Origin of the sequence: Actinomadura sp. NPDC048955, from assembly GCF_040649435.1 — a bacterium.
Taxonomy (GTDB): Bacteria; Actinomycetota; Actinomycetes; order Streptosporangiales; family Streptosporangiaceae; genus Spirillospora; species Spirillospora luteofluorescens.
On record NZ_JBEZJI010000002.1, the window covers coordinates 1 to 55,529 of the forward strand.

The following is a 55,529-nucleotide window of genomic DNA, read 5'->3' on the forward strand; positions in this document are numbered from 1 at the left end:
CGCGATCGCGGCGTGTTTATTGCAGTGCTCTCCTCCTTCGGGCCCGGGGGGCCCTCCATCGTCGAGTACTGCGGGCGATCGCTGGCATCGCTCCGTCTCGCCTGGCGGCTCGCTGCGCGATCAGGTTCTCGCTTCGCTTGAACCTGCCTTCGGACGCGATCGCAACCATTGAGGTTGTTGCGTGGTTGCTGCGGTGGCTGGGCGTCGTGCGTCAGACGGCGGGGGTTCGTGCTTGGAGGGTCTGGAGGACGTCGGGGTAGTCGGTGACTATCGCGTCCACGCCCTGGGTCATGAAGCGGGTCATGTCCTGGGGGGTGTTGACCGTCCAGACGATGACTGGGAGGGCCAGGGAGTGGGCCTGGTCTATCAGGGTGGGGGTGGTGATCTCGTGTTCGGGGGAGACGGCCGTGGCGCCCAGGGCGAGGGCCGCGGCCACCGGGTCGGTCGGGGAGTGGCCCGCGAGCCAGGCGGTCTCCGGGGTCAGGGTCTTGCGTTCCATCAGGGCGACGCGGCCCAGGTCCGGGTAGTGGCGGCGGGCCTCGGTCAGGACGCGCCAGTCGAAGGCCAGGAGCTGGGAGCGCCCGGTGCAGCCGAAGGCCTTCAGGACGGCCGCCACGGAAGCCGTCAGGAGCTCCACCTCTTCGTCGGTCCAGGACGGGTCCGTCTTGAGTTCGACGGAGAGCCTGACGCCGGTGGGGGCCAGTAGGGCGCACGCCTCCGCGAGCGTGGGGATGCGGGTGCCGGGCATCGGGGCGGCCTCGCAGCTGAGGCCCGCGTCGAGCGTCCGCAACTGGGCGAGTGACAGTTCGCGGACGGGCCTGCCGAGATAGGGGTAGGCGGGGTCGCCCGGCCAGGCGGGGCCCGTGTCGGCGAGGACGGCCGGGGAGAGCACCTGGTCGTGCCCGAGGACGACCACGCCGTCCGAGGACAGGCCCACGTCCAACTCGATCACGTCGACGCCGAGGTCGAGTGCGTGGGCGAAGCCGGGCAGGGTGTTCTCCGGACGGAGGCCGCGCGCCCCCCGATGCCCGTGCACCTCGATATTCACGGCATTCTTCTCCTCCTTCGGGCCTGGCGGCCCTCCATCGTCGAAGAACGCGGCGATCGCTGGCATCGCTCCGTCTCGCCTTGCGGCTCGCTGCGCGATCAGATTCTTGCTTCGCTCGAATCTGCCTTCGGACGCGATCGCAACCCTAAGGTCGTCGCGGGGTTGCGGCGTGCCGGAGGCTGTGGCTCAAACGAGGGGGCGGATGGAAAGGGTCTGGTCGCGGCCGGGGCCTACGCCGATCGCGGAGATCTGGGCGCCGGACATCTTCTCCAGGGCCCGGACGTACGCCTGCGCGTTGGCGGGCAGGTCCTCGAACTTCTTGGCGGCGGTGATGTCCTCCTGCCAGCCGTCAAGGTATTCGAGGACGGGCTTGGCGTGGTGGAACTCGGTCTGCGTCGTGGGCAGCTCGTCCACCCGGACGCCGTCGACCTCGTAGGCGACGCACACCGGGACCCGCTCCAGGCCGGACAGGACGTCCAGCTTCGTCAGGAAGTAGTCGGTGATGCCGTTGACGCGGGTGGCGTAGCGGGCGATCACGGCGTCGAACCAGCCGCAGCGGCGGTCGCGGCCCGTGGTCACGCCGTACTCGCCGCCGGTCGTGCGCAGGTACTCGCCCTGCTCGTCCAGCAGCTCGGTGGGGAACGGCCCGGACCCTACACGGGTCGTGTAGGCCTTGAGGATGCCGATCACACGGGTGATCTTGGTGGGGCCGACGCCGGAGCCCGCGCAGGCGCCGCCGGCCGTGGGACTGGACGAGGTCACGAACGGGTACGTGCCGTGGTCGATGTCGAGCAGCGTGCCCTGCGCGCCCTCCAGGAGGACGACCTTGCCGTCGTCCAGCGCCTTGTTGAGGACGAGCGTGGTGTCGGCGACGAACGGCCTGAGGCGCTCGCCGTAGGCCAGGTACTCCTGGACGATCGGCCCGGTCTCGATGCGGCGCCGGTTGTAGACCTTCGTCAGGACCTGGTTCTTCTCGCGCAGGGCCAGGTCGAGCTTCTGCGTGAGGATGTTCGGGTCGAACAGGTCCTGGACGCGGATGCCCATCCGGTTGATCTTGTCGGCGTAGGTGGGGCCGATGCCGCGGCCGGTGGTGCCGATCCGGGCCTTGCCGAGGTAGCGCTCGGTGACCTTGTCGAGGGCGCGGTGGTGCGGCATGATCAGGTGCGCGTTCGCCGAGATCAGCAGCCGCTCGCAGCCGATGCCGCGGTCCCGCAGGCCGTCGATCTCCTGCAGCAGCACGGCCGGGTCGATCACCACGCCGTTGCCGATGACGGGGACGACGTCGGGCGACAGCACTCCGGACGGCAGCAGGTGCAGCGCGTAGCTCTTGTCGCCGATGACCACCGTGTGGCCCGCGTTGTTGCCGCCCTGGTATCGGACGACATAGTCGACGTCCCCACCGAGCAGGTCTGTCGCCTTGCCCTTGCCCTCATCTCCCCACTGGGCACCGACAAGAACGATGGCAGGCATGCCGTTCTTCCTTCCCACGACGAAGGCCCCGGTCGCCGCAAGCGCGAAGGGGCCTCTTGCGATCAAAGCGTACCCGCAGGCGGGCGACAAAGAAACCGGAGGCCGGTTCCCGGCCGTCACCTGCCCCGGCGCGGCCAGTAGTTCTCGGCGAACAGCTTCGCGACCAGCTCGCCGCGGCTCGACACGCGCGTCTTGGCGAACACGGCCTTGACGTGGTCGCGGACGGTGTGCGGGGAGATGACCAGCTCGGCGGCGATGCCGCCGGTGGTCAGCCCGCGCGCGATCAGCTGGGTGATCTCCAGTTCGCGCGCGGACAGGCCGTACGCCTCCGCGATGACCGGCGCCATGTCGGAGCCGGCGGCCGGCTGGACGACCACGGCGGTGGGGCCGGGCGCGCCGGGGACCCCGTCCATGCTGGAGGCGTGGACGACGAGCCACTGGCCGTCGCGGGTGCGGATCCGGATGCGGGCCGCTCCGCGGTCGCGGCCGGCGGCGACGGCGCGGGCCTGCGCGGCGGTCCCGGCGAGCCAGACCGGCAGGGGCGGGCCCAGCGGCGACGGGACGGACGGGCCGTCCGGGAGGCGAGAGAGGAGGTCGCGGGCCTCGTCGTTGATCGAGAAGGGCGTGCCGGCCGGGTCGAACAGGATGAGCCCCGGGTCCTGGCCCGCGGCCGGGCCCGGCGGCCGGACGGGCCGGGCCAGCTCGCGGAGACGGTCGGCGAGCGGCGCGGAGAGGCCCGCTACGAGGGCGACCTCCGAGGGGCCGAACGGCTCCCGGCCCTTCTCGCGGAACAGGCTGACGACGCCCCAGGGCCGGCCACCGGTCCGCAGGACGGCGCGGAGCTCGTCCCCGATCCCCTGGCGGCCGAGCAGCCTGCGGTACTGCGCGCTGCGGGCGGGCAGTCCGTCGGTGCTCGCCACGAGCCCGGCGGCCGGGACGGCGGCGCGGGCCAGGTCGCGGTAGGGCAGCACGGTCTCCTCCAGGAGCGCGCACTCCCAGTAGGCGAAGCACTGCTCGCCGCGCCCGAGGTTCTCGACCAGCATCGGGGCGGTGATCAACCCGGTCTCCGGGTCGGTGGCCGACCACGCGGCGGCCTGGAAGCCGAGCAGCCGTCCGAGCCGCGACGAGGCGCCCGCGAACAGGCCGGACGCGTCCCGTGCGCGTGCGGCGCCGTCGAGGAGGGCCCGCCGTTCCCGCTGGTCGATCACCGTTCCAGTCTGCCCGCCGTGCGCGGCGGGCGTACCCCCTCAGATGGGGGATCGCGGCCCGGGACGATCCCTCGCCCGCGGGGGATGGGGCGGGCGCGGCCGGGCGGCGAGGCTCGGCGGCATGGACATCGCGATCATCGGGGCGGGTGCGGCGGCCGTCGCGCTGCTGGACGCCCTCGACCCCTCGGACATCCGGTCCGTCACCGTCTTCGACCCTTCGACGCCGCCGTGGCGCGGCCGCCCCTACCGGCCGGACCTGGACTCCGTGCTCGTCAACGCCCCGCCGGAGATCATGTCGATCCGGTCCGGGGACCGGGAGCATTACGCGCGCTGGCTGGACGGGGACGCGCCCGCCGGAACCCACCTCGACGAGCGGCTCGGCCGCCCGATACCGCCGCGCGCCGTGTACGGGCGGTACCTGGTGGACACGGCTGAGGCCGCGCTCGCCCGGTTCGCCCGGACGGAGGTCGTCGACGCGGCCGTGACAGGAGTGTCCCTCGCAGACCGCCCAACCGTGCGAACGGCAGACGGACGCCGGTACACCGCCGACCACGTCGTCCTGTGCGTCGGCGGGGGCGCTCCCCGCGACGGTTACGGGCTGGCAGGCGCGCCCGGCTTCGTCGCCGACCCGTATCCACTGCGGCAGACCCTCGCGGACGTCCCGCCCCGAAGTGATGTGGCGGTCATCGGGACGGGCCTGACCGCGGTCGACATCGTGGCGTCACTGGCCGCGCGCGGGCACACCGGCAGGATCGGCATGGTGTCGCGGAGCGGGACGCTCCCGTTCGTCTGGCAGCGTCCCGCTCCGACGGGCCTCCGGTATCTGGCGCCCGACCGCCTGCGGTCCCTGGAGGGGCCGATCGGGCTGGCGGAGTTCACCGACCTGATCCGCAGGGAGCTGGCGGATCACGGCGAGAGCTGGGACGCCCTCGCGGCCTGGATCGCCGCGGCATGGGAACGGGGCCCTGAGGCGAGCCTGCGCGAGCAGCTCGCCCTGGTGGACGCGCCGCAGCTCGGCCGCCGGATCGTGCAGGAGGCCGCGCACACCGCCGGTCCGATCGCGTGGCGGCTGCTGCGGGCGCGTGACCGGGAGCGGCTCCGCGGCCGCCACTTCCGGACGATCACGAGCGTGGCCTCGCCGATGGTGCCCCGCAACGCCGCGCTGCTGCTGGAGCTGTTCGAGGCGGGGGCGCTGGAGGTGCTGCCCGGGATCGAGAAGATCGAGGCGGGGTCCGGATTCGAGATCACGCACGCGGCGGGCGTCCGCACCGCCGACATCGTGATCAACGCGGTCAACCCGCCGCCGCACGCGATTCCCCGGGCGGCCGAGCCGCTCGTCTCGTCCCTGCTGGCCCAGGGCGCGGTGCTGGACCCGGACGGCGGCCTCGCCGTCGACCCCGGCACGGGACGGGTCCTCGTCGCAGGCCGTTCCGATCGTCGCCTGCACGTGGCCGGCGACCTCGCCGGCGGAGGCCCGTTCCTGGTGTCGGGCATCCCCGGCGTCGCCGCCCAGGCGTCCCGGGCGGCGCGCTCGATCGGTGGCGTCAGGAGCCGTTGAGGGCGTCGGCGGCCTCGGCGCTGCTGTCGCGGAGGAACGTCTTGCAGCGCTCGGCCTCGGACTCCTCGCCGATGGCGGCGGCGGCCCGGGCGAGGGCGTGCAGGGCGCGCAGGAAGCCGCGGTTCGGCTCGTGCTCCCAGGGGATGGGGCCGTGGCCCTTCCAGCCCGCCCGGCGCAGCTGGTCCAGCCCGCGGTGGTAGCCGGTGCGGGCGAACGCGTAGGAGTCGATGACGCTGCCCTTGGCGAAGGAGCGGTCGGCCAGCTCGGCCCACGCGCCCGGGTGGTCCGGGTGGCGCGCGGCGACCTCGAACGGGTCGACGCCCTCCTCCAGGGCCGTCCGGGCCTCGACGTTGTCCGGAAGTTCGGTGGGAGCGGGGCCGCCGAGCAGGTTCTGGGTCATGCCGGTCATGGTAAGCGGGCGCCCCCGTCCGGATTCAACCGGCCGGGGTCAGGCGGGCACGGGGAGCGGCAGACGGAAGTGGGCGGACCCGCCGTCCCTCGTGGAGCGGGCCGCCGGCCAGCCGCTATGGACGAACAGGAGCGCCTGCCGGTTGGTGAGGATGACGTCCGCGTCGAACTCGGTGATGCCGCGCCGCCCGGCGAGTTCGGACAGGCAGCCGACGAGGGCGCTGCCGAGGCCCTGGCGCTGCCAGGGGTCGGCGACCAGGACGGCGAGGTCGGCCCGCCAGGGCCGTGCCGCGTCGCGGGCGTACTCGGCGATGCCGAGGATCTCGTCCCGGTCCAGCGCGACGAGGGCCTCGCGGTGCCAGTGGTCGAGGCCCTCCAGAAGGCGGACGTAGTGGTCGGGGATGCGGGGCGTGCCGGAGAAGAAGCGGGTGTAGAGGCTGGCGGCCGACAGCCGGTCCGACATCCGGCGGAGGCGGTCGCGGTCGGTGACGCCGTACGGGCGGATCCGGACGTCGTCGAGCACGGCGTGGATGCGGGCGACGGTGCGCACATCGAGTTGCTTCACACAACTCATTGGAGCGCACAAAGTTGTGTGAAGCAACCTGAGCGAGATCGCCTCAGGGCGCCGGACGGCGGCCGAGGAAGGCGACGAGACGGTCGCCGGGCGACGCGTGCGGGCCGGGATCCAGCGGCTCGCCGAACAGCGGCAGGCGCCCGCACGGCGGCGCCAGCGTCCTCGACACGTCCAGGAGATCGGCGGCCAGGTCCGGTGGAATGGGCTGCCCCGCTCCCGTCGCCTGCGCGACGTCCCAGCCGTGCACGGCCGCTTCCAGGGCGCCCGCGCCGGCCACCAGCTCGCCGGGCAGGCAGAGGTCGCCGATCGCCGCCGTCCCCGCGTCGCGGTCGGCACAGCCGGGGAAGGCCATGGCGTGGCGGAGCACGCGGGCGGCGCGGACGCGCAGCGCCGACACCGGGTCGTCGGCCGGGTCGACCGCGACCGGGCGGAGGCCGACCCGGCCTCCCGCCAGGCCCTCGTGCACCGCCGCGAGGGAGTCGCCGACGTGCAGGAGCAGCATGGTGAGATCCCAGGCCGCGCAGGGTGTCGGACGGGTGAGCATCGGCCGCGTGACGGGCTGGACGGCGGTCAGGAGAAAGCCGATCGAGCGCTCCAGGATGCGCGCGTTCGATCGGAGGGGCGCCGATGCGCCGGTCGCCTCACGCATTCGGCTCCTCACCTCGCTGGGATGATCACCTGTATAGACCTTCGCCGCGGCGAGAAGTCATCGGTGTCCGCCCTTCGAGGGGGCCGGTGAAAGGGAGGCGCCGCCGTTCACGAGGGAAGACGCACGATCCGGAGGAATGCGGGAAGCACCCAGGGCCGCCGCCCCCGAATGACAATCTTCCTGCTCAGCACGGCCCGCGCCCTGCCGATCCGTCCGAACAGCATCAGGTTGAGCACCGTCGGGTCGAAGAACAGCCGCACGTCGGGACGGTCGCCGGGCTCCTCCACGGTGACGAACCCATCGGTCATCGCCATCACCACTGGGGCGGTGTGGTCGGAGCGGAACTCGACGGTGATCCGTCCGGCGGGCGCGGGGCCGTGACCCTCCAGCAGCCGCCCGTACCCGTACTCGGTCACCCCGACGAGGAACATCTCGAAGAACGGGGCCGCCTCCTGAGGCGGGACGTCCCAGCGCCTGCGCAGGGGCCGGGCGATGTCGCGGCCGTGGATCTGGAGCTCGTTGAGCAGGTGCGCCAGGAGCCCGCCGAGCGGGACGTGCGAGCCGCCCAGCCAGGGCAGCGCCATCGCGGGATCGGCGTCCCGCGTCGCCGTCAGAAGGCGGTCGACATCGCGGAGCAGGACGTCCGCGAGGACCTCTGGATCGCGCTCGGGGAAAAGGCGCAGCAATTCCTCGTTCGCGGTGTCGACCGTATCGACGATCGTGCTCCGGACGAGGTCGTCGGTCACGGCCAGCGGATCGTCGCAACCGGCGGGATCGACCATCTGGTGATACATCCGCGCGAGGGTGGCGACATGCGCCGCCATATCGGTCACCGTCCAGGTCGCGGTGGCCTTCGTCCCGGATCCGGCCGAGGTCAGTAACTCGGCGAACCGGTCACCGGTCCCGCGCAGATACTTCCGGGTCGCCGCCCAGTTCTCTTCCGTGAGCCGAACCACCATGGCCCGATCGTCGCAATTTACAAAAGGCCGGGCAAGCGTCCGGTCAGGCCGCCGCCGCCCGTGCGGTGGTGAACGCGGCCCACGCGAGGCATTCCAGCAGGCGGGCGTCCGCGCCGTCGTCGCGGCGGAACTCCGCGACGACCGCCGGGCCGACCCGGTGCGAGGCGAGCGCGGTCAGCAGCACGAGCCGCCCGGCGGGACGGTCCGGCGCGGGCAGACGGGCCACGGCCTCGTCGATCCGCGCGGGCTCGGCCGCGTGCCCGTCCCACGCGGCGAGCTCTGCGGCCAGCAGCTCCCGGACCGGCGCCGGCACCGCCCGCTCGCCCGCCCGGTCGATGACCGCCGACGTGCGCGCGAACGCGGCGGCGATCACCTCGTTGCCCTCCGTCCAGGGCAGGTCGCCGGACGGCGCGGGCGGCAGCAGGTCGAGGGAGCCGCCAGGGGCGTGCCGGGCGCGCGTGCCCGCGGCCATCAGGCGGCCCATCACCCGGCTGATCGCGCCGTGCGCCCTCGCCGGGGCGCTCGGGGGGAACGGCGACTCGCCCAGGAAGATGTTGACCATCCGGTTGTAGTAGTGGAAGGCGAAGGCGGTGCCGACGATCTCGGGCGCCTGCTCGGGTGGGAACGGGCGCTCGGGAACCTCCGGCGTGCCGAACCGCACGCCCCACTCGGCGATCGCGCGGATGCGCGGGTCGCCGACTTCGTCGAGCCTGCCCGCGGCGATCGCGGTGGCGTCGCGCCCGCGCACGAGGCCGTGCAGCGTGGTGCTGTGCGCCGCCACGCAGTAGGGGCAGGAGTTGCCGAGCGACACCGCCGCGGCGGCGGCCTCCTTGACCGCGCGCTCGGCCTTCCCCGTCGCGACCAGGGTCTCGCGCAGCATCGTCCACACGGCGGCGAGCAGCTCCGGGACGGGGGAGTGCAGGATCACCGGCGGCGCGAGGATGCCGAAGTCCCGTTCGAGCTGGTCGTAGACCCGCGCGACCAGCCCCTGGGCGGCCGCGTGCCGGACGAGCGAGACGTGCGCGATCTGCGCCTCCGCACCGCGCCGCGCCGCCCGGACCAGATGGCTGTTCATCGCCGAACCACGCCGTGTTGATTCAGTCCCGGCCCACTTCGCTCGCCTGGCGGCTCGCTACGCGACCTGGCCTGGGCGAACGCGGCATCGCTTCGCGATCCGCCCGGCTCCGCTCGCCTCCGGCGTCGCTCCACCGGGCAGGTCACGCGTTCGCGCGGCATTGCCGAGGCGACTTCGAGGAAGGGTCCCTAAGCACTGGGGCCCGGCCGGGGGTCGACGTCGGCGGGGCCGAGGTGCGCGCCGCAGGAGCCGCACGTGAACGAAGGGGTCAGCGTGCCGTCGCAGCCCCGGTGGCCGATGACCAGGGGAGGGCCGGCAGGCGCGTAGTGGCGGTCGCCCCACATCATCAGGGTCATGACCGCGGGCCACAGCTCCACGCCCTTGCGGGTCAGCCGGTACTCGTGGCGCTCCGGCCGCTGCTGGTACGGGACGCGGCGCATGATGCCCTCGTCGCAGAGCCGGTTGAGCCGGTCGGTGAGGACGTTGCGGGCCACGCCCAGGGTGTCCTGGAAGTCGTCGAAGCGCCGCACGCCCTGGAACGCGCTGCGGATCACCAGCATCGTCCAGCGGTCGCCCACGACCTCCAGCGAGCGGGCGACCGAGCAGTTCTGCGAGTCGTAGGTGCGGGGCAGTGCCACGCCTGCGAGCCTACCCGCGTTTCGTCAGGCAACGGGCGTGGCCGGGGGCCGCGCGGCCCCCGGCCCGCTCCGCTACTTCAGCTTCTTGCCGGCGGACTGCAGGTTCTCGGCGGCCTCGACGATGCGGGCGGCCATCGCGGTCTCCGCCGCCTTGCCCCACGAGCGCGGGTCGTACTGCTTCTTGTTGCCGACCTCGCCGTCGACCTTCAGCACGCCGTCGTAGTTGCGGAACATGTGCTCGGCGACCGGGCGGGTGAAGGCGTACTGGGTGTCGGTGTCGATGTTCATCTTGACGACGCCGTACGACACCGCCTCCCGGATCTCCTCCAGCGTGGAGCCCGAGCCGCCGTGGAACACCAGGTCGAACGGCTTGTCCTTGCCGTACTTGGCGCCGACCGCGTCCTGGATCTCCTTGAGCACCTCGGGACGCAGCTTGACCGAGCCCGGCTTGTAGACGCCGTGCACGTTCCCGAACGTCGCCGCCAGGATGTAGCGGCCCTTCTCGCCCACGCCGACGGCCTCGGCGGTCGCGAGCGCGTCGCCCGGCGTGGTGTACAGCTTCTCGTTGATCTCGTTGGCGACGCCGTCCTCCTCGCCGCCGACGACCCCGATCTCCATCTCCATGATGATCCGGGCCTTGGCGCACTCCTCCAGCAGTTCGGCGGCGATCCGCAGGTTCTCGTGCAGCTCGACGGCGGATCCGTCCCACATGTGCGACTGGAACAGCGGCTCCTCGCCGCGCGCCACCCGCTCCTGCGAGATCTTCACCAGCGGCCGCATGAAGCCGTCCAGCTTGTCCTTCGGGCAGTGGTCGGTGTGCAGCGCGATGTTCACCGGGTACTTGGCTGCCACGACCCGGGCGTACTCGGCCAGCGCGGTCGCGCCCGTGACCATGTCCTTCACCGTGGAGCCGGACAGGTAGTCGGCTCCGCCGGTGGACACCTGCACGATGCCGTCGCTCTCCGCCTCCGCGAACCCGCGCAGCGCGGCGTTCAGCGTCTGGCTGGACGTCACGTTGATCGCGGGGAAGGCGAAGCCGTCGCGCTTCGCACGGTCGAGCATCTCCGCGTAGACCTCGGGCGTTGCGATGGGCATTGTCAGCGTCCTTTCATACGCAGGGTGCCGCCGGGCATCCGGCCGGGCGGTAGCTCCCGGACGTCCGCGTACCCAGGGAGTGCCCAGGTCACGCGGTTTCCGGGTCGGGCATGCCGTCCGCGCTCAGTATCCCGCCTAATCGGAGCGTGGGGAAAGGTACGCTCGCGGTGTGGATCTCACTGCCCTTCCCCTTGACATCACCGAGTGGTTGCACCCCACCGCGTGGCTGCAGCTTTTCGGCACGTTCGCGACGATCGGCGTGCTCGCCATCATCTTCGCGGAGACCGGTCTTCTGATCGGCTGCATCCTTCCGGGCGACTCGCTGCTGTTCACGGCGGGGATCCTCACGGCGGTCTCGACCGTCAACGGCCAGGACTTCCAGCCGCTGTCGCTGCCCTGGCTGCTGATCGGCGGCCCGGTGGCGGCGATCGCCGGCGCCCAGCTCGGCCACTTCCTCGGCGCCCGCTACGGCCGCAAGCTCTTCGACAGACCCGACTCGCGGATCTTCAAGCAGGAGTGGGTGGAGAAGGCCGAGTACTACTTCAACCGGTTCGGCCCCGCGAAGGCGGTGGTGCTTGCCCGGTTCATCCCGATTGTCCGGACGTTCCTGAACCCGCTCGCCGGGATGCTCGGCATGGATGCGAAGAAGTTCTTCGTCTGGAACGCGATCGGCGGCATCGTCTGGACGGACGCCCTCTTCCTCCTCGGCCACTTCCTCGGGTCCGAAGTGCCCGACGTTGAGAAATACATCCTCCCGGGCGTTGCGGTCATCCTGATTCTTTCGGTCATTCCGATCATTCGGGAGGTCCTGAAGGGCCGCAAAGCGGACCACGGTCCGAATAAGAATGGTCCGGAAGAGTCCCGTCCGTCGCTCAGCGGTGACAGTTATCGCTAACCTCCCCATGTGGGACGTCACCGGTCGGACCCTAGGGGTCTCGCGCGCATACTGATCGCGGCCTTGGCCGTGATGGCCGCCTTGGCCCTGCTCATCGTCGGGGGCATGGCCCTGGTCAACGCGATCATGAGCGAACCCGACAAGAAGGGCCCTTCGGGGGCCTCGCCGTCGGGCGATGCCGGGCGCACCACGCCGAGCAGCAACGAGACCACGACGTCGCCCACGGCGCCGCTCCCCCTGGTCATCCGCGTGACCGGCCAGCCCACGACGGTGGTGGTCCGCGTCGCCGACGCCGGCGGCAAGGTGCTCGCCAACAGCACGCTCAACACCGGCGACACCCTCCAGTTCAAGGAGGCGCCCCTGCAGGTCGTCGCCCAGAACGGCGGCTCCCTGCAGGTCGCGATCTACGGCAGGCTCCAGCCGCGCCAGCCGAACGGCCAGCGCGCCCAGTGGCTCGTGAAGGCCCGCTAATCGAGACCGAGGTCGGCGACCTCGTAGGGGTGCCGGTACTCCAGGCCCTCCTCGGCGATCCGGCCTGCGGCGCCGCGCTCCAGGATCGTCGCGACCGCCACCACCTCCGCCCCCGCCTCGCGGAGCGCCTCCACCGCCGTGAGCACGGAGCCGCCCGTGGTCGAGGTGTCCTCCACCGCGAGGACGCGGCGGCCCGCCACGTCCGGCCCCTCGATCCGGCGCTGCAGCCCGTGGGCCTTGCCCGCCTTGCGGACGACGAACGCGTCCAGCGCCCGGCCCCGCGCCGCCGCCGCGTGCAGCATCGCGGCGGCCACCGGGTCCGCCCCGAGCGTCAGCCCGCCCACGGCCTCGTAGTCGAGGTCGGCGGTCTCGTCCAGCATGACCCGTCCGACCAGCGGGGCCGCGGACCCGTCCAGCGTCACCCGGCGGAGGTCCACGTACCAGGACGCCCGCTTGCCCGACGACAGCACGAAGTCGCCGTGCACCACGGCCCTGTCCTTGATCTTCTGCAGCAGTTCATCGCGATCGCTCACGTGCAGAACCCTATTCACCCTGCGTACGCGCTCCGCCGCCGCCGTGTACGGTTCGCGGGGTGACACCCGGAACCCTCGTCCTGCTGCACGCTCCCGGCGCCACCGCGGCCTCCTGGGGCGACCTGCCCGAGATGCTCCGCTCGTACGGGCTGGACGTGGTGGCACCGGACGTCCCGGACGACGCGGGCCCCCGCTACATCGCCCGCGTCTCGCTCACCATCACCGCGACCGACCCGGTCCCACCGCTCGTCCTCGTGGCGCACGGCGCCGCCGGCCCCCTGCTGCCCGGCGTCGGCCTGGCCCAGCGCGCCGCCCACCGCCCCGTGGGCGGCTACGTCTTCGTCGACGCCGATCTCCCCCGCCCGGCCCGGCACGACCACGACGCCCCGCAGGAAGACCTCCCCACGGCCCCAGATTGGCCCGAGGCGCCCTGCGGCTACCTCCGCACCCATTCGGACCGCTCCGCCTCCCCCAAGCACGATGAGGCCATCAGAGAGGCCCACCTACGCGGCTGGCCCACGACCGAACACGAACCCCCCACCGCCGCCGCCCAATCCCTGAGCGAACTAATAGCCCGCCTGTAGCTGTGTCTTCCCAGGGGGGCGACGCCTCTACCCAGGGGGCGACCCCCTGGAACCCCCGTTGCGAGCCGGACGATCCTCACGCCACGGTGCGGGTCGCTGTGTCCGTGCGGGTCGGTGTCGTGTCGCTGCGGTCGCCCGGCTCGGCGGGCATGCGCGTTGCGCTCGCTGCGCTCGCTCCACGCGCCTGCCCGCGCCTCGGTTGGACTACGAGCCCAAGAGGGTGTGAATCGTTCACGTCCAGTGCTCTTGGACGTGCCACGCTGTGACGCTCTTGGAGCTGGCCTGTGCCGAGGCGCGGGTCGGGCGGCCGGAAGGCGCTCTAAGCGCCTGGAGGTCGCACGACCCGCCGAGCCGGGCGACCGCAGCGACACGACGAATACCCGCACGGGCACGGAAACCCGCACCGTGGCGTGAGGATCGCCCGGCTCGCGACGGGGGGTTCCAGGGGGGGCGCTACCCCTGGGCTAGCACCGCCCGGCTCGTGACGGGGGTTCCAGGGGGTCGCCCCCCTGGGGAATCACGAGTTCTTCAAAAGGTCGTCTAGGAGGGCGTCGTAGTCGTCTTCGCTTCGGCCCAGGTCTATGCGGGCGCGGTAGCGGAGGCGGAGGAGGGCTTCGAGGCTGTCTTCGGCGAGGGCGACGTCGTCCAGGCCCGGGGTGAGGGTGTCGGCGTCAGGGGCGGGGGCCTCGTCGGGGCCGCCGCCCATGCCGGTTCCCACGGCGCGGTCGCGGAGTTCCAGGACGACGTCGGCTCCGCTGGTGGCCCATTCGTGGGCGCCGGTCGCGTCGCCCTGGGCGTAGAGCACCTCGGCCACGGCGCGGTACACCTCGGGGTCGCGCGGCTTGTCGGCGCGGATCTGGTCGACGAGGGCGCGGGCCTCGTCGCCGCGGCCCAGTTCGAAGAGCGCGTCGGCGAGGTAGGCGCGCGGGTCGCCGTAGGTCTCGCCGCCGTCCTCCATGGCCCTGCGGTACAGCTCGGCGGCCCTGGCGTGGTCGCCGGCGTGCTGCCACTGCTCGCCGGCGCGCAGCAGGACGTTGGCGCGTGACACTCCACCGGACACCGACTCGGCCAGCTCGGTCAGCCTGCGGGCCGCCGAGATGTGATCGCCGGTGCGCAGGGTGTCGAACTCCAGGTCGTCGAGATCGTCTTCCGTCACATGCGTCACGGTTCAACGCTACCCGGCACCGCCCGGCCGAAGCGGGCGAATCGATGATGATCGTGGAATACCGGTGCTAATGAGTGGACGTCAGGTCACCTGCGCGAACGTTCGAGCGCGTCCCAGAAGCCGCGGCGCAGGGCGTGGCGGACCTCGTCGTGCAGGAGGAAGTCGATGGGCAGCGAGGAGCCCTGCAGGAGCCGGGCCTCCAGGTCGGACGGCATGCGCGGCTTGCGGGCGAGGACGGCCTCCAGCCACAGCGCGGGGGCGTCGCGGGCGACGGACTCGCCGAAGTCCTGGCCTTCCTGATGGGCGGCCTTGACGGCGTCCGAGAGGGTCGGCGTCTGCTGCACCGGGAGGGGGGAGATCTGCTGCGGGCCGGTGTAGGGGCCGTGCTGGCCGGACGGCGCCGCCTGCGACTGGATGGTCTGCGGGGGAGGCGGCGGGGAGGGCGCCGGGATCGGGGAGGAGGTGTACTGCGGGCTGGGGGACGGCGGCGGCACGGGCACCGACGGCGCCTGCGTCGAGGACGGTCCGGGGGCGGGGTGCTGCGGGAGCGGGAGCCCGCCGCTGCCGTAGGACGATCCGGCGAGCCCGCCGCCCGTGCCTCCGGGCAGCGACATGGGGCCGGTGCCGAGGCCGGTGCCGCCGGTCGGCGAGGATCCGCCGCCGAGCCCGCCGGTCATGGCCGGGCCGAGGTCGCGGACGGCCGGGGACGGGGCGGGCGTCGCGGGCGGGATGCTCAGCGGCGACGACGGCGGGGGCCCGTTGTTCGAGGTGTTCTGGAGCGGGCCGAGGGAGGAGGCGTGCCCGTTCGTGGCGCCGTGCCCGTTGGACAGCGGGCTCGTGCCGAGCGAGGAGCCGCCGTCGACGCCGGCGAGCAGGTTGACGTAGGGACGCAGGTGGCCGGAGCCGATCTCGATGAGGTCGTCGCACTCCTGGCGCAGCACCCGGGAGATCGTCCAGTTGCCGTCGACGGCGACGTGCACGACCGTGACGCGGACGCCGAGGTCCTGGGCGTCCGCGACGACCTGGGCGAGGTCCTCGTCGCCGCTGACCAGGACGGCGTCGGCGAGCGCGTCGTTGCGGGCCAGCGTCATCAGGTCGCGGTGGATCTCGGTGTCGACGCCCTCGCGGCGGCCGGGCCGGATCCGGCCGAGCCGCAGCTTGAGGCCGGGCAGGTCGGCCAGCGCGTCGTGCTCGGGGTTGCGGCGCCCCTCGACCGTCGCCTCGTACCAGTAGCAGCGCAGCAACGGCATGCCGGTGCGTTCCCTGGCGAGGTTGCCGAGGAGTTGCAGGAGGCCGCCGAAGTCCCACGAGACGGTCTCGCGATGGCGCGTGCCGTGTACCGCCATGGCACCGTCGGCCAGCAGGTAGCCGGCGTCCACGAACAGCGCGCAGCGATCCATGCGGCACCGTCCTTCCTCAACACGGGAGCTCACAGCGTGCCCATTTCGGCGTAGCGACACCGGGCGCTTATAGCGTAGTGAAGCCCGTCTGCCCGGTAGGCCGTTACGGCGATTCGCCACTCTTTCATGGCAAGCCGCCGGTTGGCGACTCCTCGGTAACAAGGATTCGGAGCCGCGGCGGACGCTACCAGCCCTTTAGGCTCCGTCCGGCCCTTCCGAAGGATCTTTACGGGAAGAATCAGGTGGCGGGTTCAGTCCAGGCGTGCCCGCGACCCTCGCTTCAACCCCGGAAGACGGGCGTGACCATGGGGAGTGCCGTAGGAGGCGGCGCGGTGCCGTATGGAGCGGATTTCGCCGCGCGGCGTGTCGGTGCCGAGGCGGACGCGCACCTCGGCCGACAGCAGCGGCACCCGCAGGTGGATGTGGACCAGCAGTCCTCCAGGACGGTCGATCGGATGAGACGGGGCCGGGTTGGGCTTGGCGGGCTTGTCCACGTGCGGCGGTCTCACGTGGGGCCTCGGCGCCGGGCGGGGCGGCCTGGCCCGGGGCTCGGCCGCCACCGGGCGGACGGCGACGTGCCGCTTCACGAGCGGCTTCGCGGCGGGCGGCCCGGGCGCGGGCGGCTTCACGGCGGGCGGACGGGCGGCGGGCGGGGCGGCCGGCTCGGCGGCGGCCGGCGGGGTGCGCGGTGCGGGAACGGGCCGGTCGTCGGAGACGAGCATCAGGCCGAGTGCGGTCGCCGCGGCGGCGGCCGCCACGGACCCGGCGAGCACCTGCTGCTGCCGCTTGGGCAGATGCCGCACCCACAGGAAGAAGCCGCCCTTGGACGCCAGGTAGGCGGTGCTCGCCGAGCCGAGGACGAGCGGGCCGAGGACGTCGCGCAGTGCCGTGTTCACCTGCGCCAGTTCCCCGTGCAGGCCCTTGCAGCGCTTGCAGCCGTCCAGATGGCGCTCGACCCTGCGGGAGTCACGGCCCGGCAGCGCATCGCGGACGTAGGCGCCGAGCTTGTCCAGGACGGGACGGCACGCGTCGCCGGAGTCGAGGCCGTTCAGGTGCATCTGGAGGTAGGCCAGCCGCAGCCCCTCGCGGGCCCGGTAGGCGAGCGCGGCGGCGCCGTTGGCGGTCAGGCCGAGGATCGGGGCGACGTCGGCGGGCTTGGCGTCCTCGACCTCGGTGTGCCAGAGGACGGTCTGCCACCGCTCGGGGAGCGACCGGAACGCCCGCGCGACCATCGAACGTTCCAACTCCTCGACCGCCGGGTCGGCGTAGGGCTCCTCGACGTCGTACGCCTCGATGTCGTCGGTGTGGTGGACGCGGCGGTCCGCGCGCTGCCGGTCGTAGACCGTCCGCCGCACGGCCGTGAGCAGGTAGGGCCGGAACCCGGTGTCGGGCCCGCCGCCGCGCTTGAGCACGGAGAGGACCTTGGCGAACGCGTCCTGGACGGCGTCCTCGGCGGCCTCGCGCCCGGCCAGATGGCCCGCGAGCCCGCGCGCGGCGGGCAGGTGCCGCTCGTAGAGCGTTCCGTAGGCGGCGTCGTCGCCCTCGCGGATCCGGGAGATGAGCGCGGCGTCGCTGGGCCCGGCGTCGCCGGCCTCCGTCACATCGTCCCCTGGCTCCATGCTTGCTCATTGTGACTGATTGACCACCTGTTGTCGCTCATTTGGGTCACAGATGTTCTGCGCGAGTCGCGTCATAGCCGGGAGACCGCGCCGTTGGAGGGGTGTGGACGGCGTCTGGGCGGGGTCGTCCACGCGGGGGGTGCGTTCGTTTCATCGAGGGGGTGGAACGAACGCACCCGCCGTCAGGTGATGCCAGCGCGTCCCATCTCGGACATCGTGCCGCCGGTCCCCGGGGTCTCCCACCGCACGCCGCACTCGCGTCCGGACAGTTCGACGGTGGCGATGGCGTTGTCGAACCAGGGGCCGTTCGTCATCCGCCACCGGATCGGCGGGGCGGGCACCTTCGCCAGCTTCGCCAGGAGGCGGAACGGCCGGCCGGCGGACCGCGAGTAGGCGATGCGGTTCGCCCACCGGAACTTGCCCTCCAGCGGGTTGCGCAGCGGCGAGCAGACGATCTGGGTGATCTTCGACTGGGTGGCGGGCTCGGTGATCCTCGCCAGGTAGGAGTAGTGGATGTCGCCGGACAGGAACGAGATGCTCGCCGGCGCGGGGCCGCGCTCCCCGCGCCCGACGGCGACGACGCCGGCGGCGACGGCGCGGAACGACCGCTCGAAGGCGGCCCAGTGCTCCAGGTCGGCGGCCTGGCGGATCTTCTCGCCGACCGCCGCGCCGCGCCTGCCCCACGCGCCCTCGGCGACGGCCTCGTTCCACGACTCGGCGTGGTGGATCGCCATGGGCAGCAGGTAGGGGAGCGAGCTGGCGATGAGCAGGTGGTCCATGCCGCCCTGGCACCGGCCGTCCAGCCAGTCGAACTCCTCGTCGTCGAGCATGCCGCGACGGTCGGCCGTGAGCAGGCGCGAGCACCGGCTGTCGACGACGATCAGGCGCGTGCCGGCCCAGTCGTGGGCGTAGCTCCAGCGCATGGTCTCGGGCTGCTTGTCGGCCTTCTCGGCGAACGCGTCCAGGACGGCGCCCGCGTCGCCGGTCTCCTCGGAGGCCGCCCGGACGGCCTCGAACACGGGATCGGACGCCCGGTCCTGTGGCGACATGTTCCCGAGGTGCTGGTAGATCCAGTACGACCCGATGCCGCCTGTGATGCGCGCCTTCCACCAGGGCTGGTCCCACATCTCCCGGCGCCACGTGTACGAGGTGTTCCAGTCGTCGCGGATGTCGTGGTCGTCGAAGATCGTGAAGGTGGGGACGGTGGACAGCAGCCACCGGACGGCCGGGTCGTCGTGCCAGGCGAGCTTGTAGAGCTGGGTGTAGTCCTCGTAGTCGGCGACCTCGCCGTCCGGCGGCGAGCCCGGCGCGCGGCGGCCGCTGATGAACTCGCGCATCTGGGGGGTCAGCTCGTCGGCGTACACCTGGTCGCCGACCATGAGCAGGACGTCCGGCCAGACGGTGTCCTCCCCGCCGGTCCGGAGCCGGTCGGCGAACGCGGTGAGGGCGTCGTGCCCGTACTCCTCGACGGTGCCGGGCGAGCGGCGGCAGGAGCCGAAGGAGATGCGCAGCTCGCCGTGCTCGCGCAACGTCCTGATGTGGGACGGGGGGAACCCTGCGCCGGCCTCGGGCCAGACGGTCTCGCCGTCCGCCAGCACCTCGTAGGGGATCCGCGCCCCTGCTGCGAGCCCGTCGATCTCGACGACGGCGTAGTGGTGGCCGTGCGCGGTGAAGGTGCGGGCGGCGGCGTCCACCCCCTGCTCCCGGTTGACGACCCTGACCTCGCAGGGACGATCGGTCTCCACCCAGATCGTCGCGGTGTGGTGGCTCACGTGCCGTAGGTGGGGGCCGAGTACCAAAGCGGTCATAGAACGCCTCTCTAGCGGACGGGCGCCCTGTGTGTCCACACGCGGCCCGGTCGCATGCCGTGCATGCGACCGGGCCGCGTGGGCGGTGAGGGCCGCCGGGAGCTGGACCGGCTGACCGCCGTCGTCGAAGCGGAGTGGGCCCGGGTCCGGGAGGCGGTGGGCCGGGAGGAGCTGGCCCTGCTGCGGGCCCTGCTCACCCGGATGTCCGCGCAGCTCACCTGACCCGGGCGCGCTACACCACAGGTCAGCGGGAGCCCAGGACCTCGTTCTCCTTCTCCGGGGCGAGGCCGAGGACGGGACGGTCGGGGCGCTGCGGTGCCGTGCCGCCTATCGACTGGAGCCAGGCCCAGGTGTCCGCGACCGTCTCCTGGACGGGCCTGCAACGCAGCCCTGCGGACAGAGCCTTGCTGACGTTGCCCTGGTGCAGCATGTCGTAGGTCTCCCCAGGCGGGAGCCAGGCGGGAAGGTCGGTCCACGGCTCGATGCCCGCTTCAAGGATCTTTTCCGGGGCCGTCCAGACGAGGTTCGCACTCGACCCCGTCACGTCGATGCAGGTTTGGAGCAGTTCGCGCATCGTCGTGTGGCCGGGCGGGCTGACCAGGTCGTAGGGTCCGCCGAGCCCGCGCTCGACAGCGTCCAGGGTCCAGATGGCGAGGTCCCGCACGTCGATGTACTGGAGGCCGGCGTCGCGCGGGCCGGGCGCCAGGACGTCGCCGCCTCGCGCCATGCGCGTCAGCCACCAGGGCAGCCGCCCGATGTTCTCGTACGGGCCCAGGATGAGGCCCGCCCGCACCAGGAGGGCGCCGGCCCCGTACACGTCGAGCGCTGCCAGTTCCCCACCGCGCTTGGTCGCCGCGTAGTCGACCTCGCCATCGTCCGGGGAGCCGTCCACCACCTCGGCTTCCTCGCCGAGCCCGGACGGTTCCGGAAACCGGTACACCGAACGGCTGGAGATGTAGACGTACCGTGCGACACGTCCTTCGAGCAGGCGCGCGGTGTCGCGGACAGCGGACGGTGCGCCGGACCAGGTGTCGACGACGGCGTCCCATTCCCCGTCCTCGAGTGCCTTGAGACCACCTTCCGCGGTGCGGTCGCCGTGCAACGATCCGGCGCCCTGGGGCGGCTCATGGCGACCCCGGTGGAAGACCGTGACGTCCCAGCCGCGGGCAAGGCCCTCTTCGGCGATGGCCCGTCCGACGAACTCCGTCCCGCCCAGCATCAGAAGCCTCATGGGGTGAACTCTGCCTTCTGTACGTTCTGTACGGAACGGCTGCACGCTCACAGCGTAAAGAGCCGCCTCCGCCGAGCCCTCCCCGCGAAATCTCCTCCCGCCGGGTGTCGAAAACAGGGGGCGCGAAGTGTCGACAGGAAGAGAGGCGATGCAGGCGGAAGGGGAGACATGGACACGGACACGCGCCGGTGGGCGGCGCTCGGGCTGCTCTGCGCGGCGAACTTCATGGTGGTGCTCGACTCGCAGATCGTGCTGCTGGCGCTGCCGTCGGTCGAGCGCGACCTGGCGTTCACCGGCGGCGGGGCGCAGTGGGTGATGAGCGCCTACCTGCTCGGCTTCGGCGGCCTGCTGCTGCTCGGCGGCCGGACGGCGGACCTGGCCGGGCGGCGCAGGACCTTCCTCGCCGGGACGGGGCTGTTCCTCGTGGCGTCGCTGCTGTGCGGGTCGGCCTGGAACGGCGGGGCGCTGATCGGCGCCCGGGTCGCGCAGGGGGTGTCGGCGGCGCTGATGGCGCCGAGCGCGCTGTCGATCCTGACCGCGACCTTCGCCGAGGGGCCGGCGCGGAACCGGGCGATCGCCGTGTGGGCCAGTGTGGGCGGGTTCGGCGCGACCGCGGCGCTGCTGGTCGGCGGCCCGCTCACCGGCGGGCTCGGCTGGCGGTCGATCTTCTTCCTGAACGTGCCGGCCGCGGTGCTGCTGCTCGCCCTCGGGCCGTCGCTGCTCGACGAGAGCCGGGGCGGGGCGCGCCGCGGCTACGACCCGGTGGGCGCGCTGACCGTGACGCTCGCGGCGTCGGCGACGGTGTACGGGGTCGTCCGGATCCCCGAGACGGGCTGGACGAGCGCCTGGACGGCCGGGTCGCTCGCGGTCGCGGTCGTCGCCGGGGTGGCGTTCGTGCTCGCCGAGTCGCGCTCGCGGGCGCCGCTCGTCCCGCTGCGCACGTTCCGTTCCCGCCGCCTCACCGGCGGGAACGTGGTCACGCTGGCCGCGGCGATGGCGGTGTTCGGGACGTCGCTCGCGGTGTCCCGGTACGCGCAGGACGTCCTCGGCTACTCGCCGCTCGCGTTCGGGTTCGCCACGGCGGTGCTGCCGCTGGCGGCGGTCGCCGGGTCGGCCGCGGCGCAGGCGGCGCTCCGGCGGGCCACCGTGCGGGCGGTCGCGCCGGCGGGGCTGGCGGTCATGGCGGCGGGCTGCCTCGTGCTGGCCCGCGTGCCCGCGGGCGGCTACGCGACCGTCCTGCTGCCCGGCCTGGCGCTGCTCGGACTCGGGCTCGGCGCGTCCGGGGTGGCCGGGTCGGTCGCCGCGCTGGCGGGGGGCGCCGAGGGCGACGCGGGCCTGGCGTCCGGGATCAACACGGCCGCGTTCCAGTTCGGCGGCGCGTTCGGCGTGGCCGTCGCGTCCACCGCCGTCCTGTCCTGGGCGGACGGGACCGGGCCCGCCGCCGGGTTCCGCGCGGCGTTCGCCGCCTCGGCCGGGATCGCCCTCGCGGGCGCCGTGGTCGCGGCCGCCCTGCTCGGGACGCCGGCCCGGCGACGAGTTTCCGAGCCGGTGAAGGTCACAACCCGATAGAGGAGGAACGATGCACTACCTGATGCTGATCTGCGGGAACGAGGAGTGGGAGCCGTCCCCCGCCGAGCTGGCCGCGGTGATCGCCGACACCGAGGCGTGGGTGAAGGAGATGGACGGCCGGGGCGTCCGGAGGTTCGGCGACCGGCTGCGCCCCACCGGCACCGCCACGACCGTCCGCGTGCGGGACGGCGAGACGCTGCTGTCGGACGGGCCGTTCGCCGAGACCAAGGAGCAGATCCTCGGCTTCGACCTGATCGACTGCGCCGACCTGGAGGAGGCGCTCGACATCGCGTCCCGGCACCCGTCGGCGCGGCTCGGGTCGATCGAGGTACGGCCGCTGTGGCCGTTCGGGGAGGACTGACGGAGACCGGACGCGCGGTCGCGGCGGCCTTCCGCGAGGAGTGGGGCCGGGTCGTCGCGACCCTCATCCGCATGACGGGCGACTGGGACCTCGCCGAGGAGTGCGCCCAGGAGGCGTTCGCGCGCGCCCTCGAACGCTGGCCGCGGGACGGGGTGCCGCGCCGCCCCGGCGCCTGGCTGACGACGACGGCCCGCAACCACGCGCTGAACCGGATCCGGCGCGGCAAGACGGAGACCGCGAAGCTCAGGGAGCTGGGGACGATGGCGGACACGCCGGAGCGGCCGGACCAGGGCGGGCTTCCCGACGACCGGCTCCGGCTGATCTACACCTGCTGCCATCCGGCGCTGCCGGTCGAGGCCCGCGTGGCGCTGACGCTGCGCACGGTCCTCGGCCTGACCACCGGGGAGATCGCGCGGGCGTTCCTGGTCGCCGAGCCCGCGATGGCGCAGCGGCTCGTCCGGGCCAAGCGCAAGATCCGCCAGGCGGGCGTCCCGTACCGGGTGCCGCCCGCCCACCTGCTGGCCGAGCGCACCGCGTCCGTGCTGGGCGTCGTGTACCTGCTGTTCAACGAGGGGTACGCGGCGACCGAGGGCTCGGACCCGGTGCGCTCCGGCCTGTGCGGGGAGGCGATCCGCCTCGCCCGCCTCCTGCACGACCTGGCCCCGGATGATCCGGAGGTCACCGGCCTCCTCGCGCTCCTGCTGCTCCAGCACTCCCGGCACGCCGCCCGGACGGACGGGGCCGGCGACCTGGTCGCCCTGGAGGATCAGGACCGGAGCCGCTGGGACCGCGCGGCGATCGCCGAGGGCGCCGCGCTCGTGGACGAGGCGCTCCGCCGGGGCGAACCCGGCCCCTACCAGGTGCAGGCCGCCATCGCCGCGTGCCACGGCACCGCGCGCACGGCGGGCGAGACCGACTGGCCGCAGATCGCCGCCCTGTACGGGCGGCTCGAGGCGATGAGCCCAGGGCCCGTCGTCCGGCTCAACCGGGCCGTCGCGGTGGCGATGGCGGACGGGGCCCTGGCGGGCCTGGCCCTGGTCGACCGCGTCGAGGGACTGGAGGGCTACCACCTGCTCCACGCCACCCGCGCGGACCTCCTGCGCCGCCTCGGCCAGCGGGAGGAGGCCGCCGCGGCCTACCGGGAGGCGCTCGCGCTGTCCCGCGCCGACGCCGACCGCCGGTACCTGGCGCGCCGCCTCGGCGAGGTCCGGCGCGCCGACTGACGCGGTTGCGGACGATCCCCAACCGGCGGCGCGGAGGGAACCGATTCCGGGGGGCGGTGCTCCACACCGACCCTGACCGCCCGTCATACCGGTTGGTATTTATACCCCATAGATGGTTGTCGCGGGAAATTTACGGATTGGCGTTGCGGGCGGCAATGTTCTGGCTATGGTCGAGTTCTTGCAACTCTCATTCGGTGGGGAAACGGGCTTGGGCATTGACGGATGCCTCGCGTCGATGATGACCATTCCGGGGGCGCGGCGGGTCACGCTGGTCGACTGCGCCAGCGGGCTCGCCGTGGCGGCCGCCGGCCGGGAGGACGTCCTCGACCAGCACGAGGACGCGGCCGGCGCGACCGACGTGGTGCGGGCGGTGCTGGCGTCGCCGGCGCTCAGCGCCACCGCGGCGGGGGACGACGTCGAGGAGATCATTGTTTGCGGCACGGACGGATATCACTTGATGGTCCTTACGGAAGCGAATCTCGACGGACATCTCTTCGTCCATTTACTGCTCGATCGGGAAACGGGGAACATCGCGCTCGCCCGGCTCCGCATGCGCGATCTCCTCGGCGAGATCACGGGCGGATGACATGGCGGACGCGAACGCGGGACGGGTCGCCGGAGCCCTGGCGTCCCTGGAACGGGAGAAGGCCACCGGCCTGCTGCGGGTGGGCGCCGACGGCGCGTTCCACGTCGACCGCGGGGCCGTCACCCTCGCCGAGAGCCGGCACGCGCCGGGGCCCGGCGACCTGCCGGACGGGCCCGACCCGGAACTGGCGGCGCTGCTCGCGATGTTCGACGCCGCCTGCCTCCTGCTCGCCTCGCGGGCCGAGCCGGAGTTCACCGAGGGGCCACCGGGCGGCGGCCCCCGGCGGGTGACGGTGGCGACGCTCGTCCACGAGCAGCGCCGCCGCCGCGCCCTCCTCGACGCCGCCTGGCCCGACGGGAGCGTGGACGTCGCCCCGGTGGTGCCGGTCCGGCGCGTCACGCGGCAGCGCGTCATCCTGACCGGCCTCCAGGCGGAGATCCTGCTCAACGCCGACGGCCGGCGCACCCCTCCGCAGCTCGCCCGCGAGCTCGGGCGGACGGTGTTCGCGTGCCTGCTCGCCGTGCGCGGGCTCGCCGCGGCGTCGCTGCTCCGGACCGGCCCGCCGGACGGGTTCGGCGCCGCGCCCGCCCGGGACGCGCCCGCAGCGCCCGTCCGGGACGACGTCCCCGCCGGCTGGGCGCCGGCGGACTGGGCGCCCGCGGACCACGACCTGCTCGTCCGGCTCCACGCGGCGCTGGTGGAGCTCCGCTGACCGTGCTGGGGACCGGGTGGCTCACTTGATCGAAAGGCTGGCGAAGGTGGCGAGACGAGCGGGGGCGGGCACGCCGGCCGCGGGGCCGGGCGCACCGGCCGCGGGCGCGGCGGCGGCGCGGGCGACGGAGCAGGCGGTCGCGGCCGAGCTGAGGTCGCTGCGGGCCCGCGTCCCGCAGCTCGGCGGGAGCCTCGTGGCCTCGGTGGACGGGCTGCTCATCGCGCACGACCTGCCCGGGTCGGTCGAACCCGCCGGCATGGCGGCCGTGACGGCGACGGGCCTGTCGCTCGCGCACCGGATCGCGCAGACCGCGCACGGCGGCGCCTTCCACGAGGTCGTGATCCGCGGCGTGGACGGCTACGTGGTCATCTACGCGGCCGGCCCCACCGCGTCCCTCACCGTCCTCGCCGACCCGGACGTCAACGTGGGCCGCCTCCACCTGGAGTCGCGGCCCGCCGCCCGCGCCATCGCCGCCCGCCTCACGGGCGCGCGCCGCCCCTGACGGCGCGACGCCCCCCGACAGCGCACACCCACGAGAACACGACGTTCACGACCAGGAAAGGGGAGCACGATGTCCAACCTCGACCTCGCCCTCAAGGACATGATGACGATCGACGGGGCCATCGGCGTCGCCGTCGTCGACTACAACAGCGGGATGGCCCTCGGCCAGCTCGGCAGCTCCAAGACCCTCGACCTCCAGGTCGCGGCCGCCGGGAACACCGAGGTGGTGCGCGCCAAGCTCCGCACGATGGACCAGCTCGGCATCCAGGAGGAGATCGAGGACATCCTCATCAGCATCTCCAGCCAGTACCACGTCATCCGGCCGGTCACGGGCCGCAAGGGCAAGGGCCTGTTCCTCTACATGGCCCTCGACCGCGCCCGCGGCAACCTGGCCCTGGCCCGCCACCGCCTCCGCGAGATCGAGGAGAGCCTCGAAATCTGACCGCACCGCGAAGGCGGCCCCGGGACTCCCCGGGGCCGCCTTCGCCGCTCACTTCGTGAGCTTCGGGCCGCTCGACGGCTGGACGGTCAGGCGGTCGGCGGCCTCGTCCAGCTCCACGACCACCTCGTCGCCGTCGCGGACCTCGCCGGACAGCAGCTCGCGGGCGAGCTGGTCGCCGATCGCCGTCTGCACGAGGCGGCGCAGCGGGCGCGCGCCGTACAGCGGGTCGTAGCCCGTCAGCGCCAGCCACTCGCGGGCCGCGGGCGTGACCCGCAGCGTCAGCTGCCGGTCGGCGAGGCGGTCGGCCAGCCGGTCCACCTGCAGGTCGACGATGCGGGTCAGCTCGTCGGTCGACAGGGCGTCGAACAGGATCACGTCGTCGAGGCGGTTGAGGAACTCCGGCTTGAACGAGTTCCGGACGGCGTTCCACACCGCCTCCCGCTTGGCCCCGTTCTCCAGCGTCGGGTCGACCAGGAACTGCGACCCGATGTTGGAGGTGAGGATCAGGATCGTGTTGCGGAAGTCGACCGTGCGGCCCTGGCCGTCGGTGAGGCGGCCGTCGTCCAGCACCTGGAGCAGGATGTCGAAGACCTCCGGGTGCGCCTTCTCCACCTCGTCCAGCAGGACCGCCGAGTACGGGCGGCGCCGGACGGCCTCGGTGAGCTGGCCGCCCTCCTCGTAGCCGATGTATCCGGGCGGCGCGCCGACCAGTCGGGCGACGCTGTGCTTCTCGGAGTACTCGCTCATGTCGATGCGGGTCATCGCCCGCTCGTCGTCGAACAGGAACTCCGCCAGCGCCTTCGCCAGCTCCGTCTTGCCGACGCCCGTCGGACCGAGGAACAGGAACGAGCCGGTCGGGCGGTCGGGGTCGGAGATGCCCGCGCGGGCGCGGCGCACCGCGTCCGACACCGTGCGGACCGCGGTCTCCTGCCCGATCAGCCGGTGGCCGAGGTCGTCCTCCATGCGCAGCAGCTTCGCGGTCTCGCCTTCGAGGAGCCGCCCCGCCGGGATGCCCGTCCAGGACGCGACCACGTCGGCGACGTCGTCCGGGCCGACCTCCTCCTTGACCATCGTGTCGCGGGTCTCGGTCGCCTCCGCCGCCTCCTCCAGCTGCTTCTCCAGCGCCGGGATCTCGCCGTAGACGAGCCGCGAGGACGTCTCCAGGTCGCCGTCGCGCTCGGCCCGCGCCGCCTCCCCGCGCAGCTGGTCGATCCGCTCCTTGATCTCGCCGACCCGGTTCAGCTCCGACTTCTCCCGCTGCCAGCGGGCGTTCAGGCCGCTCAGCTGCTCCTGCCGGTCGGCGAGATCGGCGCGGAGCCGTTCGAGGCGCTGCCGGGACGCCTCGTCGGTCTCCTTCTCCAGGTTCATCTGCTCCATCTTCAGCCGGTCCACGGCGCGCTGCAGCTCGTCGATCTCGACCGGCCGGGAGTCGATCTCCATGCGCAGCCGGGACGCGGCCTCGTCCACCAGGTCGATCGCCTTGTCCGGCAGGAACCGGGAGGTGATGTAGCGGTCGGACAGCGTCGCCGCCGCCACCATCGCCGAGTCGTTGATCTGCACCTTGTGGTGCGCCTCGTACCGGCCCTTCAGCCCGCGCAGGATCGCGATCGTGTCCTCGACGGTCGGCTCCCCGACGAACACCTGCTGGAACCGGCGCTCCAGGGCGGCGTCCTTCTCGATCCGCTCCCGGTACTCGTCCAGCGTCGTCGCGCCGATCATCCGCAGCTCGCCGCGGGCCAGCATCGGCTTCAGCATGTTGCCGGCGTCCATCGCGCCCTCGGCCGCGCCCGCCCCGACGACGGTGTGCAGCTCGTCGATGAACGTGACGACCTGCCCCTCGCTCTGCTTGATCTCGTTCAGGACGGCCTTCAGCCGCTCCTCGAACTCGCCGCGGTACTTCGCGCCCGCGACCATCGCGCCGAGGTCCAGCGAGACCAGCCGCTTGCCGCGCAGCGACTCGGGGACGTCGCCCGCGACGATCCGCTGCGCCAGGCCCTCCACCACGGCCGTCTTGCCCACGCCGGGCTCGCCGATCAGCACCGGGTTGTTCTTCGTCCGGCGCGACAGCACCTGGATCACCCGGCGGATCTCCGAGTCGCGGCCGATGACCGGGTCGAGCCGGCCGTCACGGGCGGCCGCCGTCAGGTCGACGCCGTACTTCTCCAGCGACTGGTAGGTGCCCTCGGGGTTCTCGCTGGTGACGCGGGCGTGGCCGCGCACCTTCTCGAACGCGTCGAGCAGCGCCTCCGGCGTCGCGCCGAACTCCTTCAGCAGGCCCGCCGCCGGACCGCCGTCCGCCGCCAGCCCGACCAGCAGGTGCTCGGTCGAGACGTACTCGTCCTCCAGCTGCTGCGCGCGGTTGGCCGCCGTGTTGACCGACCGCTGGAGCTGGCCGGACAGCCGCGGCGTCGCCACCGTCGACCCCTGCGCCTTCGGCATCCCCGCGAGCTGCTCCTCCGCCCGCCTGCGGATCACCTGCCAGTCGGCCCCGACCGCCTCCAGCAGCGGCACCGCCGTCCCGTCCGGCAGCCCGATCAGCGCCACCAGCAGGTGCTGCGGCTCCACCTCGGGGTGCCCCTCGGCCGCCGCCCTGCGGACCGCGACCGACAGCGCCTCCTGGCTCTTCTGCGTCAGCTTGTAGTCCATGCCCCACCCCGTAAGAAGGTCAGTCCGAGTTGCGCTCGTGCCACACGACGACACTCGTGCGCCTGATGGGTACGAGGTCGGCGCCGGGAGTGCCGCCCGGCTCGCCGTGCCGCCGCTGCTGCGCCAGCCGCGCCGCGACCGCACGGGTCGATTCGAGTTCGTTCGCGAGGTCCTCCAGCGCCGCGTGCGCCTTGGCGAGCTCCTCGCGGAGCCGCACGTTGTCGCGCTGCAGCTCCAGGATGTGCTTGATGCCGGACAGGTTGATGCCCTCCTCCTGGGAGAGCCGCTGGATCTCCCGGAGCATCACGATGTCCCGCATCGAGTAGCGGCGTCCCCGGCCCGCCGTCCGGCCGGGGGACACCAGGCCCATCCGGTCGTAGGTGCGCAGCGTCTGCGGGTGGAGCCCGGACAGCTGCGCCGCCACGGAGATCACGTAGACCGGAGTGTCGTCGCCGAAGGGATCCATGAAGATCACTCCTGTCTGGCCTGCTGGAGGAGGTCGGCGCGCAGGTCCTCGCCCGCGCCCGCCGTCCGGAGCCGGTCGAGCGCCTCGCGCGTCTGCTCGTCGAGCTTCTGCGGGACGTGCACGTCGACGGTGACCAGCAGGTCGCCCTTCGTGCCGTCGCGCCGCGGCGCGCCCCGGCCCTTCACGCGGAACTTCCGGCCGTTCGGGGTGCCCTCCGGCAGCTTCAGCGTGACGGGCTGCCCCTGGAAGGTCGGCACCCTGATCTCGCCGCCGAGCGCCGCCTCGGGGAAGGTCACCGGGACGGTCAGCGTCAGGTTGTCGCCGCTGCGCCCGAACACCTGGTGCGGCAGCACCTTGATGTTCACGTACAGGTCGCCTGCCGGGCCGCCGTTCTCGCCGGGCGCGCCCTTGCCCTTCAGCCGGATCTTCTGCCCGTCCGCGACGCCCGCCGGGATGCGGGCCTGGATGGTCCGGGTGCCGGTCGCGCGGCCGCTGCCGTGGCAGATCGGGCACGGGTCGTCCACGACCAGGCCCCGGCCGCGGCACTCCTTGCACGGCTCCTGGAAGCCGAAGTTGCCGAGGTTGCGGGTCTCGTGCCCGGTGCCCTCGCAGCTCGGGCACACCCGCGGCACGGTGCCGGCCTTGGCGCCCGTCCCGCGGCAGCCGTTGCAGGCCGCCTCGCTGGTCAGCTTGATCGGCACGGTGACGCCGTTCATCGCGCGGCCGAACGACAGGGTCACCTCGGTCTCGACGTCCGCGCCGCGCCGCGCGCGCCGCGTCCCCGCCGTGCGGGTGGCCCCGCCGCCGCCGCGCCCGCCGAACAGGCCGCCGAACAGGTCGCCGATGCGCTCCCCGGCGCCGCCCGGCTGCGTCCCGCCGCCGGTCTGGCCGAACAGGTCGCCGAGGTCGAACCCGAAGCCGCCGCCCTGCTGGCCGCGGAAGCCGCCCGGCATCGAGCGCACCGCGTCGTACTCCTTGCGGCGCTTCTCGTCGGACAGGACGTCGTAGGCCTCCGAGACCTCCTTGAAGCGGTCCTCGGCGTCGGAGTCGCCCTTGTTGGCGTCCGGGTGGTACTTGCGGGCCAGCTTCCGGTAGGACTTCTTGATCTCCTCCTGGGAGGCCGTCTTCGCGACACCGAGGACCTTGTAGTAGTCCTTCTCCAGGTAGTCCTTGGTGCTCACGGCGCCCCGCCTTCTGCTATCGCCACTTGCCACATGTCTTCAGGCCCCTGCGGGCCCGCCCTCGCGGGCGGGCCCCCTGGGGATCATTCGTCCGTTTCGCCGTCCGCCTCGCCCGGCCCGTCGCCGGACTCGCCGGCTCCGGAGTCCGGAGCGGGGTCGGCCACCGCCACGCGGGCGGGCCGCAGGACCCGCTCGCCGATCCGGTAGCCGGGCTGCAGGACGTCGGTGACGCTCGTCTCGGTCACGTCCGCCGAGTGCGAGTGCATCAGCGCCTCGTGCACGACCGGGTCGAAGGGCTCGCCCTTCTCCCCGTACCGCTCCAGGCCGAGCTTGCCGGTGACCGCCTCGAGGCTCTCCGCGACGGACTTGAACCCGCCGGTGAGCTCCTCGTGGTCACGGGCGCGGCCGATGTCGTCCAGCACCGGGAGCAGTTCGGTCAGCACCTGCCCGAGGGCCTGCTCGCGGACCGCGACCCGGTCGCGCTCGACGCGCTTGCGGTAGTTGTCGTACTCGGCCTTCAGGCGCTGGAGGTCGGCGAGCCGCTCCGCCAGCTGGGTCTTCAACGAGGAGTCCTCCTCACCCGTGTCCTTGGCGCCGCCCCCGTCCACCGGGGCCTCCGGGGCCTGCGGGGTCTCCCCCGCCTGCGCCCGGACCTCCCCCGTCTCGGGATCGATGCGCCGCTTGTCGCGGATCACCGGGCCCTCCTTCTCCTCGCCCCCGTTGGGAGAGGACGTCACGACACACCGCCCTTCTGGGGGTCGCCCCCCAGACCCCCGGGGTGGAGGGCCGAAGATCCTCGCTTCGCTGCGGTCATCGGCCCTCCTCCTTCGGCTTGTCCTCGTCGACGATCTCGGCGTCGACGACCTCGTCGTCCTGCGGCTCGCCGCCCTGGGTGCCGGCCGTCGGCCCGTGGTCATCGGCGCCGGCCTGCGCGCCCTCGGGGTTCTGCGCGTACATGGCGGCGCCCATCTTCTGGCTCACCTGCGCGAGCTTCTCGGCGCTGCCCTTGATCGCGTCGACGTCGGTGCCCTCCAGGGCCTTCTTGACCTCGGCGATCGCGTCGTTCACCTCGGTCTTGAGCTCCGCGGGGACCTTCTCGTCGTTCTCCCGCAGGAACTTCTCGGTCGAGTACGCGAGGGTGTCGGCCTGGTTGCGGACCTCGGCCTCCTCCTTGCGCCGGCGGTCCTCCTCGGCGAACTGCTCGGCGTCGCGCATCATCTTCTCGATGTCGTCCTTGGGCAGCGCGCTGCCGCCCGTGATGACCATCGACTGCTCGCGGCCGGTGCCCTGGTCCTTCGCGCTGACGTTCACGATGCCGTTGGCGTCGATGTCGAAGGTGACCTCGATCTGCGGGACGCCGCGCGGCGCCGGCGGCAGACCGGTGAGCTGGAACGTGCCGAGCTTCTTGTTGTACGCGGCGATCTCGCGCTCGCCCTGGTAGACCTGGATCTCCACGGACGGCTGGTTGTCGTCGGCGGTGGTGAACGTCTCCGACCGCTTGGTCGGGATCGTGGTGTTCCGCTCGATGATCTTGGTGAAGATGCCGCCCTTGGTCTCGATGCCGAGGCTCAGCGGGGTCACGTCCAGCAGCAGGACGTCCTTGACCTCGCCCTTGAGCACGCCGGCCTGGAGGCTGGCGCCGATCGCGACGACCTCGTCGGGGTTGACGCCCTTGTTCGGCTCCTTGCCGCCGGTCAGCTCCTTGACCAGCTCGGAGACCGCGGGCATCCGGGTGGAACCGCCGACCATGACGACCTGGTCGATCTCGTTCACCGAGATGCCGGCGTCCTTGAGCACCTGCTGGAACGGCGCCTTGGTGCGCTCCAGGAGGTCGGAGGTCATCCGCTGGAACTCGGCGCGGGTGAGCTTCTCGTCCAGGTGCAGCGGGCCCTCGGCGGACGCGGTGATGTAGGGCAGGTTGATCTGCGTCTCGGACGAGCCGGACAGCTCGATCTTGGCCTTCTCCGCGGCCTCGCGCAGCCGCTGCAGCGCCATCTTGTCCTTGGACAGGTCGACGCCGTTGGCGTTCTTGAACCGCTCGACGAGCCAGTCGACGACCTTGTTGTCCCAGTCGTCGCCGCCGAGGTGGTTGTCGCCGCTGGTGGCCTTCACCTCGACCACGCCGTCGCCGACCTCCAGCAGGGACACGTCGAACGTGCCGCCGCCGAGGTCGAAGACCAGGATGGTGGCCTCGTTCTCCTTCTCCAGGTGGTAGGCCAGCGCCGCCGAGGTCGGCTCGTTGATGATGCGCAGGACGTTCAGGCCCGCGATCTGGCCGGCCTCCTTGGTGGCCTGCCGCTGGTGGTCGGAGAAGTAGGCGGGGACGGTGATGACCGCGTCGGTGACCGTCTCGCCCAGGTAGGACTCGGCGTCCCGCTTGAGCTTCTGCAGCACGAACGCGCTGATCTGCTGCGGGTTGAAGTCCTTGTCGTCGATCTTGGTCTTCCAGTCGGTGCCCATCTCGCGCTTGACCGACCGGATCGTCCGGTCGACGTTGGTCACCGCCTGGCGCTTGGCGACCTCGCCGACCAGGACCTCGCCGTTCTTGGCGAAGGCGACGACGGACGGCGTGGTCCGCGACCCCTCCGCGTTCGCGATGACGGTGGGCTCGCCGCCCTCCAGGATCGCGACGACCGAGTTGGTCGTCCCGAGGTCGATGCCGACCGCACGTGCCATGTTTCTCGTCCTCCGTCGTATCCGGTGGTTATCGCAGCCCCGGTCGCCCCCGAGGCGCGGCCGGTTGAGTCTTCTGCCCGCTAGGTTGCCTGGCGACCTCGTCCTTGTCAAATGACTTGAGTCGACCGGACTCAACTTTGCTGACGACCTCTACAACAGGACGAGTGAGCGCCCTATTCCGGTTCCCGGCGATGCCCGTGATATCTGGATGCTCCGGACTTCTCCCGTGAACGCGATCGGCTCCTCCGGCTGATCAGTAGCGACGAGAGGAGTCTCGATGACACATGGACGCTGGAGCCGGGCGCTGCTCGGCGCGGTCCTCACGGCGGGGGCGCTCGCGGCGGCGCCCCCGGCGCACGCATCACCCCCCGGACCCGGGGGTCCGGGCGGGCTCGCCCCCGGCCACTCCTGGAAGGTGACCCTCCTGACGGGGGACCTGGTCGAAGTGCGGACGGTCAAGGGCCGTCCGCCCCTGGTCTCGGTGACCCCCGCCGCCGGGAGGGAGAAGCGCTCGTTCCGCAAGGAGGTCCGCCCGGACGGGCACGTCGTCGTCACGCCGATCGACGTCGCCGGCCTGGTCGGGCGGGTGATCGCACCCGAGCTCTTCGACGTCACCGCTCTGATCGCGCAGGGCTATGACGACGCTCGCAGCAAGGACCTGCCGCTGATCGTCCAGGGCGGCAAGGACGCCCGCCCCCTGTCGGCGCTCGGAGGAACGCCCGCCAAGACGCGGGACCTGCCGAGCATCGGCGCCGTCGCCGTGCGCCAGCCCAAGGGCGGCGCGAGCGTCCTCGGCAGGACGCTGGCCGGGATGCGCGGCCCTTCCCTGAAGGCGACGGGCGGGATCCGGCACATCTGGCTCGACGGCAAGGTCAGGGCGAACTCCGCCCCGGCCGCCGCAGCGCCCGCGGCCGCCCCCGGCGCGGGCCGGCTGGACCGCAACCTGCGGCAGGTCGGCGCGCCCCAGGCCTGGAGCGCCGGGTACACCGGCGAGGGCGCGAAGGTCGCCGTCCTCGACACGGGCGCCGACGCCGGACACCCCGACCTCCAGGGGCGCATCGCCGAGACGCGGAACTTCTCCGAGTCGGCCGACGCCGCCGACCGGGTCGGGCACGGCACGCACGTCGCCTCGACCGTCGCCGGAACGGGCGCCGCCTCCCGCGGCGAGCGCAGGGGCGTCGCCCCGCAGGCGGACCTGCTGATCGGCAAGGTCCTCGACGACGAGGGCTCCGGCACCGACTCCAGCGTGATCGCCGGGATGGAGTGGGCCGCGCCGCGCGCCGACGTCGTCAACATGAGCCTCGGCGGCGCCCCCACCGACGGCACCGACCCCCTCTCGCTGGCGCTGAACGACCTGACGAAGCGGCACGGGACGCTGTTCGTCGTCGCCGCGGGCAACGAGGGCCTGGTCGGGTCGGTCGGCTCGCCGGGCACGGCCGACGCCGCGCTGACCGTCGGCGCGGTCGACGCCCGCGACCGCCTCGCGGAGTTCTCCAGCCGGGGGCCGCGCGGGCACGCCGCCAAACCGGAGATCGTCGCGCCGGGCGTCGACATCATCGCGGCCCGTGCCGAGGGCACCGGCATGGGCACCCCGACCGGGGCGAACTACACCAAGGCGTCCGGCACCTCCATGGCCGCGCCGCACGTCGCCGGCGCCGCCGCGCTGCTCGCCGCGCGGCACCCGGACTGGGGGCCGTCCCGGCTCAAGGCCGCCCTCGTCGGGACGGCCGGCCCCGCGACCGGCGGCGACGCCTACGAGCGCGGCGCCGGACGCCTCGACGCGGGCGAGGCCGCGACCAGCCCCGTCCTCGCCGCGCAGAGCATCGTCGACCTCGGCACGTCGCGGTTTCCGGAGCACGGTGCGCTGTCCGCGAAGCTCGGCTGGACGTCCCAGGCCCCGGGGCCCGTCCGCATGAGGCTGGGCGTGCGGGTCGTCGACCGCCGCGGTCGCGAGGCGGACGGCGCCGCGAGCGTCCCGTCCGCCGCGGACGTCCCGGCGGGCGGCACCGGTGAGGCCGCGCTGACCGTCGACGCGGCCAGGCTCGCCGGCCGTCCCGGCCTGTACACGGCCGTGGTGACGGCCACGGGGGGCGGCGCCACGCTCGAAACGCCCGTGACGTTCTACGTCGAGCCCCCGTCGCACGACCTCACGATCAAGGCCACGCCGCTGCCCGGCACCGACCCGGCGAACTTCTCCGCCTCGGCCACCGTGGTCGACCTGGCCGACATGGCGCTGTTCGCCGAGGCGGTCGACGCCACCGGGACGGCGAAGGTCCGCGTCCCGGACGGCCGCTACGCGGTCCTCGGCAACGTGGACGACTTCGGCGACTGGCGCTCGGCCCTGGCCGGCGACCCCGAGGTGGTCGTCGACGGGCCCACGTCCGTCACGCTCGACGGCGCCGCCGCCGTGCGGGTCGGCGCGCGCGTCGAGGGCGTCGAGACCGAGCAGGCGATGCTGTCCGCGGACATGGTCCGCGACGCCGGCCAGGGACTGTGGTGGTACAGCGCCTACTCCTTCGATCCCGCGAAGGCGCCCGTGTACGCCCAGCCGATGGACGGCGTCGAGACCGGGACGTTCCGCGCGTACACCAACCACCGGCTCACCGCGCCCGGCACGGTCTACGACGTCCTCCACCCCCTGGGCGCCGGGATCCCCGCCGACCTGACGCACGTGGTCACCGGCGCCGAACTGGAGCGGATGGCCCGGGTCGACCAGGAGTTCGCCGCGTTCGACGGGGACCCGGGCGTCCCCATGAACGAGAAGCGCTACGGCATCAGCCCGGAAGGTCTGCTGATCTTCGAGGGGAGCGGTGACGTCAAGCCCGGAACGTCCCGGACCGACTACGTCTCGACCGGCCCCGGCCTGCTGTGGGGCGACGAGGGGTTCGTCAAGTTCGGTGAGGAGTTCTGGGTGGACCAGGGGCCCTTCGGCGCGCTGGAGCCGGGCGAGCGGGTCTCCGACCGCTGGGGCCGCCAGCCGCTGCGTCCCGGCCCGTACTCGGGTACCGGGGTCACGCCCAGCGGCTGTGCCCGTTACCCCGCGGCCCGCACCGGGCAGAGCATGCGCGTCTCGCTCGTCGATCTCCAGACCCGGCCGGACGGCTTCGACTGCGCCATGCACGAGGTGAAGGGGCACATGGCGCTGTTCGCGGGGGAGGAGAAGGTGGGCGAGAAGAACGGCCCGTTCGCCGAGTTCACCGTCCCGTCCAAGGAGGCGGCGTACCGGCTGACGTACGAGAACGACGCGTCGGCCTTCCTGCCGGTGTCGACCCGCACGTCGACGTCGTGGACGTTCCGGTCCGGTGAGCCGCGCGGCCACAAGAGCGCCAACCTCCCGCTCCTTCTCGTCGACTACGACCTGAACCTCGACCTGCGCAACCAGCCGTCCGGTGAGCCCGCCGTGTTCACCGTCGCGCGGATGGCGGGCTCCGGCGGAGCCGAGGTCACCGGGCTGCGGTTCTGGACGTCCGCGGACGACGGCGGGACCTGGCGGGCCGTCCAGGTGAAGGCCCTCGGCGGCGGGCGGTTCAGCGCGCCGCTCCCCGCGCCGGTCAAGGGGCAGGCCGTGTCGCTGCGCGTCACCGCGAACGACGCGGGCGGCAGCGGCGTCGACCAGAGCATCATCCGCGCCTACCGGGTCCGGTAGGCCGCGGCGCGAAAGCGGTGAGGGGTTCCGGGTGATACGAGGTGACCGCCATCCGCCACGGAAAGGCAGCACATGACAGGGGAACCCCTCACCGCAGACCCACCCCGGGACGGGGCCCGGGGGCGGGCCGACCACTCGGGCGTCCTGCGGATGTCCCTGAACGACCCCGAACGGTTCGGCGAGATCTTCGACGCCTACTTCGCCGAGATCCACGGGTACGCCGCCAGGCGGCTCGGCCCCGGCCGGCACGAGGGCGGGCACGCGGACCGGGTGGACGCCCGGGTCAGCGCGCAGGGCCTGCGCGGCCCGCTGGCCGGCGCGCTCGCCGCACTCCCCGCGGGCGAGCGGGAAGTGCTGCTGCTCGTCGCGCTGGCCGACCTCACCCACGAGGAGATCGCGGCCGCCCTCGGCATCCCGTACGGGACGGTCGGGTCGCGGCTCAGCCGGGCCAGGAAGAAGGTGCGCGCGGCGCTCGGCGGCACCGACCCCGCACAGGTTCAGGAGGACGACCATGGATGAGCTCAGCATGATCCGCGAGGCGTACGGGGAGCCCGCGCCGCCGACGCTGCGGGAGATGACCGAGGCCCGCGCCCGGGTGTTCGAGGAGCCGGCGTCCCGCCGCCGCGTCCGGGTCGGATGGCGGTTCAGGGCCGGGCTCGGCCTGGTCGCCGCGGGCGCGGCCGTGGCGATCGCCGTGACCGTCACGGGATCCGGCTCGCCCGCTCCACCCGCGGTCGACCTCGGCAAGCGCGCCGTGCTCGCGGCGGCGGAGAGGGCCGCCGCGCAGCCGACCGGCCGGTACTGGTTCTCCGACCAGATCCAGGGCCGGTCGTTCGTCATGCGGCCGGAGTCGGGCGAGTACGCGATCGTCGGCGCGCACAGCGAGGGGTTCCAGTGGGCGGGCGCCCGGACCGGTGACGGTGGGGCGTTCTACGCGCGGGACCTGCCGGCCCGTCCGCTCACCCCGCAGGACACGGCCGCGTGGAAGCGCGCCGGGTCTCCGGGGACCTTCCGGGTCTGGGAGAAGGACCACTACTCCACCTACACTCGCGGCACCACGCAGTGGAAGGCGAACCGCGAGGGCGCGTCCCGGGGCGGCACGTTCCTCGTGGGCGGCAGGACGATGACGGTGGCGCAGATCCAGGGGCTGCCCACCGTCCCCGGCGCGCTCGCGAAGATGTTCTTCGACTCCGGTGGGAAGGCCGGGGTCCCCGTCCCGGCGGGCCGCCCGATGAGCCCGTCCGACAAGATGCTGGTCACCTCGGACCTGCTGGAGCTGTCACCGCTGCCCCCGAAGGTGCGCGCGGGGCTGATGCGGGCCCTCGCCGCGCAGCCCGGCATCCGCGCGGTCGGCCGGGCCACCGACCCGCTCGGCCGCACCGGCGTCGCGCTCACCGCGGCCGACGAGCCGGTGCGCGTGGACGCCGGGCTCGGCGCGCCGCCGCAGGAGCAGGGCGAGTACCGCGTCCGCTCCGAGCTGGTGTTCGACCGGCGCGACGGCATGCTGCTCGCCGAGCAGCGGGTGCTGACGCGGCCGGGCGGCGCCTACCGGACGCGCGGGCCCGGCTTCGTGATCGGCTACTGGGCCGTCCGCGAGTCGGGCTGGACGGACACCAAGCCGAAGCCGCCCTCGGGGCTCCCCTCCTGACCTGAGACCGTGAACGCCCCCCGCCCCCCCGGCCCTCCGCCCGGGCGGGGGGCGTTCGCGCGTGAAGGGTGATCGGGGGATCGGTTGAGAACCGGGTGACCGAGCACTCCCCCGACGACGAGGATCACCCCCATGGCCCACCACCACCCGCCGGATCCCGGGTCCCGGTCCGGTGCGGAGCCGGACGTGTCCGGCTCCGACGCCTCGGACGCGGCGGCGATCGTCCGGTCCCGGCGCGAGCCCGCCGCGTTCGCGGAGATCTTCCACCGCCACTTCGCCGCGATCCACGGGTACGCGGCGCGGCGCCTCGGCGTCGACGCGGCCGACGACATCGCCGCCGAGACCTTCCTCGCGGCGTTCGACAAGCGCGGCCGGTTCGACCCCGACCGCGGCTCGGTCCGCCCGTGGCTGTACGGGATCGCGACCCGGCTGATCGGGCTGCACCGGCGCACGGAGGGGCGCCGGTACCGGGCGCTCGCGCGCACCCCGGCCGAGCGCCTCCAGGACGGCCACGAGGACCGGGTCACGGCGCGCGTCACCGCCGGCGGCGCGGGCGCGGACCTCGCCGACGCCCTGGCCGGGCTGCCGCGCGGGGACCGGGACGTCCTGCTGCTGGTGGCGCTGGCCGACCTGACCTATGAGGAGGTCGGGCAGGCGCTCGGCCTCAAGACGGGCACCGTCGCGTCCCGCCTGCACCGTGCCCGGCGCCGCCTGAGGGAGTCGCTCGGCGGAACCCATCCCGCGCTGATCGTTGAGGAGACGCCCGCGTGAACGAGATCGACATGAACGAGACGGCCCGGGTCCGGCGGCTGCTGGGCGAGCCGCCGCCCCCGTCGGCGGAGGCGTCGGCGCGGGCGCTGGCCAGGCTGGAGGACGCGATGGCGCCGGGCGGGAGGCGCGCCCGGCCGTCCCGGACGCGCCCGCGGCGCTTCGGGTGGCCTGTCCGGCTGGGCACCGGGCTCGTCGCGGCCGGAGCGGCGGCCGCCGTCGCCATCGTCGCCACCGGCCAGGGCTCCCCGGGGTCGCCGCCGGACGCGCCGCCCGCCTCCGTCGACCTGGGCAGGCAGGCGGTGCTGGTGGCGGCGGACAAGGCCGCCGAGCAGCCGACGGGCAACTACTGGTCCGCCGAGAGGCTCAGCGGCCAGGCGTACGTGGTGCGGGCGAAGACGGGAACGTACGCGATCTTCGGTGCGCACGACGAGACGTTCAACTGGGCCGGCGCGAAGAAGGGGATGGGGGAGGCGTACTACAGCCGTGACCTGCCGGCGCGTCCGCAGACCCCGCAGGACGAGGCGCTGTGGCGCAAGGCCGGATCGCCGTCGGCCATCCGCGTCTGGTCCAACGACCACTACTACACCTACAGCACCAGGGCGACGAAATGGCGGTCGGAAGGCCCCGAGGTCGGCCTCGACCCCCAGGGCGGTGGGACGTTCCTCGACAAGTCGGTCGAGGAGCTGCGGAACCTGCCGACCGACCCGGCCAGGCTCGCCGCGATGTTCCTGAACGACGACGAGATGGGGCGCGCGGCGGGCCTTGACCCGAAGCGGGCGAAGGCCGAAGGGGCGCGGACGGGTCCCGGCCAGACCGCCACCCTCAAGATCATGCGGGTGTGGGCGCTGCTCGGCACCCCGCTGCCGCCGAAGGTGCGGTCGGGACTGATGAAGGCGCTGGCCGCGCAGCCGGGCGTCCACGCGGTCGGCCGCGTCACCGACCCGCTGGGCCGCCGGGGCGTCGCGCTGGCCTCCGGCGACCACGCCGTCACGATCACCGGGGAGTACGGCGCGCCGAAGGGCGAGCAGGGGACCTACCGCGCCCGCCAGACGATCGTCTTCGACGAGCGGACCGGCGCGCTGCTGTCCCGGCAGTACGTGCTGACCCGGCCGGGCGGCCCGTATTCGCAGATGAAGCCGGGCTTCGTCATCGAGTACCAGGCCGTCCGCTCGGCGGGATGGAGCGACGCCAAGCCGAAGCCGCCCGCGGAGCTGCCCTTCTGAACCGGCTCCCGGCCGGCCTCCGCCGCAGGCCCCCCGTCCGCTACCGGGCGGGGGGCCTGCGCGCTTCCAGGCCGTCGAGGACGCAGGCGAGCCCGAACGCGAAGCGGCCCTCCAGGACGTCGCCGGTCTCCTTCATCCAGATCTCGCGGATGTGGGACGCGAGACCGGGGCGCTCCCCGTCCAGCCGGTCCAGGTAGGGGGCGAGGTTCTCGACCCATTCGGCGGCGGACGTTCCGGGCTGGGCGCGCTGCCAGCTCGCCTCGCTCCCGGCCGCGCCGATGACGTAGTCGACCACCGCCGACCACGCGTACTCCAGGTCGAAACCGGTGAACCCGGCGGACCCGAACGCGGCGAGGACCTCGTCCAGGACGCGGGTCGCGTTCGGGCCGATCATCGGGCGGCCGCCGAACAGCGTCACCGTCCACGGATGCCGGTGGATCATCGCGCGGAGGCTGCGCGCGTAGCCGGTCGCGGCGGCCCGCCAGCCGTCCCCGGACGGGACCGCCACCTCGGCCATGACGCGGTCGAGGGCGAGCTCCAGCAGCTCGTCCTTGTTCGCGACGTGCCAGTACACCGAGGTCGCGCCCGCGTTCAGGCGGGTGCCGAGCCGGCGCATGCTGAGGCCGTCCAGCCCCTCGGCGTCCAGCAGGTCGAGCGCGGCGTCGACGATCTGCGTCCGGCCGAGGGCGGGCCGGCCCCGCCGCGTGCGCTCCGGCCGCACCCAGACGGACGCCGCCCTGCTCTCCTCGCCCACCGGCATGCCTCCCTCGCTCTCGTACAGGGTACCGGGACTTGAACACTGTACGAGTCAGCTCGTACAGTGTGCGAGCCAACTCGAACGCTGTACGACAGGAGTGATCATGGACGAGCCCCCGGCCCCGCATCCCCGGCGCTGGCAGATCCTCGGCGTGCTGTGCCTCGGCCTGTTCGTCGTCGTGGTCGACAACACGATCCTCAACGTGGCGATCCCGTCCCTGCTCCGGGACCTCGACGCCACCACGTCCGACGTCCAGTGGGTGATCGACGCCTACTCGCTGGTGTTCGCCGGGCTGCTGATCACCGCGGGCGGCCTGGGCGACCGGTACGGGCGCCGCCGCGCGATGCTGATCGGTTTCGCGCTGTTCGGGGCCGGGTCCCTGCTGGCCGCCTTCGCGCAGAACCCCGCCCAGCTCGTCGCGACGCGGGCGCTGATGGGCGCCGGAGGCGCGTTCCTCATGCCGGGGACGCTGTCGATCATGGCGGTGGTGTTCGGACCGGACGAGCGCGCCAAGGCGTTCGCGATCTGGGGCGCGACGTCCATGGTCGGGCTCGCCGCCGGGCCGACGCTCGGCGGGTTCCTGCTGGAGCACTTCTGGTGGGGCTCGGTCTTCCTGGTGAACGTCCCCGTCGCCGCGGCCGCCGTCGCCGGGCTGCTGGTCCTCGTCCCCGAGTCGCGCGGGCCGCGCCGCCGCCCGGACGTGCCCGGCGCCGTGCTGTCCACGGCGGGGATGTCGGCACTGGTCTGGGCGGTCATCTGCGGCCCGGCGCACGGCTGGACCGGCGCCCGCACGCTCGGCGGGCTGGCCGCCGGCGCCGCCGCCCTCGGCCTGTTCGCCGTGTGGCAGCACCGCAGTCCCGAGCCGATGCTCGACCTGCGGCTGCTGCGCGACCGCGACTTCTCCGGGGCCGCCGCCATGATCGCGCTGTTCGGTTTCGCGCTGGCCGGGATGCTGTTCGCCCTCACCCAGCTGCTCCAGTTCGTGCACGGCTACGGGCCGCTCAAGGCCGGGCTCGCGCTGCTGCCCGTCGCCGTCTCCGCCGCCCTCGGCAACGGGCTCGGCGCGTCGCTGGAGGCGCGTTCCGGCGCCCGTCCCGCCCTCGTCGCCGGGTTCTCGGTCACCGCGGCGGGGTTCCTGGCCCTCGGGCTGACCGGACCGGACGACGGCTACGCCGCGCTCGCGATCGGGCTCGTCGTCCTCGGCTTCGGCGCCGGGCTCGGCACACCGCCCGCCTACAGCACGCTCATGGCCGCCGTCCCGCCCGAGGAGGCCGGGGTCGGCTCGGCGGTGAACGACACGGGCCAGGAGCTCGGCAGCGCGCTCGGCGTCGCCGTCCTCGGCAGCCTCGCCTCCGCCGCCTACGCCCGTGACCTGCCGGACTCCGCTCCCGCCGCCGCCCGCCACTCGCTCGGCGAGGCCCTGGCGATCGGCGACCCCGGCCTCGCCCGCGCCGCACGCGACGCCTTCGCCCACGCGGTCTCGGCCGCCTCGCTCGCCGCGTGCGGCGCGATGCTGGCCGCCGCCCTGTTCGCCGCCTTCGTCGTGCGCGCCCGCCGCCCCGCGCCCGCGGACGCGCGCCCCGAGATGAAGGCCGCCGAGACCGGGTGAAAGCGATCCGGAGGCACCGCGTCCGCGACTCGGCGAAGGGGACCGTCAGGGGAGGAGGTCGGACGGGGCGGTGCCCGTCTCGGTGAGCGGCAGGCCGAGCGCGACACGCTCGGTCAGCCAGCCGCTCGGACGGTAACGCGGGTCGCCGGTCGCGTCGTGCATCTGCTCCAGGACTTCGAGGACCCGCTCGGCGCCCACGTGGTCGCCCCACTCCAGCGGCCCGCGCGGGTAGCCGAGCCCGAGCCGGACGGCGGTGTCGATGTCGGCGGGACTGGCCAGCCGCTGCTCGGCGATGCCGCAGCCCACATTGACGATCGACGCCAGAAGCCGCGGCGCGACGGCGATGGGCGCGTCCCGCACGACGGTCACCGGCCGCCCCGTGGCGAGGAGGGCGGCGAGCGCCGCGCGGCCCGCCTCCGGGTCGAGCGCGGGCTGCACGGTGAGGGTGATCCGGTCGAAGAACCCGAAGAACCCGTCGATCCCCAGGGTCCGCTCCCCGGGGAGACCGTTGCCGACCTGGCTCGCGACGCTCATGTCCGTCGCGGCGCCGACCAGCAGGACGGCCTCCTCGGACGGCCCGTCACCCGCCTCGACGTCCACCCCGGCCTCGGACAGCAGCATTCCCAGCGTCTCGCGGTGCTGCGGCTCCTGGAACCAGACGGGCCGCAGGTCGGTGGCCGGAGCGCCGGGCTCGGCGGGTTCCTGCTTCACCCCGTCCACGTACTTGTAGAAGCCCTCGCCGGTCTTGCGTCCGAGGAGCCCGGCCTCAAGCCGCGCCCTGCCGATCCTGGACGGACGGAACCGCGGCTCGGTGTAGAAGCCCGTCCAGATGGACTCCATCACCGGGTGCGACACGTCCATCCCGGTCAGGTCGAGCAGTTCGCACGGGCCCATCTTCAGGCCGAGGACGTCCCGCGCGATGCGGTCGATGTCCACGGGCTCGGCGACGCCCTCGGAGAGGATCTGCAACGCCTCCGTCACCAGGCCGCGCCCGGCGTGGTTGACGAGGAAGCCCGGCGCGTCAGGCGCGAGCACGGGAGTGTGCCCGAGGCGCCTCACCAGGTCGGCGAGCGCGTCCGGGATCCACTCGGCTGTGCGCGCCCCTGGAATCACTTCGACGAGCTTCATCAGCGGCACCGGGTTGAAGAAGTGCAGCCCCGCCACCCTGGACGGGTCCTCCAGCGCGGCGGCGATCGCCGTCACCGGCAGCGAACTGGTGTTGGTCGCGAGGACCGTGTGCTCCGGGCAGACCTTCTCCAGCGACCTGAACAATTCCCGCTTGGTCTCCATGTCCTCCCGGACGGCCTCCACGACGAGGTCGCAGTCCTGGAACGGGGTGAGCGGCTCGCCGACCGGCCGGAGCCGCCCCTTCGCCGCCTCCGCGTCGGCCGCCGTCATGCGCCCCTTCGCGGCGAGCCTGTCGAACATGGCCCCGACGTACTCGGCCGCCTCCATCACGGCCCGCGTCCGGATGTCGGCCAGCTCCACCGTCAGCCCGCCCGCGGCGGCGAGCTGCGCGATCCCGCGCCCCATCGCCCCCGTTCCGATCACCCGGATCGTCGTCGCCCGGCCCGCCCACTGCTCCACGTCGCCTCCCGCGCTCGCCCAGCCCTCCGGCCCATGTCCCGGTTCGCCACCGCCATGGGTACCCAGCATTCAACCCTCCACTGGGCGGAAGCCCGCACTCCGCCCATCCGGGCGAGGGGCCGTACCCTGCGAAGTGCCCGCGACCCCATCCCGAGGAGCCCACCATGCGCGACGCGGTGATCTGCGAGCCGCTGCGTACCCCCATCGGCCGGTTCGGCGGGGCGCTCAAGACCGTCACGGCCGCCGAGCTCGCCGCCGCCGTCGTCCGCGCCCTGGTCGAGCGGACCGGCCTGCCCGGCGACGCGATCGACGAGGTGATCCTCGGGCACTGCTACCCCACCTCCGACGCCCCCGCCATCGGGCGCGTCGCCGCGCTGGACGCAGGGCTACCCGTCACGGTCGGCGGCACCCAGCTCGACCGGCGGTGCGGATCCGGGCTCCAGGCCGTCCTGAACGCCGCCATGCAGATCCAGACCGGCGCCGGCGATGTGATCGTCGCGGGCGGGGCGGAGAGCATGAGCGGCACACCGTTCTACACGACGGCGGCGCGCTGGGGCGTGCGCGGGCCGTCCCTCGAACTCCACGACGCGCTCGCGCAGGGCCGCGTCACCGCCGGCGGCGTCAACCACCCCGTTCCGGGCGGGATGCTGGAGACCGCCGAGAACCTGCGCCGGGAGTACGGCATCGGGCGCCGGGAGCAGGACGAGCTGGCGGTCCGGTCCCACGAGCGCGCCGTCGCCGCCCAGCGGTCGGGGGTGTTCGCCGAGGAGATCGTCCCGGTGACCGTCCGGTCGCGGAAGGGCGACACGGTCGTGGACACGGACGAGCACCCGCGCCCCGGAACCACGGTCGAGGGCCTCGCGGAACTGCGTCCCGTCCTCGGCAGGAAGGACCCCGAGGCCACCGTGACGGCGGGCAACGCCAGCGGCCAGAACGACGCGGCCGCCGCCTGCGTCGTCACCAGGCCCGAACGCGCCGCCGAACTGGGACTGCGCCCCCTCGTCCGGCTCGTCTCCTGGGGCCGCGCCGGGGTGCCGCCCGAGACGATGGGCATCGGGCCCGTCCCCGCCACCGCCAGGGCCCTGGACGCCGCGGGCCTCACCCTCGCCGACATGGACCTCATCGAGCTCAACGAGGCGTTCGCCGCGCAGGTCCTCGCCGTCACCCGCGAATGGGGCCTGAAGGACGCCGACTGGGACCGCGTCAACGTGCACGGCTCCGGCATCTCCCTCGGCCACCCCGTCGGCGCGACCGGCGCCCGCATCCTCGCCACCCTCGCCCGCGAGATGGACCGCCGCGGGGCCCGCTACGGCCTGGAGACCATGTGCATCGGCGGCGGCCAGGGCCTCGCCGCCGTCTTCGAACGCGTCTGACCATCCCCCCGGTGGCGCCCCCGGCTGATCATCCTGGTTGTATGTCGCGGGTCACCGGGACCGATGAGTCCGCCGGGCAGTGGAAGGGAAGTGCATGAACAGGTTGGTGCGCGCGCTGATGGTGGTTCCCGCGACGGCGATGCTGATCACCGCCGGGGCGGCGGCCGTGACGGCGGGCGCGGCATCGGCCGCGACGGGCAAGCCGAGCGGCGCGCCGCCCGCCGAGGACGGCTCCAGCGTCTGGTGCGTGTCGACGAGCGGCGCGAAAGCCTGCTTCGCCGAGTACGGGGACAAGGTGTGGGTGAAGGACACCGCGGCGAACGGAGCATCAGCCGCCGGCACGCTCCAGGACAATGAATCGTCCTCGTCGTGGTACCGGGAATGCTTCAACACCCGCGGTGCGGCGGGCGGCTGGGTGATGTGCGACTTCGACGTGCCGGAGTACCAGAACGGCTACCTGTGGGCCGTCAACAACCCCTTCGTCGGCAGCCAGTCGTACACGAAGATCTACACCAGCGGCATCATCTGATCCGCGCCTGCCTTTCGCCGTGCCCGCCCGGCGGGCACGGCCAAGGCGACGGCGCCCCTCGCCCGAACACGAGGGCGGCCCGTGACGTCTGAGGGGTCATGAGTCCGAAGTGCGAACGATGTGACGGCCCGCTGGTCCCGGTCGAGTACGGCATGCCCATCGACGACACGCCGTACCGGCGGCACGAACGCCGCGAGATCTACTACACCGGCGGCTGCATGGGCCCGCCCGCGCCCTGGTGGTGCTGGTCGTGCGAGCGCTTCGCCGACCCCGAGCCGCGCCCCTCGCGCTCGATGACCGTGGAGGGCTACCAGCTGTCCCTCCTCAACGACATGCGCGGTGTCAGCCCGTCCCTCCCGGAACTTCCGGCGCCCTACGACGACCCGCCGGAGGCCCTGGCGGAGGAGGCCGCCGCGTGGCGGAGCCCGGACCTGCTGAAGATCAAGGACATGGCGGTGATCCTGGGCGAGCCGGTCAGCGGCGGCCCCTCCCTGCACCGGTTCGCCCTCCCGCTCTGGCCCGACTTCTGGCTGGAGCACAAGAGCATGAACAACGGCTTCTGGGTGGAGCCCGAGAGCATGGAGGGGGTCGGCGACTACGTCGTCGACAAGCGGTTCGTGCGCAGGTCGGGCGAGCCGATGCGGTCGGCGGACGACATGCGCCCCTGGTCGGTCCTGCGGACGGAGGCCGAGGCCTTCTTCGGCTGGGAGCCCACGCGGCATCCGAACATGTACTACCACGTCGTGCCGTTCGAGCTCGGCGGCCGCCCGATGGAGGCGTACTTCGTCCACGACCTCCTCGTGCAGGTCTCGGAACCCTCGGAGAGTTAGGCCCTGTCCGCCGTCCAGGACGGGTCACGGCCGGTCATGGCGATGAGGCGGTCGAGCGCCGACGCGTCCGCGCCCACCTCGACGGCGGGGCCGAACAGGCCCGGGACGCCCTTGCCGCCGCTCTGCTCGACGGACGGGGCGACGAAGGCGAGGCACGCCTCGATCTCGTCCGCGCCGGCGTCGTAGGGGCGGCCGAGGGCGCGGGAGACGTCCCAGCCGTGCACGACCAGCTCGTTCATCGCGACATGGCCGGCCTGGTCCGAGGGCAGGTCGATGCCGCCGGCCTGGGTCATGCCCTGCCACGCGTCCGGGGAGCGCCAGGCCGCCGCCAGCGCGTCGAGCCGCTCGGGGACGCGGGCCCGCCAGCCCGGGGCGAGCCGCGCGGCGTCGGCGGACGGCGGCTGCGACGGGCCGTCCGGGAAGTCCTTCGCCGCCGCCCAGGTGAAGGCCAGGGTCAGGCCGTCCACGTGGTCGATGAGGGCGCCGAGCGGCATGTCCTCGGCGGGCGTCGGCCCGGTGAGCTGGGAGTCGCGCACGTCCGCGAGCAGCCCGGCCATCCGCCGGGCGGCGGGGCCGAGGTCGGGCATCGAGGTCATCTGGGTTCCTTCCGGTTCGCGTACCGCTGGACGGGACGGGGGTGGACGCGTCCCCTCCCGTGATATGGACTCGGGAACCGCCGGATACTCATCGCTGCGGGGGTAAGAGTTCAAGATCGAGGGTCAGGGCGGTCCGGGCGTCGGCACGGGGGGTTCTGACCAGGGGATGTGACGCGTAAGCTACTGCCGAGTAGTATTCGGGCCCCGGATGGAGAGCAGTCTGACGCGAGCCCTACGCTGGCTGCCATCGCCCGTACCCCAGGAGGACGGAACAGTGTTCTGGATCACGTTGGTCATCGGGCTCGCCGGAACGGCGGTCGCGCTGGCGCTCGCCGGGAGGCGAGTGCTGTTCCTGTACGCGATCGCCAAGAGCGGGCAGCCCGATCCCGAGAGGACGCTGCAGGTCAGGCGTGAGCCCGCCAAGGCCGTCGAGGGCCAGGCCGTCGAGGTCCTCGGCCAGCGCAAGCTGCTGAAGTGGACCGTCGCCGGCGTCTCGCACGCCGCGGTCATGTGGGCGTTCATCCTGCTGATCACCGTCTACCTGGAGGCGGCCGTCGCGCTGCTGTTCGGGCTGGACGTCAAGATCCCCGGCCTGCAGACCTGGCCGCCGATCGGGTTCGTCCAGGACACGATCGCCCTCGCCTGCACCGCCGGCCTGCTCGTCTTCACCGCGATCCGGATCAAGAACTCGCCGAAGCGGCTGGACCGCAGGTCCCGGTTCAAGGGCTCGCACCTGTCCGGCGCCTGGATGACGCTGTTCATGATCTTCAACGTGATCTGGACGATGTTCTTCTTCCGCGGCGTGGAGTGGGCCAGCGGCAACCTCCCCTACGGCAAGGGCGCCTACTTCTCCTACGCCGTCGGCCACCTCTTCGACGGCCTGAGCGACCACACGCTGGAGGTCCTGGAGTCCGTCGGGCTGCTGCTGCACATCGCCGTCGCGCTGATCTTCCTGGTCTTCGTCGTCCACTCCAAGCACCTGCACATCTTCCTGGCCCCGCTGAACGTCATGTTCAAGCGCCGCCCCGACGGCCTCGGCGCCGCGCAGCCGATGATGTCGGGCGGCAAGCCCCTCGACTTCGAGGAGGCCGACCCCGACGAGGACGTCTTCGGCCGCGGCAAGATCGAGGACTTCACCTGGAAGGGCTTCCTCGACATGGCGACCTGCACCGAGTGCGGTCGCTGCCAGTCGCAGTGCCCCGCCTGGAACACCGGCAAGCCCCTCTCGCCGAAGATGCTCGTCCTGGAGCTGCGCGACCACGCCCTGGCCAAGGCGCCCTACTTCACCGCGTCGGAAGAGGCCCGCAACGCCTTCACCGACGAGCAGAAGCTCGCCATGGAGGTCGACAAGGCCCTCGTCGGCGACGACGGCGTCATCCACCCCGACGTCCTGTGGTCCTGCACCAACTGCGGCGCGTGCGTCGAGCAGTGCCCGGTCGACATCGAGCACATCGACCACATCCTGGACATGCGCCGCTTCCAGGTCATGATCGAGTCCTCGTTCCCCTCCGAGGCCGGCGTCATGCTGAAGAACCTGGAGAACAAGGGCAACCCGTGGGGCATGTCCGAGATGAAGCGCCTCGAATGGGTCGAGGAGCTCGACTTCGAGGTCGACGTCGTCGACGACAAGGTCTCCGAAGACACCGAGTACCTGTTCTGGGTCGGCTGCGCCGGCGCCCTGGAGGACCGCGCCAAGAAGACCACCAAGGCCGTCGCCGAACTGCTGCACATCGCGGGCGTCAAGTTCGCCGTCCTCGGCCCCATGGAGGCGTGCACCGGTGACCCGGCCCGCCGCCTCGGCATGGAGTTCGTCTTCCAGATGCTCGGCCAGCAGAACGTCGAGACGCTGAACGACGCGGGCGTCAAGAAGATCGTCGCGACCTGCCCGCACTGCTTCAACACCCTGGCCAACGAGTACCCGCAGATCGGCGGGAACTACGAGGTCGTCCACCACACCCAGCTGCTCGCGCACCTGGTCGAGGAGGGGAAGCTCACCCCGGTCACGCCGATCGAGGAGAACATCACCTACCACGACCCCTGCTTCCTCGGCCGCCACAACAAGGTCTACAAGCAGCCGCGCGACATCATGGCGACCGTCCCCGGCGTCAAGACGCAGGAGATGCACCGGCACAAGGACCGCGGCTTCTGCTGCGGCGCCGGCGGCGCCCGGATGTGGATGGAGGAGCGCATCGGCAAGCGCATCAACACCGAGCGCGTCGACGAGGCGCTGGAGACCAACCCCGACACCGTCTCCACCGCCTGCCCGTTCTGCCTGGTCATGCTGGGCGACGCCATCAACGAGAAGAAGAACGCGGGCGACGCCAAGGAGTCGCTGGAGGTCGTCGACGTCTCCCAGCTCCTGATCCGCTCCATCAAGGGCGAGGGCACCACCCCCGAGAAGGAGGCGGTCGCCGCCGAATAGGGGCGCCTGCTCGACGGCCCCGCCCCCGTTCCCGCGGGGGCGGGGCCGTTCCGCGTTCCGGCGGCGGTTGAGGGGACGGACTCGCTGGTAAGACCTGGGGATGGCCGTGCTCGTGTCCCTCCTCGCGTTCCTGATGACGCTCGCGGGCGGCCTCACCGCGATGCGCGTCCGCGACCACCGGCACCTCGTCCTCGGCCTCGCGGGCGGGCTCATGCTCGGCGTCGTCGCGTTCGACCTGCTCCCCGAGTCGCTGGAACTGACACGGCACCGCCCGTTCGGCGTCCCCGCCCCCATGATCGGCTTCGCGGCGGGGTTCGTGCTCCTGCACGTCGTCGAGCAGGCGGTGGCGATCCACCGCGCCCACGAGGAGGAGTACGCCCCGCACGAGCACGTCCACGGCTCGGGCTCCGGCGGGCTGCTCGCCGCGCTCGCCCTCGTCCTGCACAGCCTCGTGGACGGCCTCAGCATCGGCTTCGGCTTCCAGACCGGCACCGAGACCGGCGTCTTCGTGGCGCTCGCCGTCGTCACGCACGACTTCGCGGACGGGTTCAACACCTTCACCGCCGCCTCGCTGTACCGCCGCGACCGGCGCCCCGCCGTCCTGCTGCTGCTCGCCGACGCCGCCGCCCCCGTCGCCGGGGCCGCCATCGGCACGCTGGCGACCGTCCCGGACGCCGTCCTCGGCCCCTACCTCGGCGTCTTCGCCGGTGTCCTGCTGTACCTGGCCGCCGCCGAGATCCTGCCGGAGGCGCACAGCGTCCACCCGCGGGTCATGACCCTGGCCGCCACCGGGCTCGGGCTGTTCGCCGTCCTGCTCAGCGTCGGGCTCGCGAGCTGAAGAAGGGCCGCCCGGAAACCCGGGCGGCCCTTCTTCGGGAACGTTCTCGGCGTCAGCCCGTCAGCGACGTGGCGAAGCTCTGGTTCGTCTTCAGCCACGCGTCGACCGCCTGGTCCGGCTTGCCCTTGTACTGGTTCTCCATCAGGTCCTCAAGGGAGCCGAGCTGCTTGTCGTCCATCCTGAACTTCTTCAGCCAGCCGGTGACCTCGGGCTGGTCCTTGCCGAAGTCCTTGCGGGCGATGGTGTTGATGCCGTCCGGCTTGCCCATCGCGCCCTTCGGGTCCTGCAGGTCACGGATGGGGTACTTCGTGTAGGCCCAGTGCGGGCGCCACAGCGTGACGACGATGTCCTTCTTGGCGTCGATGGACTTCTTCAGCTCGGTCAGCATCGCCGCCGTCGAAGACGTCGTCACCTTGTACTCGTCCTTCAGGCCGTACGCGGGGAGCATCTCCTCCTGCGACACCCGGTACAGGCCGGAGCTCTTCTCGATGCCGACGATCTTGCCGCCGTACTGGCCGCCCTTGCCCTTCAGGTCGTCGAGCGTCTTCAGCGGCGAGTAGTTCGGCACGGCGATGGTCAGCGGCGCCGAGTCGTACCAGACGCCGACCTTCTCCAGCTTGTCGCCGTACTGCTTCCAGTAGTCCTCGTGCGTGCCAGGGAGCCAGGAGTCGACGAACAGGTCGACGTCGCCCTTCGACATGCCCGCGTAGAGCGGTCCCGTGTCGAGGGTCTTGACCTCCACCTTGTAGCCCTTGTCGGTCAGGAGCCGCTTCCACAGGGCCGTGGCGGCCTCACCCTCGGCCCAGCCCGAGACCATGCCGATGGTGATCTCCTTGTCGTTCCCACCCCCGCCGGAGTCGGAATCGCCGCACGCCGCGGCGCTCAGACCGAGCGTCAGCGTCAGCGCGGCGACCGTCAGGCCCTTGAACTTGGAGCGCATGCCCATCCTTTCGTTGGCTTGCATGGTGAAGTGGGGGGAGCGGGAAGTCAGTTGGACGTGCCCGCGGCGACCGCGACCGGGACGGGCTCGGCCGCGCGGCGCCGCGAGAACAGCGCGCGCAGCATGCCCGGGCCGTCGCCCAGGGCGCCGGTCAGGCGGTCCAGGTAGATCGCGAGGACCACGACGGCGATGCCGCCCTCGAACCCCTTGGCGACGTCCACCCGGTTGATGCCCTCCAGCACCTCGCCGCCGAGGCCGCCCGCCCCCACCATGCCGGCGATGACGACCATGGACAGCGACAGCATGATCAGCTGGTTGACCCCGGCCATGATCGACGGCATCGCGAGCGGGATCTGGATCCGGGTCAGGATCCGGCCCGGCGGCGTGCCGAACGCCTCGCCCGCCTCCACCATCTCCGGGTCCACGCCGCGGATGCCGAGCTCGGTCAGCCGCACCCCCGGCGGCATCGCGAAGATCACCGTCGCCACCACGCCGGGCACCGAGCCGATGCTGAAGAAGAAGATCGCCGGAATCAGGTACACGAACGCCGGCATCGTCTGCATGAAGTCCAGGACCGGCCGGACGATGCGGCTCACCATGTCGCTGCGCGCCGCCGCGATCCCGATCGGGATCGCCACCACCGTCGACACCAGCGCCGACACCAGCACCAGGGCCAGCGAGTCCATCGCCGGCTCCCACAGCTCCATGCTGTCGACCAGCGCGAACCCGAGGACCGTGAACAGGGCCAGCCGCCAGCCGCTCAGCACCAGCGCGATCACGGCCAGCACCAGCGTCAGCCCCAGCGGCGGCAGGACCGTCAGGACGTCCGTCAGCCCGTCCACCGACGCCTCGATCGCCGAGCCGATCCCGTCGAACAGCCACGCCAGGTTGTCGGTGCACCAGCTCACCAGGCCGTCGAACCACTCGCCGACCGGAACCCGGGGCAGCTTCATCGCCGCGTCACTCATCGCCGCCACCCTCCTTCGTCAGCGCCAGTTCCGGCTCGTCCTCCTCGACCATCTCCTCCACATGGGAGTTGATCGCGCCGAGCGCCGCCAGTAGCGTCACCCGGGGGATCACGCCGAGCAGCGTCCCCTTCTCGTCCGCCACCGGCACCGGCAGGTCGCTCTCGGCGACCCGCACGAACAGGTCCGCGACCGGGGTGTCCGGCGCCACCGGCTCCGGGTCCTCGGGGTCGATCAGACCGTCGAGCGTCTGGACGTTCTCCTGCACCGCGTCCGCGATCACGGTCGCCCGCACCCGCCCGACGAGTTTGCGATCCCGTCCGACCACGAACGCCGCCGACGTCTGGTGCTCGCGCATCGTCCGCAGAGCCGTCCTCGGCCCGGTCGACGCCAGCACCGTGACCAGCGGCTTCTCCATCACCGAGGCCGCCGTCAGCACCCTGGTACGGTCCACATCCGCGACGAACTGGGCGACATAGTCGTTGGCGGGGTCGGTGAGGATCTCCTCGGCCGTCCCGATCTGCACGATCCGGCCCTCCCGCATCACCGCGATGCGGTCGCCGATGCGCATGGCCTCGTTCAGGTCGTGGGTGATGAAGACGATCGTCTTGCCGAACCGGCTCTGCAGGTCCAGAAGCAGGTCCTGGACCTCCCGGCGGATCAGCGGGTCCAGCGCGCTGAACGCCTCGTCCATCAGGATGATGTCGGTACCCGAAGCCAGCGCGCGGGCAAGCCCCACCCGCTGCTTCATTCCGCCCGACAACTCGCCGGGAACCTTGTTCTCCCAGCCTTCGAGACCCACCAGAGCCAGGAACTCCCGGGCGGTCCTCTCTCGTTCATCCTTGGGAACGCCGCGGACCTCGAGTCCGTAAGCGGCATTGGCCAGAACCGTCCGATGGGGGAACAGCGCGAAGTGCTGGAAGACCATGCTGACCTTGTTCTGCCGAAGCGCACGCAGCGCCTTCGGCGGCAGCTTCGCGATGTCCTGGCCGTCGATCTCGACACTTCCGGACGTGACGCCGAGCAACCCGTTCAGCATCCGGATGAGGGTCGACTTGCCCGACCCCGACAGGCCCATGACCACGAAGATCTCGCCCTGCCGGACCTCGAACGTGGCGTCCACCACGGCGGGAGTGACCCCGAGGTCCCGGATCGCCGACATGTCGGCGCCCGCCTTGAGTTTTCGCTGCGCCTCCGCCGTCCTACGGCCGAAGAGCTTGGAAACGCTTTCCGCGCGGAGTACTGACACGATCTCCTTCCGGGTTCCCACGTCGATGCGCGGAAACGGGTCGCCTCGTCCGTCCAGGCGCCCGGGCCTCACGTAAAGAGGCTGTCAACCAGACGCCATGCCTGTGCGTCGCCCGAAACTACCCGGCCAGAGAACATGTTTCATCTTTTGGTGATTTCCGTCACGTTCGGGTTACGAACCGACTACACTTTCGTCCGGTGAAAGTTGAGGTACGACCGCGACGGGGTAGGGCCACGCTGGTCCTGGTACCGCGACCCGTACTTCGCCGACCCGTAGGGGTACTCCGCCGGCGAACTCGTCCGGAACAGGCACATCTGCCCGATCTTCATGCCCGGCCACAACTTGATCGGCAGCGTCGCCACGTTCGACAGCTCCAGCGTCACGTGCCCGCCGAACCCTGGATCGATCCATCCCGCCGTCGAGTGCGTGAGCAGCCCCAGCCGCCCCAGCGAACTCTTCCCCTCCAGCCGCGCCGCGAGATCCTCCGGCAGCCCGAACACCTCGTACGTCGAGGCCAGCACGAACTCCCCGGGATGCAGCACGAACGCCTCCTCGGCGCCCACCTCCACCAGCCGCGTCAGGTCCGGCTGCTCCACAGCGGGATCGATGTGCGGATACCGGTGGTTCTCGAACACTCGGAAGTACCGGTCCAGCCTCACGTCCACACTGGACGGCTGAACCATGTCCGGCTCGAACGGGTCGATCTTCACTCGCCCGGACTCGAGCTCGGCCCTGATGTCGCGATCGGAGAGCAGCACCCCAGAAAGCTATCCCACGCCACGCCCCCACCGGCGATCCGGTACAGTAACCACAGCACGGGCGCCCCTCAGGCCGCCCACGCGGGTGTAGTTCAATGGTAGAACTTCAGCTTCCCAAGCTGACAGCGCGGGTTCGATTCCCGTCACCCGCTCCCACACTGAAGGTCCAGGCCAGGGACAAGATCCCGCCTGGGCCTTGATCGTTTCTCTGGGCGAGCCGACCCGACCAGAGGCGCCAGGAGCCGTGCCCTCGAAGACTCTCCCCCTTGCAGTCCGGTGACACCTGGACCCGGGCGGACTACGAGGCGCTCTCGATGCCTGGCAGGTGGACACGGATGTGGACGTGCTGCTGGACGACGACGAGGTCGAGCCGGTCGAGATCGCCCCCGACATCGTCGTGTACTCCACCGAGCACGACCCCTGTGACCGTCCTATCCACGCCGGGTTGGTCGCTCTCGTCGCGGAGGTGGTCTCTCCGTCGACCAAGCGTAAGGATCGACGGATGCGACCGGCCCTGTACGCGGCAGCCAGCATCAGGCACTACTGGCGAGTGGAGACCGACCAGACCGCACCGGCGTTCGCGGTCTACACCTATGAGCTGGACGACTCCAGCGGCGCATACGTCGCCACCGGCGTACACCACGACCGGATCACTGTGCCTCAGCCCTTCGCCCTCGACATCGACCTCAAGTCCGTCCGCGAACGCTGACATCGCGCAACGCGTCGCAGTCCGCCAGGACAGCCCCCTGAGGGCACGATGATCGCTGCCGCGCGGCTTCCAACGCTCGGGCCGTGGCCGGCCCTGCGTTCCGCCGACCCGCTTGCCCTCGGACAGCTCGGGTGCCGTCGCCGTTCTGATCAGGCCGAGGGGCGCAGGCCAGCGCTACGGTGGTGGGCCATTAGCCAGGATGATCGAGCGGTAATCACGGTCACTTGCGGTACGGCGCTACGCCAGATCAGAAGTGCCAGCAGGCAGGTTCGGGTCTATCCCCGAGCTGACAGCGCGGGTTCGATTCCCATCACCCGCACCACCACAA

General features: G+C 72.5%; 52 protein-coding genes and 1 tRNA gene. 25 read left to right on the forward strand and 28 right to left on the reverse strand.

The genetic code is table 11. From position 1 onward, the window contains the following. Positions 1 to 211 precede the first annotated feature (211 nt). The 3 genes from AB0C84_RS01965 to AB0C84_RS01975 all read right to left on the reverse strand — a co-directional run bounded on the left by AB0C84_RS01965 (position 212) and on the right by AB0C84_RS01975 (position 3,726). Positions 212 to 1,048 (reverse strand): glycerophosphodiester phosphodiesterase family protein, encoded by an 837-nt coding sequence (locus AB0C84_RS01965; protein ID WP_361060214.1) that lies wholly within the window; start codon positions 1,046 to 1,048, stop codon positions 212 to 214. A 186-nt stretch (positions 1,049 to 1,234) separates the two neighbouring features. Continuing rightward, positions 1,235 to 2,518 carry an adenylosuccinate synthase gene (locus AB0C84_RS01970; protein WP_361060216.1) on the reverse strand — a complete coding sequence of 428 codons (1,284 nt, stop codon included), beginning with the start codon at positions 2,516 to 2,518 and terminating at the stop codon, positions 1,235 to 1,237. 116 nt (positions 2,519 to 2,634) lie between these two features. Beyond that, positions 2,635 to 3,726, reverse strand: a complete 1,092-nt coding sequence (locus AB0C84_RS01975) for a helix-turn-helix transcriptional regulator (RefSeq protein WP_361060218.1) — start codon at positions 3,724 to 3,726, stop codon at positions 2,635 to 2,637. Positions 3,727 to 3,847: 121 nt separating this feature from the next. Here AB0C84_RS01975 and AB0C84_RS01980 point away from each other — a divergent pair, with 121 nt between their 5' ends. Beyond that, positions 3,848 to 5,284 (forward strand): FAD/NAD(P)-binding protein, encoded by a 1,437-nt coding sequence (locus AB0C84_RS01980; RefSeq protein WP_361060220.1) that lies wholly within the window; start codon positions 3,848 to 3,850, stop codon positions 5,282 to 5,284. On the opposite strand, the gene AB0C84_RS01985 is transcribed toward AB0C84_RS01980, so the two are convergent. The 7 genes from AB0C84_RS01985 to fbaA all read right to left on the reverse strand — a co-directional run bounded on the left by AB0C84_RS01985 (position 5,271) and on the right by fbaA (position 10,682). Further along, positions 5,271 to 5,693: a DUF3151 domain-containing protein gene (locus tag AB0C84_RS01985; protein WP_179831713.1), complete on the reverse strand. Its 423-nt coding sequence runs from the start codon at positions 5,691 to 5,693 to the stop codon at positions 5,271 to 5,273. The two genes, AB0C84_RS01980 and AB0C84_RS01985, sit on opposite strands and share 14 nt — an antisense overlap. Positions 5,694 to 5,732: 39 nt before the next feature. Further along, positions 5,733 to 6,266 (reverse strand): GNAT family N-acetyltransferase, encoded by a 534-nt coding sequence (locus tag AB0C84_RS01990; protein WP_361060222.1) that lies wholly within the window; start codon positions 6,264 to 6,266, stop codon positions 5,733 to 5,735. A 43-nt stretch (positions 6,267 to 6,309) separates the two neighbouring features. Continuing rightward, entirely contained in the window at positions 6,310 to 6,915 is a 606-nt protein-coding gene (locus AB0C84_RS01995) for a TIGR03086 family metal-binding protein (protein WP_361060224.1), read from the reverse strand. A gap of 107 nt (positions 6,916 to 7,022) precedes the next feature. Then, the gene (locus tag AB0C84_RS02000; protein WP_361060226.1) at positions 7,023 to 7,874 is read right to left on the reverse strand and encodes a maleylpyruvate isomerase N-terminal domain-containing protein; all 852 of its coding nucleotides are present in this window, start codon (positions 7,872 to 7,874) and stop codon (positions 7,023 to 7,025) included. A 43-nt stretch (positions 7,875 to 7,917) separates the two neighbouring features. After that, positions 7,918 to 8,949 carry a carboxymuconolactone decarboxylase family protein gene (locus AB0C84_RS02005; protein WP_361060228.1) on the reverse strand — a complete coding sequence of 344 codons (1,032 nt, stop codon included), beginning with the start codon at positions 8,947 to 8,949 and terminating at the stop codon, positions 7,918 to 7,920. 188 nt (positions 8,950 to 9,137) lie between these two features. Beyond that, a complete protein-coding gene (locus tag AB0C84_RS02010; RefSeq protein ID WP_361060230.1) occupies positions 9,138 to 9,587 on the reverse strand; it encodes a helix-turn-helix domain-containing protein in 450 nt (149 codons plus the stop codon). Positions 9,588 to 9,659: 72 nt separating this feature from the next. Next, a complete protein-coding gene (fbaA, locus tag AB0C84_RS02015; protein ID WP_179844950.1) occupies positions 9,660 to 10,682 on the reverse strand; it encodes a class II fructose-bisphosphate aldolase in 1,023 nt (340 codons plus the stop codon). A gap of 169 nt (positions 10,683 to 10,851) precedes the next feature. Here fbaA and AB0C84_RS02020 point away from each other — a divergent pair, with 169 nt between their 5' ends. Together AB0C84_RS02020 and AB0C84_RS02025 are read left to right on the forward strand one after the other, a co-directional pair. Further along, positions 10,852 to 11,577 carry a DedA family protein gene (locus AB0C84_RS02020; protein WP_361060232.1) on the forward strand — a complete coding sequence of 242 codons (726 nt, stop codon included), beginning with the start codon at positions 10,852 to 10,854 and terminating at the stop codon, positions 11,575 to 11,577. Positions 11,578 to 11,640: 63 nt separating this feature from the next. Further along, positions 11,641 to 12,048 (forward strand): hypothetical protein, encoded by a 408-nt coding sequence (locus AB0C84_RS02025; protein ID WP_361060234.1) that lies wholly within the window; start codon positions 11,641 to 11,643, stop codon positions 12,046 to 12,048. Here the strand turns inward: AB0C84_RS02025 and pyrE are convergent. Continuing rightward, positions 12,045 to 12,581, reverse strand: a complete 537-nt coding sequence (gene pyrE / locus AB0C84_RS02030) for an orotate phosphoribosyltransferase (protein ID WP_361060236.1) — start codon at positions 12,579 to 12,581, stop codon at positions 12,045 to 12,047. The two genes, AB0C84_RS02025 and pyrE, sit on opposite strands and share 4 nt — an antisense overlap. 131 nt (positions 12,582 to 12,712) lie before the next feature. On the opposite strand from pyrE, the gene AB0C84_RS02035 reads away from it, so the two are divergent. Beyond that, a complete protein-coding gene (locus AB0C84_RS02035; RefSeq protein ID WP_361060803.1) occupies positions 12,713 to 13,165 on the forward strand; it encodes a hypothetical protein in 453 nt (150 codons plus the stop codon). 517 nt (positions 13,166 to 13,682) lie between these two features. Here the strand turns inward: AB0C84_RS02035 and AB0C84_RS02040 are convergent. From AB0C84_RS02040 to AB0C84_RS02055, 4 genes are all read right to left on the reverse strand, one after another. Further along, the gene (locus tag AB0C84_RS02040) at positions 13,683 to 14,330 is read right to left on the reverse strand and encodes a tetratricopeptide repeat protein (protein WP_344432438.1); all 648 of its coding nucleotides are present in this window, start codon (positions 14,328 to 14,330) and stop codon (positions 13,683 to 13,685) included. Between the two features lie 86 nt (positions 14,331 to 14,416). Further along, complete coding sequence (locus tag AB0C84_RS02045; RefSeq protein ID WP_361060238.1) at positions 14,417 to 15,730, reverse strand: NYN domain-containing protein; 1,314 nt, start codon at positions 15,728 to 15,730, stop codon at positions 14,417 to 14,419. Positions 15,731 to 15,981: 251 nt separating this feature from the next. Continuing rightward, complete coding sequence (locus AB0C84_RS02050) at positions 15,982 to 17,349, reverse strand: sigma-70 family RNA polymerase sigma factor (RefSeq protein ID WP_361060240.1); 1,368 nt, start codon at positions 17,347 to 17,349, stop codon at positions 15,982 to 15,984. Positions 17,350 to 17,531: 182 nt separating this feature from the next. Then, the gene (locus AB0C84_RS02055) at positions 17,532 to 19,157 is read right to left on the reverse strand and encodes an alkaline phosphatase D family protein (RefSeq protein WP_361060242.1); all 1,626 of its coding nucleotides are present in this window, start codon (positions 19,155 to 19,157) and stop codon (positions 17,532 to 17,534) included. Between the two features lie 63 nt (positions 19,158 to 19,220). Here AB0C84_RS02055 and AB0C84_RS02060 point away from each other — a divergent pair, with 63 nt between their 5' ends. Next, positions 19,221 to 19,379 carry a hypothetical protein gene (locus tag AB0C84_RS02060; protein WP_361060244.1) on the forward strand — a complete coding sequence of 53 codons (159 nt, stop codon included), beginning with the start codon at positions 19,221 to 19,223 and terminating at the stop codon, positions 19,377 to 19,379. Between the two features lie 22 nt (positions 19,380 to 19,401). Here the strand turns inward: AB0C84_RS02060 and AB0C84_RS02065 are convergent, their stop codons facing one another. Next, complete coding sequence (locus AB0C84_RS02065) at positions 19,402 to 20,388, reverse strand: NAD-dependent epimerase/dehydratase family protein (RefSeq protein WP_361060246.1); 987 nt, start codon at positions 20,386 to 20,388, stop codon at positions 19,402 to 19,404. Between the two features lie 168 nt (positions 20,389 to 20,556). On the opposite strand from AB0C84_RS02065, the gene AB0C84_RS02070 reads away from it, so the two are divergent. From AB0C84_RS02070 to AB0C84_RS02100, 7 genes are all read left to right on the forward strand, one after another. After that, the gene (locus AB0C84_RS02070) at positions 20,557 to 21,957 is read left to right on the forward strand and encodes an MFS transporter (protein WP_361060248.1); all 1,401 of its coding nucleotides are present in this window, start codon (positions 20,557 to 20,559) and stop codon (positions 21,955 to 21,957) included. A gap of 10 nt (positions 21,958 to 21,967) precedes the next feature. Then, positions 21,968 to 22,318 (forward strand): YciI family protein, encoded by a 351-nt coding sequence (locus AB0C84_RS02075; protein ID WP_179844940.1) that lies wholly within the window; start codon positions 21,968 to 21,970, stop codon positions 22,316 to 22,318. Beyond that, on the forward strand, positions 22,297 to 23,541 hold the full coding sequence (locus AB0C84_RS02080; RefSeq protein WP_361060251.1) for an RNA polymerase sigma factor: 1,245 nt from the start codon (positions 22,297 to 22,299) through the stop codon (positions 23,539 to 23,541). The genes AB0C84_RS02075 and AB0C84_RS02080 overlap by 22 nt, the downstream gene beginning before the upstream one ends. A gap of 166 nt (positions 23,542 to 23,707) precedes the next feature. Beyond that, positions 23,708 to 24,127, forward strand: a complete 420-nt coding sequence (locus AB0C84_RS02085; protein WP_218906628.1) for a hypothetical protein — start codon at positions 23,708 to 23,710, stop codon at positions 24,125 to 24,127. Between the two features lies 1 nt (position 24,128). After that, complete coding sequence (locus AB0C84_RS02090; protein ID WP_361060253.1) at positions 24,129 to 24,839, forward strand: hypothetical protein; 711 nt, start codon at positions 24,129 to 24,131, stop codon at positions 24,837 to 24,839. Between the two features lie 46 nt (positions 24,840 to 24,885). Further along, positions 24,886 to 25,341, forward strand: coding sequence for a roadblock/LC7 domain-containing protein (locus tag AB0C84_RS02095; RefSeq protein WP_361060255.1), 456 nt, complete (start codon positions 24,886 to 24,888; stop codon positions 25,339 to 25,341). 69 nt (positions 25,342 to 25,410) lie between these two features. Continuing rightward, complete coding sequence (locus AB0C84_RS02100) at positions 25,411 to 25,782, forward strand: hypothetical protein (RefSeq protein WP_258945296.1); 372 nt, start codon at positions 25,411 to 25,413, stop codon at positions 25,780 to 25,782. A gap of 48 nt (positions 25,783 to 25,830) precedes the next feature. Here the strand turns inward: AB0C84_RS02100 and clpB are convergent, their stop codons facing one another. The 5 genes from clpB to dnaK all read right to left on the reverse strand — a co-directional run bounded on the left by clpB (position 25,831) and on the right by dnaK (position 32,751). Next, the gene (gene clpB / locus AB0C84_RS02105; protein WP_361060257.1) at positions 25,831 to 28,428 is read right to left on the reverse strand and encodes an ATP-dependent chaperone ClpB; all 2,598 of its coding nucleotides are present in this window, start codon (positions 28,426 to 28,428) and stop codon (positions 25,831 to 25,833) included. Between the two features lie 19 nt (positions 28,429 to 28,447). Then, positions 28,448 to 28,894: a helix-turn-helix transcriptional regulator gene (locus tag AB0C84_RS02110; protein ID WP_179844935.1), complete on the reverse strand. Its 447-nt coding sequence runs from the start codon at positions 28,892 to 28,894 to the stop codon at positions 28,448 to 28,450. Between the two features lie 5 nt (positions 28,895 to 28,899). Continuing rightward, on the reverse strand, positions 28,900 to 30,075 hold the full coding sequence (gene dnaJ / locus AB0C84_RS02115; RefSeq protein WP_179844934.1) for a molecular chaperone DnaJ: 1,176 nt from the start codon (positions 30,073 to 30,075) through the stop codon (positions 28,900 to 28,902). Positions 30,076 to 30,158: 83 nt separating this feature from the next. Continuing rightward, on the reverse strand, positions 30,159 to 30,812 hold the full coding sequence (gene grpE, locus AB0C84_RS02120) for a nucleotide exchange factor GrpE (RefSeq protein WP_361060260.1): 654 nt from the start codon (positions 30,810 to 30,812) through the stop codon (positions 30,159 to 30,161). Between the two features lie 73 nt (positions 30,813 to 30,885). Continuing rightward, entirely contained in the window at positions 30,886 to 32,751 is a 1,866-nt protein-coding gene (gene dnaK / locus AB0C84_RS02125; RefSeq protein WP_339156120.1) for a molecular chaperone DnaK, read from the reverse strand. A gap of 277 nt (positions 32,752 to 33,028) precedes the next feature. Between dnaK and AB0C84_RS02130 the strand changes: the two genes are divergently transcribed. The 5 genes from AB0C84_RS02130 to AB0C84_RS02150 all read left to right on the forward strand — a co-directional run bounded on the left by AB0C84_RS02130 (position 33,029) and on the right by AB0C84_RS02150 (position 40,039). Then, on the forward strand, positions 33,029 to 36,397 hold the full coding sequence (locus tag AB0C84_RS02130) for a S8 family serine peptidase (RefSeq protein ID WP_361060263.1): 3,369 nt from the start codon (positions 33,029 to 33,031) through the stop codon (positions 36,395 to 36,397). Positions 36,398 to 36,469: 72 nt separating this feature from the next. Next, positions 36,470 to 36,916, forward strand: a complete 447-nt coding sequence (locus AB0C84_RS02135) for a sigma-70 family RNA polymerase sigma factor (RefSeq protein ID WP_361060265.1) — start codon at positions 36,470 to 36,472, stop codon at positions 36,914 to 36,916. Continuing rightward, positions 36,909 to 38,045: a CU044_5270 family protein gene (locus AB0C84_RS02140; protein WP_361060267.1), complete on the forward strand. Its 1,137-nt coding sequence runs from the start codon at positions 36,909 to 36,911 to the stop codon at positions 38,043 to 38,045. Before AB0C84_RS02135 ends, AB0C84_RS02140 begins: the two co-directional genes overlap by 8 nt. Positions 38,046 to 38,177: 132 nt before the next feature. Next, positions 38,178 to 38,816: an RNA polymerase sigma factor gene (locus tag AB0C84_RS02145; RefSeq protein ID WP_361060269.1), complete on the forward strand. Its 639-nt coding sequence runs from the start codon at positions 38,178 to 38,180 to the stop codon at positions 38,814 to 38,816. After that, entirely contained in the window at positions 38,813 to 40,039 is a 1,227-nt protein-coding gene (locus tag AB0C84_RS02150) for a CU044_5270 family protein (RefSeq protein ID WP_361060271.1), read from the forward strand. The genes AB0C84_RS02145 and AB0C84_RS02150 overlap by 4 nt, the downstream gene beginning before the upstream one ends. 40 nt (positions 40,040 to 40,079) lie before the next feature. Here the strand turns inward: AB0C84_RS02150 and AB0C84_RS02155 are convergent, their stop codons facing one another. Beyond that, entirely contained in the window at positions 40,080 to 40,799 is a 720-nt protein-coding gene (locus AB0C84_RS02155) for a TetR/AcrR family transcriptional regulator (RefSeq protein WP_361060272.1), read from the reverse strand. A gap of 100 nt (positions 40,800 to 40,899) precedes the next feature. Here AB0C84_RS02155 and AB0C84_RS02160 point away from each other — a divergent pair, with 100 nt between their 5' ends. Further along, positions 40,900 to 42,405 (forward strand): MFS transporter, encoded by a 1,506-nt coding sequence (locus AB0C84_RS02160; protein WP_361060274.1) that lies wholly within the window; start codon positions 40,900 to 40,902, stop codon positions 42,403 to 42,405. A 45-nt stretch (positions 42,406 to 42,450) separates the two neighbouring features. Here the strand turns inward: AB0C84_RS02160 and AB0C84_RS02165 are convergent, their stop codons facing one another. After that, positions 42,451 to 44,061, reverse strand: coding sequence for a 3-hydroxyacyl-CoA dehydrogenase (locus AB0C84_RS02165; protein WP_361060276.1), 1,611 nt, complete (start codon positions 44,059 to 44,061; stop codon positions 42,451 to 42,453). 95 nt (positions 44,062 to 44,156) lie between these two features. Between AB0C84_RS02165 and AB0C84_RS02170 the strand changes: the two genes are divergently transcribed. The 3 genes from AB0C84_RS02170 (at position 44,157) to AB0C84_RS02180 (ending at position 46,724) form a co-directional block, all read left to right on the forward strand. Further along, a complete protein-coding gene (locus AB0C84_RS02170; protein WP_361060278.1) occupies positions 44,157 to 45,365 on the forward strand; it encodes an acetyl-CoA C-acetyltransferase in 1,209 nt (402 codons plus the stop codon). A 94-nt stretch (positions 45,366 to 45,459) separates the two neighbouring features. Beyond that, positions 45,460 to 45,894, forward strand: a complete 435-nt coding sequence (locus AB0C84_RS02175) for a hypothetical protein (protein WP_361060280.1) — start codon at positions 45,460 to 45,462, stop codon at positions 45,892 to 45,894. A gap of 98 nt (positions 45,895 to 45,992) precedes the next feature. Continuing rightward, positions 45,993 to 46,724: a hypothetical protein gene (locus AB0C84_RS02180; RefSeq protein WP_361060282.1), complete on the forward strand. Its 732-nt coding sequence runs from the start codon at positions 45,993 to 45,995 to the stop codon at positions 46,722 to 46,724. On the opposite strand, the gene AB0C84_RS02185 is transcribed toward AB0C84_RS02180, so the two are convergent. Further along, positions 46,721 to 47,320: a TIGR03086 family metal-binding protein gene (locus AB0C84_RS02185; RefSeq protein WP_361060284.1), complete on the reverse strand. Its 600-nt coding sequence runs from the start codon at positions 47,318 to 47,320 to the stop codon at positions 46,721 to 46,723. The two genes, AB0C84_RS02180 and AB0C84_RS02185, sit on opposite strands and share 4 nt — an antisense overlap. 274 nt (positions 47,321 to 47,594) lie before the next feature. Here AB0C84_RS02185 and AB0C84_RS02190 point away from each other — a divergent pair, with 274 nt between their 5' ends. Further along, complete coding sequence (locus tag AB0C84_RS02190; RefSeq protein ID WP_361060286.1) at positions 47,595 to 49,742, forward strand: (Fe-S)-binding protein; 2,148 nt, start codon at positions 47,595 to 47,597, stop codon at positions 49,740 to 49,742. A 100-nt stretch (positions 49,743 to 49,842) separates the two neighbouring features. Then, positions 49,843 to 50,580, forward strand: coding sequence for a ZIP family metal transporter (locus AB0C84_RS02195; RefSeq protein WP_361060288.1), 738 nt, complete (start codon positions 49,843 to 49,845; stop codon positions 50,578 to 50,580). Positions 50,581 to 50,632: 52 nt separating this feature from the next. On the opposite strand, the gene AB0C84_RS02200 is transcribed toward AB0C84_RS02195, so the two are convergent. From AB0C84_RS02200 to dcd, 4 genes are all read right to left on the reverse strand, one after another. Continuing rightward, positions 50,633 to 51,520, reverse strand: a complete 888-nt coding sequence (locus tag AB0C84_RS02200; RefSeq protein ID WP_179844919.1) for a glycine betaine ABC transporter substrate-binding protein — start codon at positions 51,518 to 51,520, stop codon at positions 50,633 to 50,635. A gap of 47 nt (positions 51,521 to 51,567) precedes the next feature. Continuing rightward, complete coding sequence (locus tag AB0C84_RS02205) at positions 51,568 to 52,488, reverse strand: ABC transporter permease subunit (protein ID WP_361060290.1); 921 nt, start codon at positions 52,486 to 52,488, stop codon at positions 51,568 to 51,570. Next, entirely contained in the window at positions 52,481 to 53,734 is a 1,254-nt protein-coding gene (locus AB0C84_RS02210; protein ID WP_361060292.1) for a glycine betaine/L-proline ABC transporter ATP-binding protein, read from the reverse strand. Before AB0C84_RS02210 ends, AB0C84_RS02205 begins: the two co-directional genes overlap by 8 nt. Positions 53,735 to 53,916: 182 nt before the next feature. Continuing rightward, positions 53,917 to 54,492 (reverse strand): dCTP deaminase, encoded by a 576-nt coding sequence (gene dcd / locus AB0C84_RS02215; RefSeq protein ID WP_179844917.1) that lies wholly within the window; start codon positions 54,490 to 54,492, stop codon positions 53,917 to 53,919. Between the two features lie 81 nt (positions 54,493 to 54,573). Here dcd and AB0C84_RS02220 point away from each other — a divergent pair. Both AB0C84_RS02220 and AB0C84_RS02225 read left to right on the forward strand, forming a co-directional pair. After that, positions 54,574 to 54,644: transfer RNA gene (locus AB0C84_RS02220), tRNA-Gly, on the forward strand. Between the two features lie 173 nt (positions 54,645 to 54,817). After that, a complete protein-coding gene (locus AB0C84_RS02225) occupies positions 54,818 to 55,201 on the forward strand; it encodes a Uma2 family endonuclease (RefSeq protein ID WP_361060294.1) in 384 nt (127 codons plus the stop codon). Positions 55,202 to 55,529 lie beyond the last annotated feature (328 nt).

Excerpts from the sequence above, each read along its gene's own strand:
- AB0C84_RS01970 (WP_361060216.1), bottom strand. The coding sequence starts at position 2,518 with ATGCCTGCCATCGTTCTTGTCGGTGCCCAGTGGGGAGATGAGGGCAAG.
- AB0C84_RS01980 (WP_361060220.1), top strand. The coding sequence starts at position 3,848 with ATGGACATCGCGATCATCGGGGCGGGTGCGGCGGCCGTCGCGCTGCTG.
- AB0C84_RS01985 (WP_179831713.1), bottom strand. The coding sequence starts at position 5,693 with ATGACCGGCATGACCCAGAACCTGCTCGGCGGCCCCGCTCCCACCGAA.
- AB0C84_RS01990 (WP_361060222.1), bottom strand. The coding sequence starts at position 6,266 with ATGAGTTGTGTGAAGCAACTCGATGTGCGCACCGTCGCCCGCATCCAC.
- AB0C84_RS01995 (WP_361060224.1), bottom strand. The coding sequence starts at position 6,915 with ATGCGTGAGGCGACCGGCGCATCGGCGCCCCTCCGATCGAACGCGCGC.
- AB0C84_RS02000 (WP_361060226.1), bottom strand. The coding sequence starts at position 7,874 with ATGGTGGTTCGGCTCACGGAAGAGAACTGGGCGGCGACCCGGAAGTAT.
- AB0C84_RS02005 (WP_361060228.1), bottom strand. The coding sequence starts at position 8,949 with ATGAACAGCCATCTGGTCCGGGCGGCGCGGCGCGGTGCGGAGGCGCAG.
- fbaA (WP_179844950.1), bottom strand. The coding sequence starts at position 10,682 with ATGCCCATCGCAACGCCCGAGGTCTACGCGGAGATGCTCGACCGTGCG.
- AB0C84_RS02035 (WP_361060803.1), top strand. The coding sequence starts at position 12,713 with ATGCTCCGCTCGTACGGGCTGGACGTGGTGGCACCGGACGTCCCGGAC.
- AB0C84_RS02045 (WP_361060238.1), bottom strand. The coding sequence starts at position 15,730 with ATGGATCGCTGCGCGCTGTTCGTGGACGCCGGCTACCTGCTGGCCGAC.
- AB0C84_RS02050 (WP_361060240.1), bottom strand. The coding sequence starts at position 17,349 with ATGGAGCCAGGGGACGATGTGACGGAGGCCGGCGACGCCGGGCCCAGC.
- AB0C84_RS02055 (WP_361060242.1), bottom strand. The coding sequence starts at position 19,157 with ATGACCGCTTTGGTACTCGGCCCCCACCTACGGCACGTGAGCCACCAC.
- AB0C84_RS02060 (WP_361060244.1), top strand. The coding sequence starts at position 19,221 with ATGCGACCGGGCCGCGTGGGCGGTGAGGGCCGCCGGGAGCTGGACCGG.
- AB0C84_RS02065 (WP_361060246.1), bottom strand. The coding sequence starts at position 20,388 with ATGAGGCTTCTGATGCTGGGCGGGACGGAGTTCGTCGGACGGGCCATC.
- AB0C84_RS02070 (WP_361060248.1), top strand. The coding sequence starts at position 20,557 with ATGGACACGGACACGCGCCGGTGGGCGGCGCTCGGGCTGCTCTGCGCG.
- AB0C84_RS02075 (WP_179844940.1), top strand. The coding sequence starts at position 21,968 with ATGCACTACCTGATGCTGATCTGCGGGAACGAGGAGTGGGAGCCGTCC.
- AB0C84_RS02085 (WP_218906628.1), top strand. The coding sequence starts at position 23,708 with ATGGTCGAGTTCTTGCAACTCTCATTCGGTGGGGAAACGGGCTTGGGC.
- AB0C84_RS02090 (WP_361060253.1), top strand. The coding sequence starts at position 24,129 with ATGGCGGACGCGAACGCGGGACGGGTCGCCGGAGCCCTGGCGTCCCTG.
- AB0C84_RS02100 (WP_258945296.1), top strand. The coding sequence starts at position 25,411 with ATGTCCAACCTCGACCTCGCCCTCAAGGACATGATGACGATCGACGGG.
- clpB (WP_361060257.1), bottom strand. The coding sequence starts at position 28,428 with ATGGACTACAAGCTGACGCAGAAGAGCCAGGAGGCGCTGTCGGTCGCG.
- AB0C84_RS02110 (WP_179844935.1), bottom strand. The coding sequence starts at position 28,894 with ATGGATCCCTTCGGCGACGACACTCCGGTCTACGTGATCTCCGTGGCG.
- dnaK (WP_339156120.1), bottom strand. The coding sequence starts at position 32,751 with ATGGCACGTGCGGTCGGCATCGACCTCGGGACGACCAACTCGGTCGTC.
- AB0C84_RS02130 (WP_361060263.1), top strand. The coding sequence starts at position 33,029 with ATGACACATGGACGCTGGAGCCGGGCGCTGCTCGGCGCGGTCCTCACG.
- AB0C84_RS02135 (WP_361060265.1), top strand. The coding sequence starts at position 36,470 with ATGACAGGGGAACCCCTCACCGCAGACCCACCCCGGGACGGGGCCCGG.
- AB0C84_RS02140 (WP_361060267.1), top strand. The coding sequence starts at position 36,909 with ATGGATGAGCTCAGCATGATCCGCGAGGCGTACGGGGAGCCCGCGCCG.
- AB0C84_RS02145 (WP_361060269.1), top strand. The coding sequence starts at position 38,178 with ATGGCCCACCACCACCCGCCGGATCCCGGGTCCCGGTCCGGTGCGGAG.
- AB0C84_RS02155 (WP_361060272.1), bottom strand. The coding sequence starts at position 40,799 with ATGCCGGTGGGCGAGGAGAGCAGGGCGGCGTCCGTCTGGGTGCGGCCG.
- AB0C84_RS02160 (WP_361060274.1), top strand. The coding sequence starts at position 40,900 with ATGGACGAGCCCCCGGCCCCGCATCCCCGGCGCTGGCAGATCCTCGGC.
- AB0C84_RS02165 (WP_361060276.1), bottom strand. The coding sequence starts at position 44,061 with ATGCTGGGTACCCATGGCGGTGGCGAACCGGGACATGGGCCGGAGGGC.
- AB0C84_RS02170 (WP_361060278.1), top strand. The coding sequence starts at position 44,157 with ATGCGCGACGCGGTGATCTGCGAGCCGCTGCGTACCCCCATCGGCCGG.
- AB0C84_RS02175 (WP_361060280.1), top strand. The coding sequence starts at position 45,460 with ATGAACAGGTTGGTGCGCGCGCTGATGGTGGTTCCCGCGACGGCGATG.
- AB0C84_RS02180 (WP_361060282.1), top strand. The coding sequence starts at position 45,993 with ATGAGTCCGAAGTGCGAACGATGTGACGGCCCGCTGGTCCCGGTCGAG.
- AB0C84_RS02185 (WP_361060284.1), bottom strand. The coding sequence starts at position 47,320 with ATGACCTCGATGCCCGACCTCGGCCCCGCCGCCCGGCGGATGGCCGGG.
- AB0C84_RS02195 (WP_361060288.1), top strand. The coding sequence starts at position 49,843 with ATGGCCGTGCTCGTGTCCCTCCTCGCGTTCCTGATGACGCTCGCGGGC.
- AB0C84_RS02200 (WP_179844919.1), bottom strand. The coding sequence starts at position 51,520 with ATGCGCTCCAAGTTCAAGGGCCTGACGGTCGCCGCGCTGACGCTGACG.
- AB0C84_RS02205 (WP_361060290.1), bottom strand. The coding sequence starts at position 52,488 with ATGAGTGACGCGGCGATGAAGCTGCCCCGGGTTCCGGTCGGCGAGTGG.